Source organism: Leuconostoc citreum (assembly GCF_004354555.1).
Lineage (GTDB): Bacteria > Bacillota > Bacilli > Lactobacillales > Lactobacillaceae > Leuconostoc > Leuconostoc citreum.
Genome location: NZ_PUFH01000005.1, coordinates 1 through 57,382, shown reverse-complemented (window position 1 = coordinate 57,382; position 57,382 = coordinate 1). Strand labels below are relative to the sequence as shown.

67 protein-coding genes and 1 tRNA gene are annotated in these 57,382 nt (G+C 38.5%); 10 read left to right on the top strand and 58 right to left on the bottom strand.

The window, feature by feature from the left end:
• The 20 genes from C5L21_RS04650 to C5L21_RS04550 form a co-directional block, all read right to left on the bottom strand.
• Complete coding sequence (locus C5L21_RS04650) at nt 1-1,140, bottom strand: phage minor capsid protein (RefSeq protein WP_133286119.1); 1,140 nt, start codon at nt 1,138-1,140, stop codon at nt 1-3.
• Nucleotides 1,137-2,648 carry a phage portal protein gene (locus C5L21_RS04645; RefSeq protein WP_133286118.1) on the bottom strand — a complete coding sequence of 504 codons (1,512 nt, stop codon included), beginning with the start codon at nt 2,646-2,648 and terminating at the stop codon, nt 1,137-1,139. The genes C5L21_RS04650 and C5L21_RS04645 overlap by 4 nt, the downstream gene beginning before the upstream one ends.
• Before the next feature lie 59 nt (nt 2,649-2,707).
• On the bottom strand, nt 2,708-4,006 hold the full coding sequence (locus tag C5L21_RS04640; protein ID WP_133286117.1) for a PBSX family phage terminase large subunit: 1,299 nt from the start codon (nt 4,004-4,006) through the stop codon (nt 2,708-2,710).
• Nucleotides 3,981-4,751 carry a terminase small subunit gene (locus C5L21_RS04635; protein WP_133286116.1) on the bottom strand — a complete coding sequence of 257 codons (771 nt, stop codon included), beginning with the start codon at nt 4,749-4,751 and terminating at the stop codon, nt 3,981-3,983. Before C5L21_RS04635 ends, C5L21_RS04640 begins: the two co-directional genes overlap by 26 nt.
• Nucleotides 4,752-4,788: 37 nt before the next feature.
• Nucleotides 4,789-5,061, bottom strand: coding sequence for a hypothetical protein (locus C5L21_RS04630; protein WP_133286115.1), 273 nt, complete (start codon nt 5,059-5,061; stop codon nt 4,789-4,791).
• Between the two features lie 40 nt (nt 5,062-5,101).
• Nucleotides 5,102-5,653: a hypothetical protein gene (locus C5L21_RS04625; protein WP_133286114.1), complete on the bottom strand. Its 552-nt coding sequence runs from the start codon at nt 5,651-5,653 to the stop codon at nt 5,102-5,104.
• 143 nt (nt 5,654-5,796) lie between these two features.
• Nucleotides 5,797-6,327, bottom strand: a complete 531-nt coding sequence (locus C5L21_RS04620; RefSeq protein ID WP_133286113.1) for a hypothetical protein — start codon at nt 6,325-6,327, stop codon at nt 5,797-5,799.
• Entirely contained in the window at nt 6,317-7,513 is a 1,197-nt protein-coding gene (locus tag C5L21_RS04615) for an AAA family ATPase (RefSeq protein WP_241652872.1), read from the bottom strand. The genes C5L21_RS04620 and C5L21_RS04615 overlap by 11 nt, the downstream gene beginning before the upstream one ends.
• A gap of 679 nt (nt 7,514-8,192) precedes the next feature.
• Nucleotides 8,193-8,732: a YagU family protein gene (locus tag C5L21_RS04605; protein WP_133286111.1), complete on the bottom strand. Its 540-nt coding sequence runs from the start codon at nt 8,730-8,732 to the stop codon at nt 8,193-8,195.
• 282 nt (nt 8,733-9,014) lie between these two features.
• Complete coding sequence (locus C5L21_RS04600) at nt 9,015-10,151, bottom strand: pectate lyase family protein (RefSeq protein WP_133286110.1); 1,137 nt, start codon at nt 10,149-10,151, stop codon at nt 9,015-9,017.
• Between the two features lie 75 nt (nt 10,152-10,226).
• Entirely contained in the window at nt 10,227-10,619 is a 393-nt protein-coding gene (locus C5L21_RS04595) for a DUF722 domain-containing protein (protein ID WP_133286109.1), read from the bottom strand.
• A gap of 426 nt (nt 10,620-11,045) precedes the next feature.
• Nucleotides 11,046-11,450, bottom strand: a complete 405-nt coding sequence (locus C5L21_RS04590; RefSeq protein ID WP_133286108.1) for a dTDP-glucose pyrophosphorylase — start codon at nt 11,448-11,450, stop codon at nt 11,046-11,048.
• A gap of 8 nt (nt 11,451-11,458) precedes the next feature.
• Complete coding sequence (locus C5L21_RS04585) at nt 11,459-12,142, bottom strand: putative HNHc nuclease (protein ID WP_133286107.1); 684 nt, start codon at nt 12,140-12,142, stop codon at nt 11,459-11,461.
• An 11-nt stretch (nt 12,143-12,153) separates the two neighbouring features.
• Nucleotides 12,154-12,603 carry a single-stranded DNA-binding protein gene (ssb, locus tag C5L21_RS04580; RefSeq protein ID WP_133286106.1) on the bottom strand — a complete coding sequence of 150 codons (450 nt, stop codon included), beginning with the start codon at nt 12,601-12,603 and terminating at the stop codon, nt 12,154-12,156.
• Nucleotides 12,590-13,213 (bottom strand): ERF family protein, encoded by a 624-nt coding sequence (locus C5L21_RS04575; protein ID WP_133286105.1) that lies wholly within the window; start codon nt 13,211-13,213, stop codon nt 12,590-12,592. The genes ssb and C5L21_RS04575 overlap by 14 nt, the downstream gene beginning before the upstream one ends.
• Complete coding sequence (locus C5L21_RS04570) at nt 13,210-13,497, bottom strand: hypothetical protein (RefSeq protein WP_133286104.1); 288 nt, start codon at nt 13,495-13,497, stop codon at nt 13,210-13,212. The genes C5L21_RS04575 and C5L21_RS04570 overlap by 4 nt, the downstream gene beginning before the upstream one ends.
• A 23-nt stretch (nt 13,498-13,520) precedes the next feature.
• Complete coding sequence (locus C5L21_RS04565; RefSeq protein ID WP_133286103.1) at nt 13,521-14,120, bottom strand: DUF1351 domain-containing protein; 600 nt, start codon at nt 14,118-14,120, stop codon at nt 13,521-13,523.
• Between the two features lie 77 nt (nt 14,121-14,197).
• Nucleotides 14,198-14,464, bottom strand: coding sequence for a hypothetical protein (locus C5L21_RS04560; protein ID WP_133286102.1), 267 nt, complete (start codon nt 14,462-14,464; stop codon nt 14,198-14,200).
• 3 nt (nt 14,465-14,467) lie between these two features.
• On the bottom strand, nt 14,468-15,232 hold the full coding sequence (locus C5L21_RS04555; protein ID WP_241652871.1) for a conserved phage C-terminal domain-containing protein: 765 nt from the start codon (nt 15,230-15,232) through the stop codon (nt 14,468-14,470).
• Entirely contained in the window at nt 15,232-15,444 is a 213-nt protein-coding gene (locus C5L21_RS04550; RefSeq protein WP_133286101.1) for a helix-turn-helix domain-containing protein, read from the bottom strand. The genes C5L21_RS04555 and C5L21_RS04550 overlap by 1 nt, the downstream gene beginning before the upstream one ends.
• A 125-nt stretch (nt 15,445-15,569) precedes the next feature.
• Between C5L21_RS04550 and C5L21_RS04545 the strand changes: the two genes are divergently transcribed.
• Complete coding sequence (locus C5L21_RS04545; protein WP_133286100.1) at nt 15,570-15,800, top strand: hypothetical protein; 231 nt, start codon at nt 15,570-15,572, stop codon at nt 15,798-15,800.
• A 141-nt stretch (nt 15,801-15,941) separates the two neighbouring features.
• On the opposite strand, the gene C5L21_RS09435 is transcribed toward C5L21_RS04545, so the two are convergent.
• From C5L21_RS09435 to C5L21_RS04520, 6 genes are all read right to left on the bottom strand, one after another.
• Nucleotides 15,942-16,118 (bottom strand): hypothetical protein, encoded by a 177-nt coding sequence (locus C5L21_RS09435; protein ID WP_170167810.1) that lies wholly within the window; start codon nt 16,116-16,118, stop codon nt 15,942-15,944.
• On the bottom strand, nt 16,108-16,305 hold the full coding sequence (locus C5L21_RS04540) for a helix-turn-helix domain-containing protein (RefSeq protein ID WP_133286099.1): 198 nt from the start codon (nt 16,303-16,305) through the stop codon (nt 16,108-16,110). Before C5L21_RS04540 ends, C5L21_RS09435 begins: the two co-directional genes overlap by 11 nt.
• Nucleotides 16,298-16,495, bottom strand: coding sequence for a hypothetical protein (locus C5L21_RS04535; protein ID WP_133286098.1), 198 nt, complete (start codon nt 16,493-16,495; stop codon nt 16,298-16,300). The genes C5L21_RS04540 and C5L21_RS04535 overlap by 8 nt, the downstream gene beginning before the upstream one ends.
• A 94-nt stretch (nt 16,496-16,589) precedes the next feature.
• Nucleotides 16,590-16,787 carry a hypothetical protein gene (locus tag C5L21_RS04530; RefSeq protein WP_133286097.1) on the bottom strand — a complete coding sequence of 66 codons (198 nt, stop codon included), beginning with the start codon at nt 16,785-16,787 and terminating at the stop codon, nt 16,590-16,592.
• 10 nt (nt 16,788-16,797) lie between these two features.
• Nucleotides 16,798-17,592: a phage antirepressor KilAC domain-containing protein gene (locus C5L21_RS04525; RefSeq protein WP_133286096.1), complete on the bottom strand. Its 795-nt coding sequence runs from the start codon at nt 17,590-17,592 to the stop codon at nt 16,798-16,800.
• Nucleotides 17,593-17,609: 17 nt separating this feature from the next.
• Nucleotides 17,610-17,852 carry a helix-turn-helix domain-containing protein gene (locus C5L21_RS04520; protein ID WP_133286095.1) on the bottom strand — a complete coding sequence of 81 codons (243 nt, stop codon included), beginning with the start codon at nt 17,850-17,852 and terminating at the stop codon, nt 17,610-17,612.
• A gap of 171 nt (nt 17,853-18,023) precedes the next feature.
• On the opposite strand from C5L21_RS04520, the gene C5L21_RS04515 reads away from it, so the two are divergent.
• From C5L21_RS04515 to C5L21_RS04500, 5 genes are all read left to right on the top strand, one after another.
• Complete coding sequence (locus C5L21_RS04515) at nt 18,024-18,710, top strand: LexA family transcriptional regulator (protein ID WP_133286094.1); 687 nt, start codon at nt 18,024-18,026, stop codon at nt 18,708-18,710.
• Between the two features lie 39 nt (nt 18,711-18,749).
• Complete coding sequence (locus tag C5L21_RS04510) at nt 18,750-19,409, top strand: SHOCT domain-containing protein (protein WP_133286093.1); 660 nt, start codon at nt 18,750-18,752, stop codon at nt 19,407-19,409.
• A 66-nt stretch (nt 19,410-19,475) separates the two neighbouring features.
• Complete coding sequence (locus tag C5L21_RS04505; protein WP_133286092.1) at nt 19,476-19,814, top strand: YjgN family protein; 339 nt, start codon at nt 19,476-19,478, stop codon at nt 19,812-19,814.
• A 67-nt stretch (nt 19,815-19,881) separates the two neighbouring features.
• A complete protein-coding gene (locus C5L21_RS09430) occupies nt 19,882-20,055 on the top strand; it encodes a hypothetical protein (protein ID WP_170167809.1) in 174 nt (57 codons plus the stop codon).
• 462 nt (nt 20,056-20,517) lie between these two features.
• Nucleotides 20,518-21,585, top strand: coding sequence for a site-specific integrase (locus C5L21_RS04500; protein WP_133286091.1), 1,068 nt, complete (start codon nt 20,518-20,520; stop codon nt 21,583-21,585).
• A gap of 141 nt (nt 21,586-21,726) precedes the next feature.
• On the opposite strand, the gene C5L21_RS04495 is transcribed toward C5L21_RS04500, so the two are convergent.
• From C5L21_RS04495 to C5L21_RS04480, 4 genes are all read right to left on the bottom strand, one after another.
• Nucleotides 21,727-21,815 (bottom strand) — tRNA-Ser (locus tag C5L21_RS04495).
• Between the two features lie 40 nt (nt 21,816-21,855).
• A complete protein-coding gene (gene typA / locus C5L21_RS04490) occupies nt 21,856-23,694 on the bottom strand; it encodes a translational GTPase TypA (protein ID WP_004900891.1) in 1,839 nt (612 codons plus the stop codon).
• Between the two features lie 64 nt (nt 23,695-23,758).
• Nucleotides 23,759-24,547, bottom strand: a complete 789-nt coding sequence (locus tag C5L21_RS04485; protein ID WP_133286090.1) for an inositol monophosphatase family protein — start codon at nt 24,545-24,547, stop codon at nt 23,759-23,761.
• The gene (locus C5L21_RS04480; protein ID WP_004900895.1) at nt 24,544-24,816 is read right to left on the bottom strand and encodes a UPF0223 family protein; all 273 of its coding nucleotides are present in this window, start codon (nt 24,814-24,816) and stop codon (nt 24,544-24,546) included. The genes C5L21_RS04485 and C5L21_RS04480 overlap by 4 nt, the downstream gene beginning before the upstream one ends.
• Nucleotides 24,817-24,871: 55 nt before the next feature.
• Between C5L21_RS04480 and def the strand changes: the two genes are divergently transcribed.
• Nucleotides 24,872-25,459, top strand: a complete 588-nt coding sequence (gene def / locus C5L21_RS04475) for a peptide deformylase (protein ID WP_004900898.1) — start codon at nt 24,872-24,874, stop codon at nt 25,457-25,459.
• 49 nt (nt 25,460-25,508) lie between these two features.
• On the opposite strand, the gene C5L21_RS04470 is transcribed toward def, so the two are convergent.
• From C5L21_RS04470 to parE, 19 genes are all read right to left on the bottom strand, one after another.
• Nucleotides 25,509-26,396, bottom strand: a complete 888-nt coding sequence (locus C5L21_RS04470) for a DnaJ C-terminal domain-containing protein (protein WP_004900900.1) — start codon at nt 26,394-26,396, stop codon at nt 25,509-25,511.
• A 92-nt stretch (nt 26,397-26,488) separates the two neighbouring features.
• Nucleotides 26,489-28,333, bottom strand: coding sequence for a molecular chaperone DnaK (gene dnaK / locus C5L21_RS04465; RefSeq protein ID WP_085699762.1), 1,845 nt, complete (start codon nt 28,331-28,333; stop codon nt 26,489-26,491).
• Nucleotides 28,334-28,418: 85 nt separating this feature from the next.
• Nucleotides 28,419-28,988 (bottom strand): nucleotide exchange factor GrpE, encoded by a 570-nt coding sequence (gene grpE, locus C5L21_RS04460; RefSeq protein ID WP_004900903.1) that lies wholly within the window; start codon nt 28,986-28,988, stop codon nt 28,419-28,421.
• A gap of 17 nt (nt 28,989-29,005) precedes the next feature.
• Complete coding sequence (gene hrcA, locus C5L21_RS04455; RefSeq protein ID WP_004900905.1) at nt 29,006-30,034, bottom strand: heat-inducible transcriptional repressor HrcA; 1,029 nt, start codon at nt 30,032-30,034, stop codon at nt 29,006-29,008.
• Between the two features lie 123 nt (nt 30,035-30,157).
• Nucleotides 30,158-31,108 (bottom strand): riboflavin biosynthesis protein RibF, encoded by a 951-nt coding sequence (gene ribF, locus C5L21_RS04450; protein ID WP_085699764.1) that lies wholly within the window; start codon nt 31,106-31,108, stop codon nt 30,158-30,160.
• Complete coding sequence (gene truB, locus C5L21_RS04445; RefSeq protein ID WP_004900909.1) at nt 31,105-32,013, bottom strand: tRNA pseudouridine(55) synthase TruB; 909 nt, start codon at nt 32,011-32,013, stop codon at nt 31,105-31,107. Before truB ends, ribF begins: the two co-directional genes overlap by 4 nt.
• On the bottom strand, nt 32,000-32,515 hold the full coding sequence (locus C5L21_RS04440) for a PTS sugar transporter subunit IIA (RefSeq protein WP_004900910.1): 516 nt from the start codon (nt 32,513-32,515) through the stop codon (nt 32,000-32,002). The genes truB and C5L21_RS04440 overlap by 14 nt, the downstream gene beginning before the upstream one ends.
• A gap of 15 nt (nt 32,516-32,530) precedes the next feature.
• Entirely contained in the window at nt 32,531-33,709 is a 1,179-nt protein-coding gene (locus tag C5L21_RS04435) for an aminotransferase class I/II-fold pyridoxal phosphate-dependent enzyme (protein WP_004900912.1), read from the bottom strand.
• Nucleotides 33,710-33,803: 94 nt separating this feature from the next.
• Entirely contained in the window at nt 33,804-34,157 is a 354-nt protein-coding gene (gene rbfA / locus C5L21_RS04430) for a 30S ribosome-binding factor RbfA (protein ID WP_004900914.1), read from the bottom strand.
• A gap of 45 nt (nt 34,158-34,202) precedes the next feature.
• Nucleotides 34,203-36,725, bottom strand: coding sequence for a translation initiation factor IF-2 (gene infB, locus C5L21_RS04425; protein WP_004900915.1), 2,523 nt, complete (start codon nt 36,723-36,725; stop codon nt 34,203-34,205).
• Nucleotides 36,726-37,046, bottom strand: coding sequence for a L7Ae/L30e/S12e/Gadd45 family ribosomal protein (locus C5L21_RS04420; protein WP_004900916.1), 321 nt, complete (start codon nt 37,044-37,046; stop codon nt 36,726-36,728).
• A complete protein-coding gene (gene rnpM / locus C5L21_RS04415; protein ID WP_012305300.1) occupies nt 37,036-37,332 on the bottom strand; it encodes an RNase P modulator RnpM in 297 nt (98 codons plus the stop codon). The genes C5L21_RS04420 and rnpM overlap by 11 nt, the downstream gene beginning before the upstream one ends.
• A 55-nt stretch (nt 37,333-37,387) precedes the next feature.
• Complete coding sequence (gene nusA, locus C5L21_RS04410) at nt 37,388-38,479, bottom strand: transcription termination factor NusA (RefSeq protein ID WP_085699766.1); 1,092 nt, start codon at nt 38,477-38,479, stop codon at nt 37,388-37,390.
• Between the two features lie 71 nt (nt 38,480-38,550).
• On the bottom strand, nt 38,551-39,027 hold the full coding sequence (locus C5L21_RS04405) for a ribosome maturation factor RimP (RefSeq protein WP_004900921.1): 477 nt from the start codon (nt 39,025-39,027) through the stop codon (nt 38,551-38,553).
• A 336-nt stretch (nt 39,028-39,363) separates the two neighbouring features.
• Nucleotides 39,364-39,633, bottom strand: coding sequence for a 30S ribosomal protein S14 (rpsN, locus tag C5L21_RS04400; protein ID WP_004904725.1), 270 nt, complete (start codon nt 39,631-39,633; stop codon nt 39,364-39,366).
• A gap of 1 nt (nt 39,634) precedes the next feature.
• Nucleotides 39,635-39,784, bottom strand: coding sequence for a 50S ribosomal protein L33 (gene rpmG / locus C5L21_RS04395; RefSeq protein ID WP_002815032.1), 150 nt, complete (start codon nt 39,782-39,784; stop codon nt 39,635-39,637).
• Nucleotides 39,785-39,921: 137 nt separating this feature from the next.
• Complete coding sequence (locus C5L21_RS04390; protein WP_004900944.1) at nt 39,922-40,827, bottom strand: manganese-dependent inorganic pyrophosphatase; 906 nt, start codon at nt 40,825-40,827, stop codon at nt 39,922-39,924.
• A 48-nt stretch (nt 40,828-40,875) separates the two neighbouring features.
• Nucleotides 40,876-43,314: a DNA topoisomerase IV subunit A gene (gene parC, locus C5L21_RS04385; protein ID WP_004900947.1), complete on the bottom strand. Its 2,439-nt coding sequence runs from the start codon at nt 43,312-43,314 to the stop codon at nt 40,876-40,878.
• Nucleotides 43,315-43,437: 123 nt separating this feature from the next.
• Nucleotides 43,438-45,501, bottom strand: a complete 2,064-nt coding sequence (gene parE / locus C5L21_RS04380) for a DNA topoisomerase IV subunit B (RefSeq protein WP_004900949.1) — start codon at nt 45,499-45,501, stop codon at nt 43,438-43,440.
• Between the two features lie 203 nt (nt 45,502-45,704).
• On the opposite strand from parE, the gene plsY reads away from it, so the two are divergent.
• The gene (gene plsY / locus C5L21_RS04375; RefSeq protein ID WP_048801603.1) at nt 45,705-46,316 is read left to right on the top strand and encodes a glycerol-3-phosphate 1-O-acyltransferase PlsY; all 612 of its coding nucleotides are present in this window, start codon (nt 45,705-45,707) and stop codon (nt 46,314-46,316) included.
• A 29-nt stretch (nt 46,317-46,345) separates the two neighbouring features.
• On the opposite strand, the gene dtd is transcribed toward plsY, so the two are convergent.
• A complete protein-coding gene (gene dtd, locus C5L21_RS04370; RefSeq protein ID WP_004900958.1) occupies nt 46,346-46,795 on the bottom strand; it encodes a D-aminoacyl-tRNA deacylase in 450 nt (149 codons plus the stop codon).
• Between the two features lie 16 nt (nt 46,796-46,811).
• Entirely contained in the window at nt 46,812-49,049 is a 2,238-nt protein-coding gene (locus tag C5L21_RS04365) for a RelA/SpoT family protein (protein ID WP_004900959.1), read from the bottom strand.
• A 210-nt stretch (nt 49,050-49,259) separates the two neighbouring features.
• On the opposite strand from C5L21_RS04365, the gene C5L21_RS04360 reads away from it, so the two are divergent.
• Nucleotides 49,260-50,501, top strand: coding sequence for a multidrug efflux MFS transporter (locus C5L21_RS04360; protein ID WP_004900961.1), 1,242 nt, complete (start codon nt 49,260-49,262; stop codon nt 50,499-50,501).
• Between the two features lie 38 nt (nt 50,502-50,539).
• On the opposite strand, the gene C5L21_RS04355 is transcribed toward C5L21_RS04360, so the two are convergent.
• The 6 genes from C5L21_RS04355 to C5L21_RS04330 all read right to left on the bottom strand — a co-directional run bounded on the left by C5L21_RS04355 (nt 50,540) and on the right by C5L21_RS04330 (nt 56,356).
• Nucleotides 50,540-50,836, bottom strand: coding sequence for a DUF7671 family protein (locus C5L21_RS04355; RefSeq protein ID WP_004900963.1), 297 nt, complete (start codon nt 50,834-50,836; stop codon nt 50,540-50,542).
• Entirely contained in the window at nt 50,823-53,345 is a 2,523-nt protein-coding gene (locus C5L21_RS04350; RefSeq protein WP_133286089.1) for a carbamoyl phosphate synthase preATP-grasp domain-containing protein, read from the bottom strand. Before C5L21_RS04350 ends, C5L21_RS04355 begins: the two co-directional genes overlap by 14 nt.
• Nucleotides 53,320-54,405, bottom strand: a complete 1,086-nt coding sequence (locus C5L21_RS04345; protein WP_186727990.1) for a carbamoyl phosphate synthase small subunit — start codon at nt 54,403-54,405, stop codon at nt 53,320-53,322. The genes C5L21_RS04350 and C5L21_RS04345 overlap by 26 nt, the downstream gene beginning before the upstream one ends.
• Nucleotides 54,406-54,463: 58 nt before the next feature.
• The gene (gene pyrR, locus C5L21_RS04340; protein ID WP_004900970.1) at nt 54,464-54,991 is read right to left on the bottom strand and encodes a bifunctional pyr operon transcriptional regulator/uracil phosphoribosyltransferase PyrR; all 528 of its coding nucleotides are present in this window, start codon (nt 54,989-54,991) and stop codon (nt 54,464-54,466) included.
• A gap of 62 nt (nt 54,992-55,053) precedes the next feature.
• Nucleotides 55,054-55,977: an RluA family pseudouridine synthase gene (locus tag C5L21_RS04335; RefSeq protein WP_004900976.1), complete on the bottom strand. Its 924-nt coding sequence runs from the start codon at nt 55,975-55,977 to the stop codon at nt 55,054-55,056.
• Nucleotides 55,955-56,356, bottom strand: coding sequence for an EbsA family protein (locus C5L21_RS04330; protein ID WP_004900977.1), 402 nt, complete (start codon nt 56,354-56,356; stop codon nt 55,955-55,957). Before C5L21_RS04330 ends, C5L21_RS04335 begins: the two co-directional genes overlap by 23 nt.
• Nucleotides 56,357-56,502: 146 nt before the next feature.
• Here C5L21_RS04330 and C5L21_RS04325 point away from each other — a divergent pair, with 146 nt between their 5' ends.
• Nucleotides 56,503-56,901 carry a ribonuclease HI family protein gene (locus C5L21_RS04325; protein ID WP_004900978.1) on the top strand — a complete coding sequence of 133 codons (399 nt, stop codon included), beginning with the start codon at nt 56,503-56,505 and terminating at the stop codon, nt 56,899-56,901.
• A gap of 22 nt (nt 56,902-56,923) precedes the next feature.
• Here the strand turns inward: C5L21_RS04325 and C5L21_RS04320 are convergent.
• Nucleotides 56,924-57,382: ROK family protein (locus tag C5L21_RS04320; RefSeq protein ID WP_133286088.1), on the bottom strand; the 459-nt coding region annotated here is incomplete at its 5' end.

The window sequence follows — 57,382 nt, the reverse complement described above, 5'->3', positions numbered from 1 at the left end:
CTATTTGCTATAAACTTGCTCTCGCGAATAATCACGACCTAAGTAGTCTTTATCACTAATAAAATCACGTAAATTACTTTGCTGATTAGATATTTGTGACTTCATTTTTGAAATCATTTCTGTATCATTCAGTTGTTCAGCAGCTGCTAATTTCTTCTTGCTATTACGAATAGCACGTTCCATGTTACGTTGCTTTTGTTGTTCATCGCCACGCTTCATAGCGTCGTCTGGATCATACTGTTTTTCAGTAACATCAGTGTTCACATCTGGATCAAACGGTGTCAAGGTGTGACTACAATTAATACCTTGTGTGCCCTGTGGCTTGCCATAGCCATGATTATATATGCTGTCATATTTTTGATTGTAGGCCTCATTGTCGCTTGTCACGACATTGACAACTTTACCCTGTATAAAAGCACAGGCACGTCTTGCTGCAATGTGAGAACTCATAATCGCTTGTCCCATGCCATAATCACGCATACGTTTTAATCGCAAGTCATTAAATGTCCTGTGTGCTGTGGCATTAACTACTAACCTTGAGTAACTTTCTAATGACCAACCATGATTACCTTTGTCAACCAGTGTAGTCTGAATACCCTTTTCAACCCACTTATAGATGTTATCTTTGACAGCTTTTTCAGGCGTTTTAAGACCACTTGTGACTTCTAGTGTTGATTGCTTAACTATGCTTTGAAATGTCTTCATAGCTGAGTTATTGTCGTAATTGGTAGTCAATAATGTTTGATTAACGTTGTTGTTAATATCAAGAAACGTTTGGCGCATAATTGAGTCCAACATATCAGCTGTATCAGCACCAACTGCAACATTCTTATTCATCGTCTTTTGTAACTGACTATCAATTTCATTGACAATTTGTAAACCATTACGCTGAATCAAGAGAGTTAATTCTGGTTCTGAAACCTTATTAGCTTTGGCCACAATTTTAATGACGTCTTTGGTCAGCGAATTCATCTTACTGAGCTGTTCAACCTGCCACATCAGCGCATTATCAGCGTTTATTTTGTCCCAATCACTACCTTTTACTGCACTTATAAGCAATTTAAAAATGTCTTGTTCCAATTTGGCGTAAATATCACTGATTTTATCGGCTTGCTGTTGCATTGAGTTTGGCGTAATCATTCATCATCGCTCCCATCATTGCCACCTAACATACTAGCTTGTTCATTAGGAATATTGTCAGTTTCAGGTGCCTCACTTTGTAGTTCAGTAAGCCACTTATCAGCATCATCTTCACTCAAGCCGTAATTACGCATCAAAAAGCGTTTCTTTGGCATGATTTGAGCCATTGCAACCTTTAAATCTTCTTCAAGTTGCTTATCTTTATCAACAAACACACCGTCATCGAAATGTAGGTTAATTTCTAATGGATTATTGACTAAATCTACTGATAACGGTGCTTCACCGTTATCAAATAGCTCTGATTTGGTAGCTAATTGCACAATAGATATGATCAGTTCTTTAATCTGCTTCTCAACCTGAGTAATGTAACTTGAACGCGTGCGATAAGTGTCGCTATTATCTGAAACAACTTCCGTTGCAGTTTTAGTGCTCTTCGTGGCGTCCGTTGACAGCGTTCCTTGCGATAACCCTATATTGTTTTCAAACTCACGTATGAATAACTGTATGGCATCACTGTATTGGTTAACACGAATATCGTTTGTCAGGTCTTCAATAATAGGCTTACCGTCTTTTGTTTTACCAACTTGCATGAACACATCGTCATCAGTATCAAATACTGGGTAACCTTGATTCGTGTCATCATTCGAGTGTGCTGCACTAGGCTTCATCAAAGAACCATCAATCGCAATCCGCCTTTTGCCTAACTTAACTTCACGATAAAATTGGTCTTGAGCTATGTTTATTGCATTGATAACATTCTTGTTATTCTCAACAATACCGATACCTAATGGACTTTCAATTGACTTATTATTCTTACCAGGTGTTTTAAAGTAGGCGAATGTCGGTCTCACAATATCACTAATAACAACTTGTTCTGGCAAATTAGCAAAGGCATCAATAGCGCTTAAATTAACCTGTTGACCTATTTCATGACTATCACTAGAACGATACAATTCATTGGTAATTGTCTCATTACTGACACCGTCAAATTCATGGAATTCTAATAGCGAATACCAAATCATCATGTTATTTTCTGACCGTGTTGTACGATTAACAATGACTGCTGACTGAATATCATTGGTATTAGACTGGAGCGGTACAAATTGATCTGCTCGTACCCAAGCTAACTTAATTTTACTATTGTCAACATATGGTCTAATTGCAAATCCACCAGTAGCAATGGCAGTTTCTAAATACTCTTCATACTTCAAGTTGAACAAATTATCCGTAAATACTTGATTAACAAAGTCATCAATCTTTTCATCTGCCACAGACACAGTAACTTGCTCATTAAATATCACTGAGGCTAACTTACGTGCTGCTTGATGAGTGATAGATAATGTTGACGGCTTACGTGATTGCTGTTGATTTAGTGTGTTAAAGAACTTGATGTTATCAAATACATCAGCATAGTAATCTAAGTCTTCTCGAATGCGTAAAATTTCGCTAGCAGGCAAATTGACACGTGGGTCATCAGTAATGTTTGCAAGTGATTTTCCAAAACCCATGCTTATTTTTCCTTTCGTAAAAAAGTTGTGTAGTTTATCTCTGATTGTCATAGTTACTCCTACCATGCAAGGTCTAGAACGTCTTCGTTATCTAAAACAAAATACTGAAAGCTGTCACATGTGTGGTCTGCTATCTTGATTACTTCTGGTTTTTCAGCATGTAATGTCTTTTCGTCCCACTGGTAGCGCTTGTGCTCTTCAATAAAGTAGTTAAGGTTGTTTTCAGTTGGCAGATAATAAAAACGATCCTGTGCAAGTAAATTTTGCACACGATCAATCATGTCTGGTTTCTTTAGTTTTGCTATCGGGTGCCAATCAATACCAAAGTCTTTGTGATATTGGTTTCTTAAGGCTGCTTCAGCACTATCCATTGTCATGTTGCTGATAGGCTTGCCGTACTTAGCATACATACGCTCTATAAACTCATGAACGTTCTTAGATAAGTCATCGGTAGCCATTTTATCAACTTTACCTTCTGGACTGTAATACCAAGTGTCTAATAAAACAACCTTACGATGATACGTCACACCATAACAACCAACAGCAGTAGCAGACACAGAATGCCCAACATCGGCAGAGAAGTATAAGTCAACAACAGCATCATCTAGCTCTTCTAAATGTTCTAGTTGTTGAAACAAGTCTATCTTATAAACGTTTGTACCAAGACCAACAGGCTCACCTAAGAATTGCCATCTGTAATAATCATAATCATTGACCTTGTACTTCTCAATATCATGCAAGTATTGGTCAGATAAAAAGTGCAATACGTCATCTAGATAAGTTGTATGAACGATTAAGAAGTCAACGTCATCTTTAACACTCTCGACCCACTCATTAATCCAGTCGTAAGGATTGCGTGGCGGGTTATACGAGAATATCGTGACAACTTGCATGCCTTTAGGCAACTTTTGACGTGTATATGATAACTGCACTGTATGTATCTCAGTGAAGTTGCTGAACTCTGTTGCTTCTTCAAACCACAACCAACGAACGTAACCTTTAGCAATCTTAAATGACTTTTGCTTACTAGGATCATCAACACCAGAAAAATAAAACCCACTGCCATTACGCCTGTCTATAATCTCCATAGGAGACGTTTTAAAGCGGAAAAACCATGACACATGTAATTCATCTAAAGCCCATTTAATTTGCTCATAGACACTACGTTTTAAGTTTCCTGCTACCTTACGATAACAAACCACATTGGCGTTTTCATCAGCCATCATACCCATCGCTAGATACATACTAATCGCACTTGATTTTGTACTTGCACGTCCACCAGATTCAATGATATTAGTTGCATTGGTTTCCCATAAGTGGTCGAAAGCTGGATTAACTAGTTTCGCTACGTTCAGCATTTGCTTTTCTCCTGTCAAAACCTATGATTTGCACATCGTCACCATCACCTATATTTTTATTCAGATACTCAAGTAGTGCTTGACGCGCTTTATTGCGATCATGCAATTCAACAACGGGTCCATCTTTGCCAATTCGCATAGCCTTAATAGGTTTGGTATCGAGTTTGTCTTTATCTTTAAACTGCAACCATGACTTATGAAACACTTCTGGGTTGTCTTCTGTGTCTAGTTTTATATCGCCATCAAAATCAACGTTCAGCATATCGTACTTACCAAAGTCTATGTAATCACCAATATCTGCTCGTGCCTCGATAACCATATCTTCCATCAAATCAAAAGCGTCCACGCCTAGTTCTTGTAGTTTAGCTTTGCGAAGACGCTTTATTTCATTTTGAATGTTATCATTTGTCAACATACGAGAACCACTTACACGTGCAGTGCTATATGGTACATCATAAACATTTATGTAGGATTGTGTGGCATTAGAAATACGAAGATACTCCAGTACAAAGGCTTTCTGCTTGTCTGTCAATTCACTGTCGCTTAGTTCATCAATGGCTTTTTCAGTTGGTTTTGTCACTGCAACGTTTTTTGCAACGCGTTGCGTTTTTGTTGCAACATTGGTAGTCCAATGTCGAGATTTCCACGAGCGAACTGTACCAACAGAAACATCATATTTTTGTGCAATATCAGCCAAACTAAATCCATCTTTATAATCTTGCTCGGCTTCTTCATACTTTTTCATGTCATCTCGGCACCTCCTTTCAATGTTGTTTACTAAATTACTGACTAAAATTAGGTGTAGCTACCTGTATTAATCCTTTAGGGTTATGCATTTCAATATAACTATCCTTAATTTTGGTTTTGTCCTTGAGTGGTTTCATGTCCGATGTGTTGAGCAAATTGCGTATCGCGCGACCATATGCTTCTCCAACCGCTACAATACCCTTGACCATACCATCTAATATTTTTTTGACAAACATATAACCATTATGCTTTATCATCTCGTGATTAGCCTTGCTCAGCTGTTTATGTCTTGGGTGTCCTTGTTGCATAGTATCTCCTTTCACTGCAAAATAAAAAGCGCCTATGCGCTTAATCTTCATTTTTATTGTCAATTGTTTTTCTTTTAACATCAACATATTGCGTTTTTCTATTGCTATCTTTTAAGTAAAGTCTAAATTTACCGTTATCATCAATATTTTCTTCAATTTGGCTTAATACATAATTTCCATTATCATCAGGTCCAAACTCCACTGAATTGATTACAGATTCAACGCTAAATCCCCTTACTACAATCGGTTCATTGGAAAGCTCAACTTTTCCCCCAGATGGTGAACAGATACCCCAGTCGGTAATTAACGCACTTGATTGTCGAGTATTTGAAAAATAAACTCTCAATTCACGCTTAGCAAATTGCAAATCGCCGTTGGTTTTTTCAGAGTACTCATATTCTTCATTTCCATATGTTCCCTGGATCGACCCAACAATATCGTGTCCCCATTGATACACATCTAAATAATACGCCGAAAACACTATCTTTGGTTTGTCTGTCCTATTATTGACTGCAAAAATTACAGCCCCACATGTACCAATAGCACCAAGCAATTCCGCCCAATTGCCAACATCTAACCCTAAAAAATGCATATCTCCAACCTCCAATAGCGTAATTATACTACTAGAAGAAAGGGATTTGGATTAAAAAATAACGTTACCTTGTGTTTTCAATACTATTCTCCTTAATTTAATGCAAAATAAAAAGCGCTTATAGCGCTTAGGTTTGAGATGTATTAGCTTTTTAGTAATGCTATAAGGGTATTTTCAATATCTATACTAGACAAACTTGCATATGTGCGAATGGTTGTAACTAAAGCCTCTGGTTTAGATAACCAAAAATCATACACAGTTTGATAGCTTTTCACATTAGATAAATCAAGTTCAGTCTTAACAAATTCGCTTGGTTTTTCTTTTGATTTATGTTTATTTGAATATTCATCATACTTACCATAGTAAACAATATATAACATTTCAATCTCAGGACGTGTGTATATATTACGGACAGCCGAAATACGTGTTTTATTTGCCTTCGATAATTTGAACGATTCATTCTTAGAATCAAGCACTCTATAAATTACTACTTTTTGATCAAATGACATACCCATATACTGTTTTTCAAAAGCAGCAGCCTTTCTGGTCCGTAAGACTTTCTCTTGTAACAACTCTTCTCTTGCAAAAATTAATAAGTTATTATCCAGTAAAACATCCAATATTGCTTGTTCTGCAGATCCTTCCGCTATTAATGCAACTAAATCATTCGCCATTTATCACCTCTTTAGTTGCCTTAATAAGAGCCATAAATGCTTTGTAATCAGGAGATGTGCCTTTTAATATATCGGCATCAAAGACTTCTGATTTTTGTATATCTTGTCTCACATCAAAATCAGAATATCTTGTCAAATCAATATTGCCATTTCTTCTTGCAACATAAATCTGATCTCCTCTATTTAAGTCATCTAAAAGCATTGAATAGTGTGTGCTAAAAATTAGAATGGCGCGTTTTTTATTGATTGTTGGGTCTGTGAAATATTGGATAAAGCTTCTGACAATCGCTTGATTAAAATGATTTTCTAGCTCATCAATAAATACAATTCCACCAGTTTGCAGAGCTCTCAAAACTTGTTGATACATAGTTATTGCTTTGGCAGTACCTGAAGATAAGTAGTATTCTATAGTGGCAAAATTGGAATCGGTAATTTCTTTTGAATTGTTTTTGAACTTTAGTCTATAAAACGATTGACCAGAATCTGATTGACCAATTTCCAAATACTCTACAGATGGGTCTAGAAATGCAAGTATTTCTTGAGGAACATGCGCCCCATTATAAATTAGGGCGTTTACGTTTGTAAATAATAATGTGTCAAAAATACCTTGGGCTTGATATTTCTCTCTAGCAAGCAACATACGAAAGATTGAATCATCAGGTGCTAATACAGACTTCAATTTATCATCTAATTGTTCTCTATCTTCCCAAACATGTGCACCATCGAAATTAAATATTTCTTTTTTTGCAGTGCTTGTAAGAGCCTTTTTGGTATAAATGGTTTCTTGACCAATTAACCAATTATCTTCTCTTTTTTCAAATATAACTTCATCCAAGAAAAGAGCGTTATTAGATCCGTAAAAATACGTATCTACTGTAATTGGTTCATCACCATATAAAACCCGACCTAGTCTGGTTTGATTAATAGATTTGTTTTGTAACAAAAGTTCTAATATTCCTAGCAGCAATTGCATGGTTGTTGTTTTACCAGTTGCGTTTCTGCCTACAATTGTCGTTATATTGTTAATCCATACACGTCCATATAGGTTTGTTAAATCATCTGCATCCTCTGTCATGACTCTTTGATCAGCAACTAAAGAAAATTCTAAATTTTCTTTTAGTAACGGATGGTTTTTAACAACCATTTTTAAAAATACTATTTTTTTATTATTCATATTTTTTTCCATGATTTTATTATAACACAAAATTCAATTTCAAACGCCTAATCTGTTTCAAACGCTATTTAACAAGATGTTATTATTCAAAAATCCACCTCATACACCCGCGATAGTTAATATTCCTATTCTCCATCACTTCGCTTTTAATCTGCACACGCGCTCGCTCATGACGAGATTCGCTTTGTGTTCTCAACATATCTGCATGTCTTTTATTCACTTCTGTAGCGTCTCTGATATATCTCAGTCGCTGTTTTGTTTGTTCGTCCATAATTTACTCCATCAAAAAAGCCCAACCTACAATGTAAGTCGGACTACTATTTATTATGTACGGTAACCCGATATGCAAAAAATTACTTGAAAGCAGCAAAATTATAACAGTCTAGGGTTGGGTTACCATTCAGCAATTATACCCAGAATTCATATTTAATTCAAACGATAATAAAAACCACTCTAGGAATTAACCTATAGTGGTTTTGTAGTGATAATTCTGTTTCAAAGAATATGGTTTAAAAATGAGAGAGTTTATTTTTAAAAATATCACGCTTTCCATCATAACAAATATTATATAACAATGCACATATTTATTATTATGTACGAGCAACAGTCAAATGTCACTCATTAAGTTGTGTTTGCGTTTCCGCAATGCTCGTATGCCAATAAAAAAAAACCAATTAAGGTGTTTTTGAAGTTAAATATTTACTAAATGACCCTTTTTATCTTTCGCAATCAAGTAATATACTGTCGCTGCGATTGCCCAAGCCCAAACAATGTGTCCCCAAAACTCTGAGAAGTGTTCTGCAAACGGCTGATTCCATGGTGCTGGCACTGTGCCAAAAGCTGGCATTAGAATAACATGCCAAACAATCCACAACACGATACCATAAGCAGCGCCTTGCCACAAACCAATATTAGACCAGTATTGTGATACAAACACATATAAAATTGAAAATGCGATAGCGAATGAAAAATGCAAAATCAACGTGAACCAAAATACCTTCTGATCTTGTGAATAGTAAACATATGATTCAACAAGCTTTTTTGGTATTCCCAGTTGCATTGCCATATGTTGTGGTGGATTGATCAAATTACGAGCAATAGTACGTGGTGGAAAAATACCCTCCCAACCAATTTTAACCATACCAGAAATCATTCCTGCAATAAAGCCATACCAAATACTTTTGACGACAATTTCTTTTACACCTGCTTGCGGCTTAGTTAAAGAAAACATAGCAATCTCCCTAATGTGAATTTTTCTACAAAGGAAAGTATAGACGTTTATCTCTAATTTGTCAATGTGACTAAATGAACTAGATGTTAAATTTTTTTACTTACAGTAATAATAAATAAAAAATCACAAACAAAATATATGCCGTAACATGTTTGAATGGTTATCCCTAATCATTTGATACTACAATATTAGCACTGCTTTTATACATAAAAAGGTATTAAAAAGCCGACTATCTCTTTTCAAACAAAATAAAAAGCACCTAGTAAAGATGCTTGATTTGCATTACTTAAATGGACCAGAATGGATAGTTACTTGTTGCTGTATATTTCCACCCGTTAAAGTATTGTAATGATAAGGGAAACTAAATTCAGAGGAATTCGCATTACTTTTGGCATTAGTTCCTGTTACTTGGTTATACACATTATTACGTTCTAAGAATTTGTATGCGTCACCACTTTTATCTAAACCTATTAAATGACTATTATTTGTTCTATAGAAAGAATTATTTTCTGACAAAACATAACTTCCTGATCCTATTTGTAAAGCATTGTACTGTTGCTGCGAAAATCCAGCACTGTTATTACCGTTGGGCTGAGTATTGTTATCAAAATAGTTGTTATACACATGTACATATCCTCTTAGCAAAGGTCGACCTTTTAAATTGGGGCCAAAATAATTATCATGCATTGTAACATGCATCTTATGGCCTCCCTGCATATATGAGTCACCCCCATTAGCACCAACAACCATTGTTAACCGCTCTGTCGCTAAATCATGCCAATCTCCAATCCAATTCCAGTTAGGATTTGGATTCATATTTAACCATTGGTTCGAAAACCAAAAACGATTATTGGATACGGTAACGTTATCAGATTGCAAACTAATAGAAAATAGATCATCACTCATATCATGAAAATCATTGTGGTCAATCCAAGCGTTGTTAATTCTTCTTAAGGATATTCCTTCATAATTAACTCCTGAACCACCTGGCTTTATGTCATTTCCTGTAAGTTTCTGCAAGTCTGATATTATGCCATTAAACGTTATATTTTTTACGACAATATTATTTATCGATTGATTTGAGGGTAACATTTCACCGTCAAATTTTAACTGAATATTAACTAGAGAAGGATTAGTACCTTTTTGTCCTTCGATGGTCGTATTATCCCATCTTTTATCTGCGAATGTAAATGTAATTGGCTTGTTACCACCATATATACTGCCAGATACAATAATATGATGTTGATTGCTGCTAAAAGCACTTTGTAGCTGAGCTAAGTTCCTAACAACAACAGCCTGTTGGCTTGAACCAATTGCGTTTGAGAATCCGCCAGTTTGAGTATCAGCAGAGACTGTTACATTGCTAAAAAAAAGGAATCCGATTCCCAAAAATAACATTTTCAGAATATTTCGTATCATAACCTATTCTCCCTATTATTCATTTTGTACTTTTAATTATACTCATTAAAAAAAAGATAGTTAAATTTTTTTAAATTATAATACTGTTGCCAAAATGTGTTTTATCTCTACTCGCCAAGATTTGGCTGTACTCTCGGAAATATGAAACTGCTGCGCTACCTTAGTCCATGTTACCGCCTTGCTTGCATAATAATACCTAACCACTTTCTGCTTTTCAGGCTCAAATGTCGCTATCCAACGTTCGATGTCTTCCTTTTGCTTCATCAGCTTTTTATAATATCCATCTTCATCAATGCGTATTCTCATGTCTTCTACAGGTCTATTGTGCTTGTTAAGCGCCTTGCCGCCACCAATATTTTCGTCAGTTGGCCCGCGATCATTTCTTATCTCATACTCGCGTTGCTTAATTTTTAATTCAAGACGACCAGAGAAGTAGTCCCGCAATATACTATCTATTCTGTCTGCCATTTTTCTCCTAATAGGTAATTTTGTGTCACGCTTTTAATTTGATACAATAGTTTTATCGAATTTTTTTTAAAAAGGACTTTTTAATGATTCCCCTACAAATAATCGACACTTTTAATTTGTTTACAACTATAGTTATCGTGACTGTGCTCGTCCTTATTTACTTTCTATATATAGGTATAAGAATAAGAAGCAGGGGCACAGTCATCACTACTTCTTTTTGCATAACTTTACAATTGTTTGTGCTAATTATTTTTAAACTATTTATATTTGGTGATTCTGCTTTCTTTTAGTCACTCACCAACCTTTCCATAATCCTTAACTACAGTTACCGTTTTGTCTGGATTCATACTCTGATACCCATCTCTCCACACATTGGCAGCGTCTAAATTGCTAAACGATTTAATCGTCTTCCCAGACACTCTGATGTCAAATTTCATGTACTACCTCCATTTCATATATTTCTAACCTAGGGTTCACCTTGTCTACATAGAAGTCATGGTCGAACCCTTTTATATTTTTCACGTTGTCATTGTCCAAGAACACGCACTTGCCAATCTGTGCTTTCTGCATACCATCAAAGATGAACTTCTGTGTAAACGTCCAGTTATCTGGGTCTATCCGTCTGTCTGGTAAATACCAATCAAACTTTAACTTCGTTGGCCACGAGAATGATACGTCATCAGTAATCGCTTGTAAGAAAACGTTTCTGGCATAGGCAGTAGCCGTCTTTTTTAGTTTCGCAGCGATAAAACGATTTTTGCGTTCAGCTTCAATGTATTTATTGAGCGTAAACTGCCTTAGTATATTTGGATCTAATATCACCTTATTCATCTATGCCATCACACCTCCCTGTCCTTTATATTTAATCTATGAACCTTAGCAATGCGCTCATCTATCTTTATGCCCTTGATATGGTACTTACTTAAAAACGTTTCAATGCCCAATGAATGCGCTTCATTATGGTGTATTCTGCATAACTGCACTGCTCTATGTTTCAAGTGATTCGTCTTGCGTCTATCTACACCTTGACCAATCGTGTCTAAATGATGCAGGTCACTTGGCTTTTTACCGCATATCACACAACACTTGTTCATCAGACAAGCATATTCGAAATGTGCAACATCTTCTGGTTCTAATGCATCTAGTGGCTTAAAGCTCAATGGCACATTATGTTCTGCTACGAAGTCCAACATAAATGTAATTAAGCCGGCTGCAACTGATTTTTCAACATCTCGTAAGGAGAACTCGTCCAAATCTTTCCACTGTTCAAACCACATTTTAAAAAGTTGCTTCACATATTCTGGCAAGTCACCAGACCAGCTAGAAATATCTCTAAATAATGCATATATGAATTTCCTTTGTTGCGCACTTATCTCACGATCATCTCTTACTTGGATTTCAACCAGCGTCTGTTTAAATAATTGAAACGTGGATAAAAACTGATTTGCTGATTCTTCGTCTCTGAATCTAAATATGATTTCATTACCAGCTTTTTGTGTTGGATATGCCTGAAACTCTTTCATGACATCACCAATCAGAATGGCAAGTCATCATCTGAAATGTCAATTTCTGTTTTTCCCGATGCTGCAAAAGGATTAGGTGACTGCTTTGTGTTCTGTCCGGCGAATGGATCCACGTTGTCTAAATTTCTTTGTGTCTGTGTCGCAGCTTTTGGCTCTAATAAATCAAAGTTACTAACTACCAACTCATTCACATAGACTTTTTGGCCACTGTTGTTTTCATAGTTGCGCGTTTGCCATTCGCCACCTAGACCAACCTGTGAGCCTTTGTGTGTGAAGTTAGCTAGATTTTCAGCCGCCTTGTCCCAGATAACAAAGTTGATAAAGTCAGCTTGGCGCTCACCATTAGCGCTTTTAAAACGGCGATTAACTGCGATTGAACCACTTCCAACTGCTTTTCCTGATTGTGTATATCTAACTTCAATGTCCTTTGATAAACGACCGATTAAATTAACTTGGTTCATTTGCTTTCTCCTCTGCTTTCTGATGCCATTCCGTCACTTTTGCAAGTAATGGTTTGTAATTCTCTTCTGTAACGAAATCCAAAGCTGTGACGTTTGCCGCTTTCAATGTAAATGCCATCATTTCTTGGCCACTCAATTCAGATGTTTCTTCAATCAATTTTTCTAGCAGTAAAATTTTTTCTTTCGATATCAGTTTTGGTTGAGATGGTTTGCGATTTGATACGCCTGCACTATTTCCGTCATCATCAACATCACTTGCAATACCAAATGCCATAGATAAGCTATACCGTCTGGCATACGTCAATGCTGAGCCCTCTGCTTGAGCCGAGTTCGTCCCCCTATTTCCGAGGTCGTCTGCTACTTTTGACCCAGACAAATCTAATGTGTCCCCGTATCCGATAATACGAGTAATCATAATGCCGTCTTGCACAATATTAGTAAAAAAGAATTTTGCCCCCGATGACTTTCGCGCATTAACTATTGCATTAATAACTGCATCTAATGTCACATAACTCGACTTAAACATTGGGTTGCTAGCGTCTTTTTTCGGCTGTTCAATATGATTTTGAGTTTCAGCCAACGCTTCATAAAGATTTTTGAATTCAGTCATTTTTCACCCCTGAAAGCAATATTATTTGATTTCATATAATCTGCTAATTGGTTCAGTTGCGCACTCGTTGCTTCGATGATGTATAGTGTCCTGTTATATGTTTTTTCAGGAACAGGCTGCGTATTTTGAATAATCTCACCTGTTTCTTCGTCAACTTTTTTATTACCTGTAGATTTTGCGTTCTCAATTTTTTCTTGCTCTTTTCGAGCTTCCATCTCAGCAATCGCTTTTTCAGCTTCTTCCCGTTTTCTTTTGCGCTCCACATCGCCGTCAATGTCACCCATAATCTGTGCAAGAGTCTTAAAATCTAGTGAATGAATGTAGCCTCTGGATCAAATCCTTTACTCTCTGCATAATTTTTTACAGCTGCAGCGTTTGCAATTTTTAACTCTTTTTCAGAAACTAACCGTGATAATTCTGGTTCGATAAATTCATCGATAAATTTTTGCTTCGGCTTAGTACCGTTAAAATTACCCTTGATTAAATGCTTGTCATTAAATTCTGTAATCGTTTCAATGCCCAGTTCTTTTGCTCTAGCATCAACATAAGTTTTTAAGCCGTCTAATCGTTTCTGCTTTTCAGCTTCATCAAACACTTTGACATCCGAATCGATTGCATCAGCTGCTGATTTAGCTTTCTTTTCAAAGCTGATCGCTATTTCAGCCACATCTTCAAACGGTTTCAATAGTTCTGCCTTGATTTTGCTACGCCATGCTGCTGACTCTTTTGCCGCATTACGTAATTCTGCTCTGGCTTTTTTTGATCCAGTTAATGTTTCATCAGTAACGATAAAGTTGTTATTTCTTTGAATAATTTGTTCAAAGTCACTTTTGAACTGGTCTACATTTTTGAAATTAATTTGGCCATCTTTTACGTCTACTTTTGGTTGTGCTAGTTCATTTATCATTTGCCTTATTCCTCATTTCTTGATATTCTTGAAGTGTTATCAGTCCAGATACACCTACGCTTTAACAGTTCCAGCTGTTAGGCGTTTTTTTCTGCTCTCATTTCTTGCAAGGTTTTAATAGCTGTCGGAGATGATTCCCATGTTGACCTTATAGAAAAGTTATCAGCCTGTGCTACATAACTGATCATCTCTTTTAGCCCGCCATTTGCTTTTAGACGAGTGCCAAGCTCTTCAGTGTCTATTTGTACAAACAAATTGTTATCGTTGCTTGTACGCAATCCTGATGCTTTTAAAGCTATGGCTGTCCTAACGAAGTCGCTGACCCATTTCTCAATCTTTGCCATTGACTAAACCTTACCTTGCAAAAACTTAGGGACTATACCTTGATGTTTCTGTTTGCCATAACCAATCTGCTTTTGATTGGCTGACTGTTTCTCGTTCAGATAACCTTCAAATTTAGTTCCAAACAAAGTTTCAGGTCTTAAATACTTTTCCATAGTTGTGCCTGACCACTCTTTTGCTTTCTTTTCAATGACTGTCTTAAAATCATCAAGACTAAATCCTTCGTTAGTTCTTGCTTTAATCAATGATTTTGTTTTTGAACCGCTACTGCGATACTTGCTACCTGTCTTTTCATTCAAGTAATCAACAATTTCTTTGTAAGGTACGTGGTCGGGTTCGTCAGAACCAGACAATATATCTTTACTAACCTTACCTAACCTATCCTTACCTAACCTTACCTGCGTATCCATGTTGGACACTTCTTGTACACGTTTTGTATACATATTGTTTTCTTCAACAACAAGCTGACTCTTTTCGTTGATATACTGGGTTTTGTGGTACCTATCTCCTTGTATATAGTTATGAACTCGCCAATCTTTTATGACTACTAAACCGTTTTCAAAAGGTATTATAAATTGCTTAGCAACTAACAACTTTCTATCATCATCACTTGAGCCGATCATTCGTTGAATCGTCTTAGTATTGTCAATAAATCCATCATCATCAGCGTGCATATTCAAGTGAAAATACAATGCTTGTGTAGACAATGGCATGTCTAGAAATGTATCGGTATCAGTTACTTTTTTGCTGAACATTCTTCTCTGTGCCACTAATCAACCTCCTTACTTCTAAATTCATCTAAACTGACATTTAATGCATCAGCTATTTTGTCCATTGTGCTAAACGTAGGATTTAATCTTTTGTTAGTTAATATGGGGTACAATGCCCCAAATGAAATACCTGATTTTTTCGCCAACCAGTAGCCTGTTTTACCAGTTTCATCAAGTTTTAAAATTATTTTTTCACCTATTGTCAATGCCATCTTTAGTCCTCCTTTTATTGTTTGTTTGAGATATAATTAAGTTACAAACGTTCGGTCGTTACGAACTGGCGTTTGCAAATTTGATAGCATACGATTTTCATAATCTATGCAGAAGGAGAAATATTTTGAAAGTATTAATTAGAACTACATCTGGACAGTTAATCAGTGCAAGTGACGTTACCGAAGTTAATGTTTTACGTTCTGCTACTTCTAAGCATCAAACCGTTAGTATCGAAGAATTCAAAAACTCATTTTTGCTAAATAAAACAAGTTTAAGAGCACTAACGTTCAAAGGTCATCAAACGCTATTCTTGGATAGTAAAGACATTGATTACATTAGTCTTTCAAATTCTTAATAGTTTTAGAAATACACTTCATCACTTCGGCTATGGTGTGTATTTTTTCTTTATCGACATATCCACTTTCGCATTCGTCACTAATTAATTCACTCAATTCGTCTAAGTTTTTATATAGATTTGCGACTGTTTTGTTATTCATTATTTATCCACCTTTTCTTTGCTAATCCGTGACAAGATGTTAGTCATAAACGACATAACATCGCCTGCATATTCTCCAGCTATTTCATCACGACTTCTGATGTTGTCTCGCAGAACACCGAGACGCATACGCATACGCATGTTCTGCAACTCTGTAATTAGTTCTTTATCCTTCATCTGACCTCCCAACTAGATAATCAATGCTGACGTTGTAATAATCAGCGAATATGATTAACCTTTTTAGACTTGGGACTGTCACACCACGCTCGTATCTTGATATATCCTGTGTATCAATTCCCACACCAACAGACAGATCAATTTGACGTTCTTTGTGTTCCAGTCTCAACTCTCGTAACCTATTCATCACCAAACTCCAGTTGACGTATCTCGTCGTCCAATTCATGAATGTAATCATTCACTTTGTCAATCTTATCTAATGACTTGCTGCGCTCATTTCTAAGGTACTCTAGGCGTGTTTCATAACGTGTTGGCAATTCACCTACATGTTGCCAGTCTGCTACCGTCATACCACTGGGGTAGTTGTTATTTGCCATGTCACTTACCTAAACTGTCGCCTACGACTACACCACCGATGAATGCTGCAACGACAACAAACACGATGCCGATAATTGATGCGTATTCCATGTGTTAACTCCCTGACTTTTTATCCAACCAATATTGAATTCGCGTTCCCCAATACATCACTGTATTTCCTGTACTAATATATGGTTTAGGAAATGTCTTATCCCTTCGAATGTGTTTATTAAACGTATTCCTTGAGATGTTTAAATGCTCCTTATCAACGATTTCGCCGATGTTATATCCGCGACCATCAAATGTTGCCATGACTTCCTCCTTATGCTGGTTGGTCTTGTTCAATTACTGGTAAGTATCCATTTGCTTTAAGCAATTCATACAAACCTAACCGACCTTTTTGTGTCCACTTTGTGTTCATTACGAGCTTCTTCGTGCCATCTTTGCGAGCAACTTCTTGAGTTTCTGATTGTGTCCAGCCTTTTTTCTGGTGTTTTGCATATAGTAGCCATACACCTGATTGATTGTATTGAACGCCAAGTTGATGCAATAGTTTGTTCATTGCAAGTCCACTCAGTCCATAATCTTTGGCAATGAACGTGATGTTGACTAATGCTTTATTTGATAGGACTAAATCTGTATAATCCGCCTTTGGTTTCATCTCGTTATTCTGTTGGAGCAAGACAGAGTTTTCTTGTTCCAACTCTAATTTTGCTTGACGTTCATTTTTCAAATCAGTTGCCAATCGAATAATTGTGTCTGGATTAGTTAGGACATCTTCGATTGTCTTGTCTGTCATGTATGCGCCATGTTTACGAATTGCTGGCAGGACTTCTGACGTGACCCAGTCTTGGAACTTTTCGGCTGTTTCATTATTAGCTTTGATTGCCAACTTGTAGAATTGCGGTTCAGTGATGAAATCACCGCGCTTTATTTCATGCCCACTTGTGGGTATGAACAAATATTTATTTACTCGTTCCCAACGAACCGAAATGTTACCGCTTGATGCGATACGTGAAATCCCTAGCCCTATCGCTGACGTTTCTGCATCGAACAGCACTTGACCGTTTTCTTCTTTGACTTTTAGGTTGTCAAACACCTTAATTTGATTTTGCATGTTGTACCTTTTCCTTTCTATACTGGCTGCTTTCGTTCTTTATTGGGAACGTTTAGAGTAAAAAAAATACCCACTGAGTTTGTATCATATCCTAATATCTCAGCTGCCTTCGCTAACTCATCAGCTCCAATAGGAACTAATCCCAACTCGCGTTTTGCATAAGGCGTTCTTGATTTCCAGCCCATTCGCAATGACATTTCATCCTGCGTTAGACCGTTAGCTATTCTTTCAGCTTTCAGACGTTTTAAATTCACATTCATAATTCATCCTCCTTTCGTTCTCTTTCGGGTACGATATAAATATACAACTCTCGTTCTCATTTGTCAACGTTTTATTTCAAATAAAATTCTTTTTGTTCTTTATCGAGTTTTATTTGTATACTTTTGGGAACGATGATATAATAAAGAAAATACTTTTTACGGAGAAAATTAATGCGTACCAACGATGAAATAATTTACTTAATAAAGGAGCTCACTGATAAACGAGGATATTCTATTAGTGAATTGGCACGTAGAGTTGATATGGCAAAGTCTGCTGTGTCAAGATATTTCAACGGTACTCGAGAATTTCCATTAAACCGAGTTAATGAGTTCGCTAAGGTTTTAGGAGTAACACCTGAATATATTTTAGGTATTTCTCAAGATAACGATATTAGTTCTATATACAATAAGCTTGATACTCTTAGAAAGAAAAAAGTATTTGAGTTTGCCCATCAACAATTAGACGAACAAAATAACATACTTGTGTTCCCTTCTAAAACTAAAAATCAAGTCAGTGTTTATGGTGCTGTCTCTGCTGGAAACGGAGAATATTTATCTGACAATAAGCCTGAGTTAGTAGATTATGATGGTGAAATACCTATTCATGATTTTGCCGTTGTCGTTAATGGCGACTCTATGGAACCAACATTCGCTGACAAACAAATTATATTTGTTAAGAAAACAAAAGAAGTTCGCAATGGTCAATTCGTTATTGCTGATTATGACCATCAAGCTTACGTTAAAAAGTTTATGCGTGATGAAAATGGTTGCCGTTTAGTATCGCTAAATAAAAAATACAACGACATGCCTATAAATGATGAGCATGAACTATCAATATTCGGTGTCGTTGTATTATAAACCGCTTATGCGGGTACATATATTAAAGGAGAATTTATTATGGGATTGTTTGATGGAATCAAGAAGGAAATGCAACTATCACAGGAAAAAGCTTCTAAAGAAAAGGAAAATAAAAAGAAGTACGATAACTATCAAATAGAGTTGAAATCAAAATTTGTAGCCAGCGGACGAATTGGTATAAATAAGTTTAATGATGAATTAAAAATCATAAAGGTTTCTACTGAAAGCTACTTCAAAGATGTATATGTCGAGTACAAAAACATTACAGAAGTTAAAATTGATGAAAAAATAAACGAAAAAACACAAACAAAAAACGTAGGAAAAAGAAAAGGCGTCATAACCAGATCAGTTGTTGGGACAATTTTGATGCCTGGTGTAGGAACAGTTGTAGGCGGTTTAACAGCAAAAAAAGAGAATAAAATACAGTCAATCACAACTCAAGATATCAAAAGAAAAATTGTTTTAATCCAAAATACACCTTATCAATCACTGCTTAAAATCACGTACAGTGAAGAGTTGTTTTCTAAGTTAAAAAGTATTATAAATAACAATACTGAAACTGTAGAAGAAACTATATATAAAGAGGAAAGAACCGACAATGGTTTAAGTGATTTAATAGCTTTAAAAGAATTATTAGACCAAGGTATAATCACACAAGAAGATTTTGATGCTAAAAAGAGACAAATCTTAGGTTTATAATTAATGCCCCTTTGGGCGTACATATATGTGCCAAGCAACCACAATAAAAGGTTTAAGGAGACAAATATGCCTGTAGAGTTTGGACCTTTAACGAAGTATGGTAGAAGTTCATTTTTTGATGGTGGATTATTTGAATGGATTGGCTGGTCTATTCTAGGTTTCATATTAACAGCGTTTTCTTTAGGCATTCTATACCCTTGGGCTCTTGTCATGGTCTATGGTTGGAAAGTTAACCACACTGTTGTTGATGGTCACAGAATGTATTTTAGTGGCAGCGCAATCGGACTTTTTGGAAATTGGATTAAATGGCTAGCCTTAACACTAGTGACACTAGGCATTTACGGATTTTGGGTTTTTATCAAACTTGAAGATTGGAAAGCAAAAAACACTTCATTCGTTAATTAATTTATGCCCTTTCGGGCGTACATATAATACGTGCACTAATCACGTTAAAAGAGTTTGGGGATTAAAGATGAAAAAGATTACTGTTTACATTTTAATGCTGTCATTAATTTTGATGTTTGTGTCACTTGGTTCTTGGATATTGAACTATCCTACTTTCGCCATTATGGCTTCTAACTTAGGTTTGCTTATTTTGGTTATTTCATACATTTGGGAAAATAGAAAGAATTTAATTCAGGAGTAAACAATGCCTATAGAATATTTTGCTTTAATTCTAATTTTGGTTATCCCAGCGTTGTATAAATTAAAACAGAATAAAAAAGATAACGATAATGAAGATTAATAACATTCATCATGCCCTTTCGGGCGTACATAATATTTTGTATTGGAAAGGTGTCAAATATGAATTATTTATATAAATATATGTTTTATCAACTAAAATGGTTTTTCATATTTATATACTTTTCTTTTGCAGCTATAGTTTTAATTGCCGTTTTATATTTCATATGGACTAAAATACATCAAAAATAAGATTAAAGACTCAGCAGTAATAAATAATAGACAATGAAGTCTTGAAAATAAGCAAATAAAAAAAGCACACCTAGCCGGGGGTGGCAGTCGGTGTGCTAATGATTATACATAAACGCACTGGGCGTTCTGTTATATTGTAACAGATGTAAGCCCCTTTTTAAAGGAGGCTTTTTTTATGGCATCAATTTATAAACGTGGTAAAACTTGGACTGCTAATGTTCTCATTACCGCAAACGGAGGCAAAAAAAGAAAGACTAAATCAGGATTTACAACAAAGTCAGAAGCCAACAAGTGGGCCGTTGAAATTGAACATCAAAAAAATAATGATATTTTGGTTAAAAAAGACGGTTTAATTACTGAGATGTTCTATGATTGGTATATCGTTTTTAAAGAACCCCATTTAGAAACAAGAAGCAAGACATGGTACATTACAACGCTGACAGTTATGAAAAAGTATTGGGAAAGCAAAAGACTATCCGACCTCAATTCTGCTGACTTTCAGAGGTTGATTAATGACTATGGTAAAGATCATGTTCAATCCTCAGTATCACATGTCAAAAATATGATTGGTGCTTTTGTTAAATATGCAGTAGATGAGGACTTTATTTTTAAAGATTTTACACGAAATGTCAAAACATTTTCCGCAAAAGACAGTAAAGATAAAAATTTAAAATTTTTGGAAGCTCACGAAATCGAATATTTAATTCACGCTCTTGAAAACAATACAGCCACAACCAGCAAAATGATATTAACAGCCGCCTATTCCGGTGCTAGATATTCCGAGGTTGCCGGACTTACAAAAGATGACTTTGATTTTGAAAATAATACGATATCCATTAATAAGGCCTGGCAAGCAGATGATCGTGCCTTTAAAGTTACAAAAACAAAATCATCAAATCGCACAATTGAAATGCCAAGCGAATTCATGGCTATTGCAAAAACATGGGTATTTGGCGACACATACGCTTTTGAAGGATTAAATGGCTATCCTCCTACCAATGCAGCCGCTAATAATCAAATTGCCAGATATCTTAAATACAAGGGCTATAAGGTGATTACATTCCACGGATTGCGTCATACACACGCTAGTCTATTACTAGCAAACGATGTTTCGATACAATACGTGAGTGAACGCCTAGGGCATTCAGACGTCAACATCACATTAAGTGTGTATGCCCATTTACTCGATAAGAAGCGCCATATTGAAACACAAAAGGCGTTGAAAATTCTAAATAATTTGTAGCACTTTTGTAGCACCAAACTGTAAAAACATTGATAATAGACGAAATCTAAAAACAACTGTGAATACCTAACAAACCCAGTGATACCAACGTTTTAATACATAAAAGCCGTCCTACCAATTATTCTGGTAAAACGGCAGATAAGGAGATAGCGGGATTTGAACCCGCACACCGCCAAAAGCGGCTCGACGGATTTCGAGTCCGTTGCAGTACCAGATTGTGCCATATCTCCATGAGTGAGAACAATTAATATCGTTCTCATGTTATATAAATTACTTTGATGCCTTACGACGCTTTGCTGCCTTTTCACGTTCAGCAGTATTCAAAATTGCCTTTCGAATACGAACGTTTTCAGGTGTTACTTCAACGTACTCGTCATCGTTCAAGAATTCCAAACTTGCTTCCAAGTTCATCACACGAGGTGTCTTGATTGATGCAGTTTGATCCTTGTTTGATGAACGGACGTTTGATTGTGGCTTCAACTTTGTCACGTTAACAGAAATATCGTTGTCACGTGCATTCATACCAACAATCATACCTTCATAGACTTCAACACCAGCGCCAATGAACATTTGACCACGGTCTTCAACACCCATGATAGCATAGTTTGAAGTTGTTCCTTGAGTAATTGAAACCAGCGCACCATTACGACGACCTGGCTCCCAGTTGCGAACAACAGGACGGTATTCAGCATAGGTATGGTTGAAAATACCATATCCGCGTGTTGCTGACATGAATTCTGTTGAGTAACCAATCAAACCACGTGAAGGTGCCATATAAGTCAAACGCGTTTGACCATTACCAACAGATTCCATGTTTTCCATTTCACCCTTACGTTGGTTCAATGAATCAATAACTGTTGAGGCGTATTCATCTGGTGTATCAATTTGAACAGATTCATATGGTTCTGATTGCACGCCGTCAATATCACGATAAATAACTTGTGGACGTGAAGCTTGTAATTCAAAGCCTTCACGACGCATAGTTTCAATCAAAATTGACAAATGTAATTCACCACGTCCTGATACTAACCATGCACCTGCTTGGTCAGTATCTTCAACACGCAATGACACATCTGTGTGCAATTCACGACGCAAACGGTCTTCGATTTGACGTGCTGTGACGAACTTACCTTCTTTACCTGCAAATGGGCTATCGTTTTGACGGAAAGTCATCTGCAATGTTGGTTCGTCAATACGCAAAATAGGTAATGCTTCAGGGTGTGCAGTATCTGCTACTGTTTCACCAACAGAAATGTCTTCCATCCCTGAAACGGCAATCAAATCACCGGCCTTAGCTTCTGTAATATCAACTTGATCCAAACCAATAAATCCAGCTAGCTTTGTGACACGGAATGATTGTGTTGTGCCATCTAACTTCATCACTTCAACGTTGTCACCAATTTTAATTGTGCCACGCTTAACACGGCCAATACCAATACGACCAACGAAGTCGTTATAATCTAACATAGCCACTTGGAATTGCAATGGTTCATCTGAGTTGTCAATTGGGGCAGGAATTGTTTCAAATACCTTGTCAAAAATTGGCTTCATTGTGTGTTCTTGGTCAGCAACGTCAGGAGACAATGATGATGTACCATTCATAGCTGAGGCAAAAATAACTGGGAAGTCCAAATCTTCTTCATCAGCACCTAATTCGATGAACAAGTCCAACACTTCGTCAACAACTTCTTCAGGACGAGCACCTGGACGGTCTACTTTGTTAACAACCACAATAGGTGTCAAGTTTTGTTCAAAGGCTTTCTTCAAAACGAAACGTGTTTGAGGCATTGTACCTTCAAAGGCATCAACAACCAACAAAACACCATCAACCATACCCATGATACGTTCAACTTCACCACCGAAATCCGCGTGCCCGGGTGTATCCAAAATGTTAATTTGCTTGTCCCCAACCTTAACGGCTGTGTTCTTTGACAAGATAGTGATACCACGTTCTTTTTCGATGTCGTTTGTATCCATTGCACGATCACCCAATTCCTTGCGTGAGTCCAATGTGTCTGATTGCTTCAAAAGTTCGTTAACCAACGTCGTCTTTCCATGATCGACGTGGGCGATGATAGCGATGTTACGAATATCTTCGCGATTTGCCAATTTTCTAGTGCTCCTTTAATTTCATACTACTCATCTCATAGTAAAAGCTAGGGTCTGTTGTGCCCTAGCTTTGATGCAACGTTAAAATATCACGATGCGCGCGATTTGTAGCCACTAATACTATGTTAGATGATAACATATCTAGGGCTTTGCCGTCAATATCTGAAACGGATAATCCTAATGTTTTTGCTAAAACCTGTCCTGCCGCAAAATCCCAAGGCATCATTTTAGATGAATAACCTATTGCTTGCCCCATGATAACACGAATAAATGATGGCCCCGCCGCACCAATGACACGGTAGCCCAAAGCCGCTTTAGCTATCTTATCATAACCAAACATACCATATAACAGTCTAGCACCACTTAATAACACGATACCCTCTGATAAATTATCATCAATCGGTGGTTTAAGGCGCAATTGGTTAGCAAATACGCCGATTTGAGGGCCGCCATGATAAACCACATTATTGATCACGTCAAGAATCCACCCTAAAACGGGTTGATTATCTTCATAAAGGGCAATCATCACTGCAAAATCTGTTTTTTGTTTGACAAAATTCATCGTACCATCAATCGGATCAACGAACCAAACACGTCCGTTCATATCTTGATTGTGGTCACCAAAACCTTCCTCACTGACAATATGCGCCTCGGCATCAAAGTGTCTAATTTTGTCATTAATGAACTTTTCATTATCTTGGTCCACATTGGTTACTAAATCACGGTTATCACGTTTTTCATGGACATCTAAGCGCTGTTGCATTGCCACAATTGTCTTTTGTCGGATGTCATTGAGCCATAACAATACTGTCTGATCGATTTCTTGAATTTCAAATTGACTTAATAAGGTCATACCTTTATCCTGTCTTTTGTCGTGGCTTGTGCCAACTTAATTGTGCGATAAATACTAAAACCAGTCTGCTGCTCAAAATTGCGATCAAACTGCTTTTGCTCACTTTTAGATGGGATTACTTGTCGAAACTTGTCATATTGTCCCAGTAACGTCACTTTTAAAACACCATTTTCATAGACTTGTAGCACTTTGTCAACGAAAGCGCTGACCGTCACGATATCATCGATTGTCCAATTGCTGTCAATTGGTAATGTATAATTTTCACTCATAGTTCTATTTTAACATGTTGCACACTTTGATATACTAGTAAAGAGGTGAATTTATATGACAATACGTTTTACAATGGACAAAATCACACGTGATGGTGATCCAGTTTTGCGCCAAGTGTCGACAGCCGTGCCCTTCCCTCTCAGCGAAGAACATGCACAGTTAGCTCAAGATATGATGACCTATCTCGTTGTTTCGCAAGATGAAGAAGAAAACGAAAAATACGGTTTACGACCCGGCGTTGGGTTAGCAGCACCACAAGTTGGCTACTCGCTCCAAATGACATCAATTCTTATTCCTGCACTTGAGACACATGAACAGGATGAGCAAGATGACAAACCATACTTCAAAGGGACAATTTTCAACCCAGTTATTATTTCTGAATCTGTTAAGCGTAGTGCTTTGAATGTGGGTGAAGGTTGCCTATCCGTTGATGAAGATGTACCAGGTTTTGTGCCACGTGCTAATCGTATCACTGTGCGCTATCAAGATGAAACTGGCGCCACAAAGACTTTAAAATTACGCGATTATCCAGCAATTGTCTTTCAACATGAAATTGATCATTTACATGGTCACCTCTACTATGACCATATCAATCTAGATGCGCCATGGCAAGTTGATGACGATGTCAAATATATCGATTAATAAAAAACACATCCTTTTAAAAGGATGTGTTTTTTATCATGCAAACAACTTATAACTTGTCGAAAAAACTTTTTCTTTTTGTGCCATCAGTTGCTTCTTGAAAAGATTCCAAAGCTTTCTTTTGGTCACGGTTTAGCTTTGTTGGTACATCAATTTTCACAATGACATATTGATCACCATTTCCTGTACCGCGTAAACGTGGCGCTCCTTTACCACGCAAACGGAAACGTGTGCCCGTTTGTGTGCCTGCAGGAATTTTTAAATTCACATCCCCATGTACTGACTTAACTTGTATTTCATCACCAAGAGCAGCGCTGACAAAGCTAATTTTGTGTTCAAGATAGATATCAGCACCGTCACGTTCAAAGCCGTCTTTAGAAGCCGACACTTGGAAGACAACGAACAAGTCACCACGTGGGCCGCCATTCATCCCCTCTTCACCCTGGCCTGCTAACCGCATCTGTTGCCCAGTTTCAACACCTGCTGGCACCGTCACTTTGATTTCATGCGGCCCATCACCACGATTAAATTTAATAACTTCTTCTTTACCAAATACCGCTTCTTCAAAGCTTAAGTGCATACGGTATTGTAAATCTTGTCCTTTGCGAGGTCTGTTAGGGTCAAAACCACCGCCAAACATTTGGCTGAAGATATCCCCCAAGTCGGAAAAGTCGCCAAAGCCACCTTGCTGTTGGTAACCACCAAAACCACCCTGTCCTGCACCAGCTGGACCGAATTGATCATATTGCGCACGCTTTTGCTCATCCCCTAAGGTTTCAAAAGCTTCTTGAATTTCTTTATATTTTTCTTCAGCCCCTGGTTCATGGTTAATATCAGGATGATATTTTTTAGATAATTTACGATAGGCTTTTTTAATATCATCTTGACTGGCATTTTTATCAACACCAAGACGATCATAGTATTCTGTGTTATTCAATGATCTGCTCCTTTTCCACATTATGTACACAAACCGCATCCATCAGAATGCGGTTTGTTTTGTGCTAACTATATATTAAACAACGCGATTAATTAATCTTTCTTTTTTGAAGGATCAACTTCTTCAAAATCGCCATCGACTGTCTTGTCATCCTTTGGCTTAGCTTCACCTTCTGCGCCTTCTTTTGGTGCAGCTTGTTGATAAAGCTTCATGGCCAATTCTTGAGCAGCCTTAGCCAATGCTTCTGTCTTAGCCTTTAAGTCTGTCAAATCAGCGTCTTCAGCTGCTGCATCTTCCTTAGCCTGCTTCAAAGCTTCCAAAGCCTCTTGTGTCGCCTTCTTATCATCATCACTCAACTTGTCGCCAGCTTCTTCAAGCGTTGCTTCAGTTGAGAAAATCAATTGGTCAGCTTCGTTACGTGTATCAACAGCTTCTTTCTTCTTTGCATCGGCTTCTTCATTAGCCTTAGCATCATTCATCATCTGCTCGATTTCTTCTTCAGAGAGACCACCAGCAGCTTGGATTGTAATCTTTTGTTCCTTTTGTGTACCCAAGTCTTTAGCTGATACTGACACAATACCGTTACGGTCAATGTCAAATGTGACTTCAATTTGTGGTACACCACGCTTAGCAGCAGGAATATCTGACAATTGGAAACGGCCCAAAGTCTTGTTATCAGCGGCCATTGAACGTTCACCTTGTAGGACATGGATATCTACAGCGGGTTGATTATCAGCAGCTGTTGAAAAGACTTGTGACTTTGATGTAGGGATTGTTGTGTTACGATCAATCAATTTCGTGAAGACACCACCCATTGTTTCAATACCCAATGATAGTGGTGTGACATCTAGCAATACAACATCCTTAACATCACCAGTAATAACACCACCTTGAACGGCTGCACCAAGAGCAACAGCTTCATCAGGGTTAATTGAATGGTTTGGTTCCTTACCTGTTAACTTCTTAACTGATTCTTGCACAGCAGGGATACGCGTTGAACCACCGTTCAAAATCACTTCATCAATGTCTGAGAATGACAGACCAGCATCCTTCAAAGCGTTCAGAACTGGTTGTTCTGCCTTTTTAATCAAATCAGCAGTCAACTCATTAAACTTTGCACGTGACAAAGATGTTTGCAAATGCAATGGTCCTTGATCACCAGAAGCAATAAATGGCAAATCGATTTGTGCTTCGTTAGCTGAAGACAATGTCTTCTTTGCTGATTCAGCGGCATCCTTCAAACGTTGTAATGCAAGCTTATCATCCTTCAAGTCAATGCCATTGTCTGCCTTAAATTGAGCAGCTAAGTAATCAATGATCTTGTTATCAAAGTCATCACCACCAAGGTGAGTGTCACCATTTGTTGACAAAACTTCGAAGACACCATCCCCCAATTCTAGGATAGACACATCAAATGTACCACCACCCAAATCATAAACAAGAATCTTTTCATCCTTGTCTAGCTTGTCCAAACCATAGGCCAAAGCTGCCGCTGTTGGTTCGTTAATAATACGTTCAACTTCCAAGCCAGCAATCTTACCGGCATCCTTGGTTGCTTGACGCTGTGCATCATTAAAGTAAGCAGGTACTGTGATAACAGCCTTTTCAACCTTTTCACCTAAGTAATCTTCAGCATATCCCTTGATATATTGCAAAATCATTGCTGAAATTTCTTGTGGCGTATAATCCTTACCATCAGCGGTAACTTTGTAACCAGCCTCACCCATATGTGACTTAATTGAAATAATTGTGTCTGGGTTTGTAATAGCTTGACGCTTAGCCACATCACCAACTTGGCTTTCACCGTTTTTAAATGATACAACAGATGGTGTTGTGCGACCACCGTCTGGATTTGTAATAATTTTTGGTTCGCCACCTTCTAATACAGCGACGGCTGAGTTCGTAGTTCCTAAATCAATACCGATAATTTTTGACATGAATTTTTCTTCCTTTACTATTAAAATGCATTTGCTTTTTAAGGTGTAGTGCGTCAAGCTGAATCACCATATAAATATATTTACGTTACTTTGCAACAGCTACCATAGCTGGACGAAGGACACGATCCTGAATCATATACCCTTTTTGAAGTACCGTAGCGATTTGATCTGAGGCAACATCGTCTGATGCCACACTTTGAATTGCCTGATGCTTTGTTGGATCAAAAGTTTCACCTACTTCACCTGTAGCAGATATACCATTGTCCCGTAATGCTTGCACTAATGTTCCTAATGTCATTTCGACACCAGTTTTAATTTGTTGGGTCACTGCATCTTCAGATTCAACCTGAAGCGCACGTTCCAAGTTATCAACAGCTGGTAATACGGCACCTGCCAATTTTTGACCATCATATTTACGAACAGTTTGAAGTTCACGTGCATGACGTTGCTGAATATTTTGAATCTCTGCCTGTGCACGTAACAATTTGTCTTCAAGTTCTTTAACGTCACTTTGAAGTTGCTCAATCTCAACTTGTTGTGGGTCAACCTCTGCTTCTTTTTCCAAAGTATCTACATCTGCCTCAATTTGTTCAGTAACAGTTTCGTCATTGATTTCTTCAATATTTTGCTCTGTTTCCTTTTGTTGCTCTTTCACGTAAGTGCCCTCCTAAATTATGTATATTCAATCATTTTTTGCGTTAACGCTTCGCCATAAGCATCAATTAGTAAGATATTTCTCGCATATGGCATACGGATTGGTCCGAGTAATGCAATCACACCATCTCCTTGATTAGGTATTGTAAAGCCACGTGTAATTAAACTAAATGACTTTAACAGTGGTTCATGAATTTCTTGTGATATTTTAACAACCGTGTGTGAGCCCAGCGTCTGAGCAACGTTTCTGATATCTTTGGCTGATTCAAGGAATTCTAATAATCGCTTTAAATCAGCTTTATTATTGAGAGATTCATCAAAATTCAGTACATTCAAGCGACCACCAATATGAACTTGATCACCAACTGAACGTGAGAGAACATCCCCAAATAATTGTAAGAATGCGCCTGGCGTCTTAATGACACGACTCATTTGCGTTGGCAATTCATCAGATTGCATCATTTGCAACACTTCTAAGACTGGCCGACCAGTCATCTGATCATTAATATACTTGACCATGCTATCTAGAGATGATATTGCTAGTTCGCGAGGTAATTTAAAGGTTTGACTTGTCACTTTACCATCGCTTGTAACTAGTACAGCAATCAATTGTTGGTTCTCGAGGGGCACTAAGCGGAACCCTGATACTTTAATGTCGTGACGCTGTGGCTTCAATATAATGGCAGTTGCACCTGTAAACTCTGATAACGTGCGTGCTGACTCATCTAATAAATCATCTATTTCATGAAAATTACCACGAAACGACTGTATTACCATATTAACGTCATGTTCAGTCACGCTATGATTAGCCATTAAATGATCTAAATAGTAACGATAACCTGCGCGCGACGGTACACGACCAGCCGAAGTATGTAATTTCTTAATTAATGATGCAGATTCTAATGCGGCCATTTCATTACGAATGGTTGCCGAACTTACTTTAATATTGAGCTGTTCTTGCAAACTTTTAGAGCCAACAGCTCGTGCTGTTTGTGTATATTCATAAATGATGGCACTTAGGATTAATTTTTGCCTATCTGTTAGCATACCATCACCTCCACTTTAGCACTCAACACTTCTTACTGCTAACATCTATAATAATACACCTTTCTCAAAAAAAAGCAACCTTTTTAGCACTCTTTTTATCAGAGTGCTAAAAAACACTTGATATCAATCAAGTGTTTCAAAATAGGTGCGCGTTGCCACTTTATCTTTTTCAAGTTGTGTAATTAAATCATCAACCTGATTAAATTTAACTTCGCCTCGTAAATGATGATGCCATGCCACAATGACATCTTCACCATAAATTGCTTGGTTAAAATCTAAAATATTTATTTCGACTGTTATCGGACGATTGTCGCCGAAAGTAACATTTCGACCAATGCTTGCCATACCAATATGCCATTGACCAGCAATGCTAATCTTGACAGCGTAGATACCAATTCCAGGTAACCACTCTAGCTCAGGCGTTAAAACATTTGCCGTAGGAAAGCCTAGTTCTCGGCCTCGGGCTTCACCATGAACAACAATGCCCGTTGTATGATAAATGCGCCCCAATTGGCGATTAACTGTTTGCATGTCACCAACACATAGCGCAGAACGAATCTTGGAAGAACCTATTTTTAAGCCTAAATCATCAAACTCCGGCACAATAATGACGTCAAAACGCGCTTTGGCATAAATTGCTAAGTTAGCCATATTAGCCTGATTTTTATCACTACCATATAAATGGTCAAAACCAGCCACAACTGCTACTGGATTTAACTGCATCAACACCTCATCAACAAATACCTGTGGTGATAAACCCGCTAGTTGAGAAGTAAACTGCATCTTGTACATTTCCGAAACACCTAATGTTTCAAGTAATTGCGCTTTCTGCTTTACCACTGTTAAGTATTTTAATGGTTCGGTTAATGCTTTGAATGCGACACTTGGATGTGGATCATAAGTCAATACTGCTAGCGGTACACCTAAAGCATCTGCTTCAGCCTTAGCTCGCTTAATGACAGCTTGATGGCCTAGGTGTACGCCATCAAAAAAACCCATAGCGACAACTTGGCGTACCGGCTGTTTGAAATTTTGAATTGGATAATGTAATGTTGTTGTTTTAATCATTGTCATTTATTATTGAAAACATAACGTGAACGCCATTCACCAGTATTTTGATTATAAGCGTAAACTGCTTTCACTTCATCCTGATATGTTAATTGCAAATAATTATCATCGGCAGGCCACTGTGTGATAACCTGCCCATTTTTAACGGCAAACCATTCATCATCCGTCAAAGGCTTTATTGGCCAATTCAATAACTTAGAAATAGGAATTACTTTTTCTAAAATTGCTGTACGTGGCCAAGTCATCACATCGTTTAACTCAATGGCTTGCGACAACGTCATCCCGCTACCCATCACGCGTTCTAAACGTGTCATGGTTGCTGGCATGCCTAATTGACGACCAGTATCAACTGCTAGTGTTCTAATATAAGTTCCCTTTGAAACTGTCGCCTCAAAGTCAAATTTTTGTTGCTGATGAACATAGTTCACTAATGATGTACGGTGAAAATCATAAATATGAGCTTCTCGAATTGGACGAGTTACAGTTTCCCCGGCTCTAGCATATTCGTAAAGCCTTTTTCCGGCCACCTTAACAGCCGAATACATTGGTGGAACTTGTTGAATCGACCCGTTCAGTGACTGAATAGCTTCATCAATCTGTTGATCACTATACGGCACAGTAATTGCCTTTTCAGAAATGATTTCACCACTTAAATCCTCAGTCTCTGTTGCAAAGCCCAAGGTAATATCACCAACATAACGCTTAGGACGTGACTGTAACTCATCAATAAGTTTAGTCGCTTTACCTAAGGCAACAACTAAAACGCCTGACACATCTGGATCAAGCGTGCCAGCATGACCAACTTTTTTTTGACCAATAGCACGTCTAACTTTTGCCACAACATCAAATGAGGTCACACCTCTTGGCTTATTGATGACAATAACACCATCTACTTGGTCATTGGCTAACATCGGTGCTCTCCTGATTTTGCCAAACATTTTGTCCAGCATAAACAGCCCCATAGTTGACGTGTGGGACAATTGTTTCTTCGAACAACACATAGATATGCACTTCTGGATTTGTCGCGTGTGTTGTACCAATCAAATCACCGGCATGTAGTTGTTGTCCTGTGCCATAAGTTGCCAAATGGGAGATTGTGGTATCATTTGTTTGCAATTTTACTGTTACTTGTTCATGATGAACGCTTTGTATCGTAACAGTTTGTGCATCTGAAGAAACCACAATACCAGAAACTGGTGACATGATACTGTTGCCATTTGGCACCATCATAAAACCATTATGGCTATTGATTTGGTCCTTATCACTGGCGATTTGTTGCAATTGACCTGTTACCGGTGCAACAACAACCGGCAATTCTGACTTACGTGCAATATGTGTTGCATTCATTTGCCCAGTGGTTCTAACTCTCTGATGTCTGTTGTTTTGATTAAATAAATTTTGCCACCAACTCATAAACTACCCCTCACTTTATTTTTCACGTAAACGCTTCACATACGCTGTGATTCTTTTCATGCCTTCATCTAAATCTTCATCCGAAGCAGCGTAAGATATACGGATAAATGCTTTTGCTGACTCGCTAAAGCCAGAACCAGGGATTACTGCCACCTTTCCCTCGCGGGCAAGGTTTAAGGCAAATGCATCACCATCATCTCCCAAATCTACTGGCAACTTGGCAAAAATATAAAAAGCCCCTTCTGGTGTCACCACATCAAAACCAAGTGCCTTTAACTGTGGTAAAATGCGATCTCGTCTGGCCTTATAAGCTGCTCTCATCAACAAAGGTGTATCCTTGACATCGCGCAAGGCCACCACAGCTGCATCTTGAATAAAAGTTGGGATAGCAAAAGTCAAGGCCCCGTGAACTTTTTGCATCTCTAAAATCATCTGCTTTGAAGCCAAAATGAAACCGACACGATACCCTGTCATAGCATGTGACTTAGATAGGCCGTTAATATAAATCGTCTGCTCAGGTATGATTTCTGCAAATGAAACATGCGCTTGGTCATAAGTCAATACAGCATAAATTTCATCAGAAATCACCCAAATATGATGCTTTTTAAAGGTAGCTGCCAATGCCATAACCTCTTCACGAGAGTAAGTTACTCCTGTTGGATTCGTCGGATAATTCATCAATATGGCGCGTACTGGAACCGTAGCCTTTTCTACGGCTTCATCAACCATTTCTGGTGTCAGCTTAAAACGATGTGCTGTCGTGTCAATTGCAATTTTTTGGCCATAAGCCAATGCGAGCGACGTGAAGTATGGCCCATAAGCAGGTTCAGGCACCAACAGACCATCACCAGGTGCCAGCAAAGTATGCAAAACAACATTGATGCCCTCGCTAACGCCTAACGTCACAATCACATTATCTTCATCCTGATAATTCAAATGATAAGTTTCATTGAAATATCTAACAGCCTCGGCGCGCAGGGACTGTTCGCCTTGACTTTCAGCATAATGAGATCGATTATTATTAATGGCTTCAGTAGCAGCAGCTTTGATTCGCTCATCAACATCAAATCCTGGTTCGCCAAATGTCAATTTTAAAACACCTGGAATATCTCGCACTGTTTTTTGAAAATTCAATAATTTATCGGGCGCCATTGCCGTAATCGTTGGATTGAGTGATTGCTCTAAATTAGTCATGTTAGCGTTCCTTATTTATAGTCAAATTAACGTAATTCTATTTTAACACAAAAACGCTACCTCTAAATGGGTAGCGTTTTTTCATTATAATTTATTAATTATCAGCGTGTAGTTTGCGAATTAAATCTTCAATGTGATTACCATATTGAACGGACTGATCACGGACAAATTTTAATTCTGGCGTCTTATAGACAGTTAAACGTGCACCTAATTCTTTTCTGATTAAACCACTAGCTGCTTCAAGACCAGCTTGCGCTTTTTGACCATCACTAGCCAAGTCAGAAAGAATTGAATAATAAATCGTTGCAATTTGCAAATCACCTGACAGTTCAACACTTGTTACCGTGACATCTTGTACCCTTGGGTCATTAATGCGTTTAAGCAATAAGTCAGTTACATCACGTTGAACTTCTTGTGCGAGGCGACCTGCACGTTGTGGATTAGCCATAACTTGTGCCCCTTTTCTATTATGTCAACTAACAGTCGTTAACTATTATTTTACTTTTACTTCTTCCATGATATAAGCTTCAACAGTATCGCCAACTCTAATATCATTATACTTTGCAACCGTGAAGCCAAACTCATAACCCATCTTCACTTCGTTGACAGAATCCTTACCACGCTGCAATGATGCAACTTCACCATCATAAACAACAACATTATCACGCATGATACGAACCTTAGAATCCTTCGTAATCTTACCTTCTTCAACCATTGCACCGGCAATGATACCAACCTTAGAGAACTTAAACAATTCCTTAACAGTAACATTACCAATAACCTTCTCTTCAAAGACAGGTTCAAGTTGTCCCTTCATGGCTGCTTCAACATCGTCAATAGCATTATAAATCACGTTATAGAAGCGAATATCAACCTTATCAGAATCAGCTTGAGACTTTGCTAGAGGCGTTGAACGAACATTAAAGCCAATAATAATTGCACCGGAAGCAGAGGCAAGCGTTACATCAGACTCGTTAATTGCACCAACAGCTGTGTGAATAATATCCACACGAACACCATCAACTTCAATCTTCTTAAGCGAGCCTGACAAAGCTTCGACAGAACCTTGTACATCAGCTTTCACAATAACAGGAACTGTTTTCATGGCCTTTTCAGACATTGTACTAAATAATGTGTCCAGTGTGACAACAGAACCTGAGTTACGAATTGCTTCTTGCGCACGCTTAGCACGTTCTTCACCAGCTGCACGTGCAGTTTTTTCGTCTGCCATAACGATGAATCGATCACCAGCCTGTGGTACTTCGTTAATACCTGTAATTTGCACTGGTGTTGCAGGCAATGCCTCGGCTAATTCAATACCACGTTCATTTGTCATTGTTCGCACACGACCATAGGTATTACCAACAACAATTGGATCACCAACACGCATCGTACCTTGTTGAACAAGCACAGTTGCAACCGGGCCACGTCCCTTGTCCAAACGTGCTTCAATCACTGAACCACGCGCAGGTACATCCGGATTAGCTTTAAGTTCAAGCACTTCAGCTTGTAGCAAAATCATTTCTAACAATTCATCAACGTTTTGACCAAACTTAGCAGAAATCTTAACGAAAATCGTGTCGCCACCATATTCTTCAGGTACTAAGTCATAGGCCATTAATTGATTCATAACCTCATCAGGATTAGCTCCTGGCTTATCAATCTTGTTGACTGCCACAATAATTGGTGTTTCAGCGGCTTTGGCATGATTAATAGCTTCAATTGTTTGTGGCATGACACCATCATCAGCTGCAACAACTAAAATAGTTAAGTCCGTTACATTGGCACCACGCGCACGCATTTCTGTAAAGGCAGCGTGTCCTGGTGTATCCAAGAATGTAATGGTTTTGCCGTTTAACTGCGTTTGGTACGCACCGATATGTTGTGTAATACCACCGGCTTCGCCTTCAGTCACATTAGAGTTACGCAAGTAATCAAGCAAGGTTGTCTTACCATGATCAACGTGTCCCATAATTGTTACAACTGGTGGACGAGCGACTAACTTGCTTTCGTCAATCGTATCATCTTCGAAGAACTTATCAATATCGGCAACATCTTCTTCTTCTTTAAGTTGTGATTCAATACCATAATCAGCAGCCAAAATTTCAATTGTATCAGCGTCTAATGATTGGTTTTGGTTCGTCACGATGCCTAGTAAGAATAGCTTTTTAATAATTTCAGCTGTGTCACGATGAAGTAACTTTGATAAATCTTGTACGTTCATACCGATACGATATTCAAGTACTGCTGGTAGTGGCTGTTCCTTACGCTCAGTTGCTGGTACAGCTGGTCCCTTTTTAGCAGCGATACGGCGTGACTTTTTCGACCCACGAGGCTTATCATTACGACGTGGTGTTTGTTGTCCCGTACCGTTTGTGTTGCGTTTGCGTGAATTGTTACGTGCAGAGTTATTGCCCGAAGCTAATGCACCACCAAACTTACCTGTGCCGCTCTGCGTTGTTGTTGCAGTGGCCTTTGTTTCTGCTGTTTTAGGCTTAGTTTGTGCTGGCTTTTCTGCTACTTTTTTACTCTGTTCAGCAGGCTTCTTAGTTGTTTTTGCTGCAGCAGCCTGCTTACGCTTCTCGTTTTCACTCACATACTGCTTTAAGCTATTATCTGTCTTCTTAGAATAATCAATCTGTCCTTCACGAGGCTTAGTTGACCAATTCTTCTTTTCTCGAATCATTGGGCGACCCTCAGAAGCTTGTGTTCGTGATCCAGGACGTTGATTATTGCGTCCGCCTTGACCTTGTGACTTTGACTGATTTGGACGTGAAGCATTACCACCTTGAGTATTAGAACGCGAGGAATTTGTATGACGGTTTTGTCCTTGTCCCTGTGATTGTCCTTGACGAGCTGGTTTGTTTGAACGCGGTGTTGTTCCTGCACTTGAATTAGTACCATCTGTTAATTTTGCAGCGTGTCGACGTTGTGATGCTGGTAACTCCTTACGCTCTGGTACGGCCTGTTTTCGTGCAGGACGGTTTGAACTTGAGAATTTCTTTTCTTCTGTCATTTAGTTCCGCTCCTTTTCTGAAATTAATTGTTTGATTTTACGACTAAAGCCACGATCGGCAATCGCAAATATACTACGATTAACACCAATGGCGTTGATTAATTGTTGTTTTGTATAGTCCTGTATTAAAGTTATATGGTAAAAGTTTGACTTATCCATAAATTTTTTTGCTTGACTCGGACCACCATCACTTGGGAAAAAAGCTAACTGAACTTTATTCCCACGAATTGCAGTGAGTGTTGGCTCGGAACCCAAAACGATTTTGCCTGCGCGCATAGCCAAGCCAAGTAAATTAAGAATTTGTTGATCTTCACTTATCACCGAATAACTCCTTACGTGCCTGCTGATGATCAACATAAGCAATAAGTTCATCGTAAAAGGCATCAGGGACTTTAACTTCGAACGCTTTGTCAAAAATACGCTGTTTCTTAGCAGTATTAGCAACATCACGATTCAAACTGATGTACGCGCCACGACCGTTTGCTTTAGATGTTGTATCTAGGCTTACATGTCCTTCTTTATCACGCACAACACGAACGAGTTCTTTTTTAGGAAACATGTCACCAGTCACAATGTCTTTTCGCATAGGTATTTTTCTAGGTTTCATTGTTCTGTAGCGTATTTTAGTTTTTCAAACCGAAATACTGTTCCTTTCTAAAAATTTAATCGTTTTCTTCAACTGACGATACGGTTTGGTTCCCTAAATCTTTTGCAGCTTCAGTTTCAGACTTAATATCAATCTTAAAGCCAGTCAAACGTGCTGCTAAACGTGCATTCTGTCCTTTTTTACCAATTGCCAAAGACAACTGATTATCTGGTACAATCACTGTTACTGCGCGCTCGTTTTCAGAGTCAAAAATAACATCTGTTACTTCTGATGGATTCAAAGCATTGGCAATATATTGCGCTTCATCTTCAACCCATTCAACAATATCCATATTTTCGCCACCAAGTTCATTAACAACGGATTGCACACGGCCACCACGCTGACCAACCATTGCCCCAACAGGGTCTAAATCTGGATCATGCGTATAAACAGCAATCTTTGAACGATCTCCAGCTTCACGAGAAATGCTCATAATTTCAACAGTACCATCATATACTTCCGGTACTTCTTGTTCAAATAATCGCTTAACTAGATCTGGCGCTGTACGTGACACAAAAATTTGTGGTCCCTTAGCGTTATTTTCAACCTTATTAACAAGCACTTTAATACGGTCACCCATACGATAATGTTCATTGGGCATTTGATCATTAGGTGCCATTGCAGCTTCTTGATTTCCTGGTAATGTCATATACAAGAAACGTGAATCTTGCCGATCAACTTCACCAGTAATGATTTCATCTTGATAATCAGCAAACTTATTATAAATCGCTTCCCGTCCTGCTTCACGGATTTTTTGCATAATAACTTGCTTAGCAGCTTGTGCTGCCATACGACCAAAATCCTCTGGCGTAACATCAAAACGAATTTCATCGCCGGGTTCGTAAGCGCGATTGATTGCTAGCGCATCTTCTAGAGAAATCTCTGTATCTTCATTTTCAAAATCTTCATCTAAGACAACATGTTTGACTTGCTTAATGGCAACATTTCCCTTTTTCGTGTCAAACACAGCCTCGACATTTTGTTCCGCATTATATTGCTTCTTGTAAGCTGCTTTCAAAGCGTCTTCTAACGCTTCAATTACAATCGCACGTTCAATGCCGCGCTCCGCTTCAAGGGCATCGAGTGCATCAACTAATTCTTTGCTCATTCGCCTATCCTCATTCAATTAGTAACTTATTAATCAAAATTATAATAAGTCATTGCAGTTCAATATTTTCGTTAAAAATGGGTATCTAACACTGCTTTAGCAATTTCATCAAAAGTGCATACTATGGTTTCTGACGACGTAGTCAGTGTAATACCCTTATCATCAATAGTTTCAATTTTACCTTGCCACTTTTTTTGGCCATTTTTTGCAACAAAGAATGCTACTAAAATATTTTCTCCACTCGCTTTAGCCCATTCATAATGCCAAGGCCTTATCAAAGGACGATCAGCACCTGGAGACGAAATATCTAGCATATAGGCTTCAGGTATTGGGTCTGGTTCAATAGTATCTAGTAATTCATTAACAGCCTGTGTAAATGTTGTAATGTCATCCATCGTGATAAATTCATGGTTACGTTTGTCAATCAAAATACGTAATACTTTTTGACCACCTTCTTTAGTGTAGGACACATCCCATAACAATAACTGCTGAGCATTTATCAGTGGTTCAATGAGGGTGCTAATTTCTTGTGCCACTTTATTCGCCATACGCGCTACCTCCTTTGATGAATATGTTACGATATTGCAAGCAAGTGCCAATCCCATAAAAAATGAGCCGGCCTCGTACTAAATGGCCCGCTCATTTACAAAACTATGTAAATTAACAATCTTTAGTATAACGCAAATATACACCAATTGCAAATTAGATAAAACAAAAAGACCACAATGCGTGGCCTTTACTAGAATGTGAACCTTTATGACCTCATTCGCCTAAGCTCATTGAGGCAGTCACTGTATTTAGCTAATGCTATAATAATTGACTTTTAACGCGCCCACGTAACGCTACTGGTTAGTATAAATCGTTCTTTTCAGAAACGCTATAACTTACCAAGAAGCCTTGCGAACACCAGGGATTTGACCCTTATGTGCCAATTGACGGAAGTTCAAACGTGACATACCAAATTCACGCATGTAAGCATGAGGACGTCCATCAATCAAGTCACGATTGTGCATACGTACGGGAGATGAATCCTTTGGCAAAGCAGCCAAACCGATGAAATCTCCAGCAGCCTTCAATGCCGCACGCTTATCAGCGTACTTTGCAACTAAAGCTTCACGCTTTTGTGCCTTAGCAATTTTTGACTTTTTTGCCATGTTACTTAATCTCCTTAAATGTTACAACTTTACGAAGTTTTGGTGAGTACTTCTTCAACTCAAGACGATCTGGTGTATTACGACGATTCTTAGACGTCAAGTAAATACGTTCACCAGTTTCATCATTTCCTAGAACAACGTGAATACGCATATTCATACTCCTTAGTGTGGTTTGTTAAAATTATTTGCTTGTCAATACAAATAGTTATTATACATGAACATCTTATCACTGTAAAGTAGTTTGATTAATTCTATCAAAACATTTTAAGTAATGAGCTGACCGTGTTTTTAAAATTGGTTTTCCAATGGTGGCACAACTTGTTTCTTACGCGATACAACACCTGGCAAGTCAATCACATGATTAGTTAATGTGGCATTAAAGGCACTTTCAATTGCTTGATTAGCATCTCCTAAATAAATGGCTTTTGAATTTGAGTTCAAGATATCAGTAATGACAAACAAAAAGTCTTCATAACCTTCAGCAACCATTGCTGCCTCGATACCCGATTGACGTGCCAACACATCATCAATATCAACCGTATTCACTTGACCTATACGGAATTGGTGACCACCCATTTCAAATGACTTTGCATCGCCATCAATCAGTTCTTTATCACTACGTGATGATAAGTCCGTACCGGCTTTTAATAAGTCCAAGCCATAAGCTTCATAATTCGTCAAACCAGCAATCTTAGCCAAGGCCTCTAAAGCTGGTTGGTCATATGTCGTTGTAGTTGGACTCTTGAGTAGTAAGGTATCTGAAATAATAGCAGATGCCATTAGTCCTGCAATATCAGACGGAATTTCAATGTTAGCTTGCTTAAATTCATAATAAAGAATTGTCGCAACTGATCCCCAAGGCTTGGCTGTGATGTAAAGCGGTGTTGCATTTGTGAAGGCAAACTTATGGTGATCGTAGATACCTTCAACAGTCACATCAGCAAGATTATCAACTGATTGCGCCGCTTCATTATGGTCGACCAAAACGACTGTTTCTGTATCTGCAGATGAAATCACACGTGGCGCTGCTACTTTAAAGTAATCCAACGCAAATTGCGTTTCTGCATTGGGTTCACCCTGTGCCACTGCCTCAGTATCATTACCAATTTGATTCAAAAAATAACTTGCTGCAATTGCTGAAGCAATTGTATCTGTATCAGGGTTTTTGTGCCCAAAAACTAAAGTGTTAGCCATTAGTTCATATCTCCTAGATGTTTATACGTTTATTTTATCAAAAAAAAGTTACTTTGTCTTAGCAATTGTTAGTGGTTGAACACGCCATGGTTCGCCATACTTTTTAACATCAACAACATATTGACCATTGCCTACACGTTGTGACGGCTTGTAATCGCTCAGCTGTAGCTCCTGTTTTTGCCAACGTGTTGTGAGTATTTCTAATGCTGTGTCTTCAATGTTAAGAATAGTTGCCGTTGCAACATGATAAGCCACTGTTTTCTTTTGCGTAAAAATTAGTAAGCCTTTATTGGCGCGCTTTGAACGTGTTATTTCAGAAACCGGCATGTATTTAAAGGCGCCATTATCAGCCATAATAGCTACGCGCTGTGCCTCATTTGTAACAAAAACGGCAGCCTTAATTGTATCTTCATTGCGCAAGTCCATCGCTTTGACGCCAGCAGTACGTGCCCCAATTTCTGGGATAGATTTAATAGCAAAGCGCAGCCCAACACCATGTTGCGATAGCAATAGTACGTCTTGCTGGCCAACTGTTTCAAAGTAATCAGCGTTGACCACATAACTATCATTTGTTTTGAGCTTGATGGCCATTGAGGTTTTCTTTTTGTATGCTTTTGGTAACATGTCACTCAAAGTCGTTTGCTTAATAAAGCCATCGTTGGTCACAATGGTAAAGGCACCACCTTGCTCTAGGGTGTTGATTGGTACAACTTTAATAACATATTCTTCCGTACGCCAATTCGATAGTTCTTGAGAAAAATGTTCCCCAGTATCTTTCCATCTTGAATCTGGCAGTTCGTGAACTGGTCGATAGATGACACTCCCTTTATTGGTAAACATAAATAAGTGCTGTGTCGTATTGAGTTGCCCTTCAAACACCGGCAAATCATCATCGGCTAAGCCGTTATCTTTATCAGAAGCCTTATAAGAGCGAATAGATGCGCGCTTATAATAACCATTACGCGATACTAATACTTGTACATCTTCTTCGGCAATTGTTACGGCTTTATCAATGACAAGATCTTCAACTTCAGCTTCGATTTGTGAGCGACGAGCGGATTGATATTTCTGTGTAATGGCCGTAATTTCGTCACGAATAACAGCTTTCAAAGCCATTTCTTCATTCATAACTTCTGTTAAATGGTTGATTTTCTCAGTCAACGCCGCAAACTCTTCTTCCAATTGCGTCACATCAGTATTGGTTAAACGATACAGTTGCAATGTCACAATGGCTTCCGCCTGAGGTTGCGTAAAGTCGAAACGTGCTATTAAATTTTGTGTCGCATCTTTACGGTTTTTAGATGCTCGAATCGTTGCAACAACCTCGTCCAAAATTGACAACATACGAATTAAGCCTTCAACAATATGCTGTCTCGCTTGTGCTTTGGCTAATTCATACGCTGACCGCTTTAATACAACTTCCTTACGAAATGCTATAAATGCTTCCAGCGCCTGTTTAAGACTCACGTGAACTGGCCGTTGGTCATGAATAGCAACCATGTTAAAGTTATATGCGATTTGCAAATCAGTTTTTTTGAAGAGATAGGTTAAAATGCCATTGGCATTAGTGTCTTTATTGAGCTCAATAACAATTGACATGCCTTCACGATCTGATTCGTCACGCACTTCAGAAATGCCGGCAACTTCTTTATTAAGACGAATAGCATCAATTTTAGATACTAAGTTTGATTTCACTACTTCATAAGGTAGTTCCGTGATTTCAATTTTTTTCTTGCCACCCTTGAGCTCAGAAATAGCTGTTTTGGCGCGGACAACAATTTTACCACGGCCTGTTTTATAAGCCTTTTTAATCCCCTCTAGCCCTTGAATGATACCACCGGTAGGAAAATCTGGCCCTTTAATGTACCGCATCAAAGCTGACTGTGGCGCCTCTGGGTGATCAAGCAAGTAGATTAACGCGGCATTAATTTCTTTCAAATTATGCGGTGGTATTTCAGTCGCATAACCAGCAGAAATACCCGTCGCACCATTAATTAATAAGCTTGGAATACGTGATGGTAAGACTGTTGGTTCATAGGTCGTATCATCAAAGTTCAAAACCATATCAACAGTGTCTTGACCTAAGTCAGCCATCATTTCACCGGCAATTTTAGATAAACGCGCCTCAGTGTAACGCATTGCTGCGGCGGGATCATTATCGATTGAACCGTTGTTACCGTTCATATCAATTAATGGTTCACGTACTTTCCAATTTTGAGATAATCTCACCATGGCTTCATAGATAGAGGAGTCACCGTGTGGATGGAAATTACCCATGACATTACCAACTGATTTAGCCGACTTACGATACGGATGATCATAAGTATTGCCATCCTGATTCATCGCAAATAAAATACGACGCTGGACTGGCTTTAAGCCATCGCGAATGTCTGGCAACGCACGTTCTTGAATAATATATTTTGAATAACGCCCGAAGCGTTCGCCCATCACTGCTTCCAGTGAGAGCTCTGTTATACGATCTGCCATATATCAAGTTGCCCACCGGTCATTGACAGTGGACAATATTCCTCTCAAATAGTTTAAATAAATATGTAAATACCGCGCACAATTGTACACGGTAATGGTTGTTTGGTCAACCGCGTGAGCAAACTAATTATTTTTATCACGCCAAGTCGTAATAATTGGTTCAGCTGTTTCAGAGGTAGTAGTATGCCCCTTCTCATTCTGTCGTATTTTTTCAAATACAGCTGTCGAACTTTCCTTATCACCATCAACGTTGTCTAGGATAGAACCTGCTTCGTCCATTGTAAAATGAACGTTGGCTTCAATCCAATCACGTCGTGGTTCAACTTTATCACCCATCAACGTTGTCACACGTTTCTCAGCCAACACAGCATCATCAATTTTAACCCTAATCAATGTTCTTGTCTCTGGATTCATGGTTGTTTCCCATAGTAATGGGGCGTTCATTTCACCTAGTCCTTTAAACCGTGTTAATTCATAACGGGCATCATTTTGACTCGTAATGCTCTCAAGTTCATCATTTGTCCAAGCAAATTGATCTTCGAATTTTTTTGATGCATATTTAACACGGTAAAGCGGTGGTAATGCAATATAAACACGCCCAGCTTCAATCAGTGGTCGCATATATTTGTAGAAAAAGGTTAATAGCAGTGTTTGAATATGCGCACCATCATCATCCGCATCAGTCATAATAATAATTTTATTAAAAGCCGTATCTTCAACTTTAAAATCAGGTCCAACACCACCACCAATTGCGTAAATCAGAGTCGATATTTCTTCGTTTTTTAAGATATCGGCTAACTTAGCCTTCTCTGTGTTTAATACTTTCCCCCGTAAAGGTAAGATAGCTTGAAACTTACGATCTCGTCCCTGTTTTGCCGAGCCGCCGGCTGAATCACCCTCTACAAGAAATAACTCATTGCGAGCGGCATTTTTCGATTGTGCAGGGGCTAATTTACCAGATAATAGACGATCTTTTTGGCCCTTTGTTTTACCCGTTCGGCTCTCATCACGAGCTTTACGCGCTGCTTCGCGTGCCTCACGCGCACGAATAGCTTTACGAATGATATTTTGACCAAAATCGCCATTTTCCATTAAGAAACGACCTAAAGTTTCGTTAACAACAGCATCAACAATGCCACGGGCCTCTGGCGTACCTAGCTTATCCTTTGTTTGACCTTCAAATTGTAAGAATTGTTCTGGCACACGCAAAGAAATAACGGCAGACAAGCCTTCACGTACATCGCTACCTTCTAAATTTTTATCTTTTTCTTTTAAGAGGTTAACCTTACGCGCATATTCATTGAAAGCTTTGGTCCAGGCAGTTCTAAAACCAACTTCGTGTGTGCCACCATCTTGTGTCCGCACATTATTAACAAAAGATAGCAATGTTTCAGAGTAACCATCATTATATTGCGCTGCAACATCAACAACTAAACCTTCTTGTTGCCCTTCAAAGGTCATAACCGGTCCAATTGTTTCTTTATCTTCATTTAGAAAATTAACAAAGGACTCAAGTCCCTTCTCATAATGATAAGTTTCTACACGAGCAGGTGACACGCGTTCGTCAGTTAAAATAAACTTAACCCCTGACATGAGGAAAGCGGATTCTCTTAAACGTTCAGATAATGTGTCATACTTATATACTGTGGCACTAAATATTGATGGATCAGGCTTAAATGTCACGGTGGTGCCTGATTTAGCTTTCGTTGCACCTAAATCACGCAGTGTCCCTACAGGCTGCCCACCATCAATAAAGTCTTCTTGCCATTGATGCCCATCACGAATAATTGTTACTTGCAAACTTTCAGACAAGGCGTTTACTACTGAAGAACCGACACCATGCAAACCGCCAGATGTCGCGTAACCACCCTGACCAAACTTACCACCAGCATGTAACACCGTCAAAATAACTTCTGGTGTTGGCTTACCAGATTCATGCATGCCAACCGGCATACCGCGACCAAAATCCTGCACAGTAATTGCATTATTGTCGTGAATCGTCACTCGAATTTCGTTACCGTAACCGCCTAAGGCCTCATCTACTGCGTTATCAACAATTTCATAAACCAAATGGTGCAAACCACGACCATCAGTTGACCCAATATACATACCAGGTCGTTTACGAACAGCTTCTAATCCTTCTAATATTTTTATCGAATCTGAATCATAGTGATTTTTTTCTGCCATGAATACTCTTTAACTTTCTTAATTTAAAACATAACACAATTGAACAATTGTTCGATTTCATGCGTCAATCTATATTATCATAGATTAAAAAAAGGATTCTGACAAGTAGAAATATTTTATTTTAATTAAGTTACCCCCTTTACTATTATGATTTATGTTAGAATTAACTTTGTGTTTAGGCACAATTATGAGGAGTTCTAATTATGATTTCAATCGTATTAATGTTCGTTTTGTCATACTTCCTAGGCGCCATGGTACCAGGATTTTGGATTGGCAAACTATTTTATCACAAGGACATCCGTGATGAAGGTTCCGGCAACATCGGCACCACTAACTCATTTCGCGTTTTGGGTCCTGTTGCAGGTATAATGACCTTGATTTTGGATTTACTAAAGGGTACGGCTGCAGGTTTATTACCGTTAGCGTTTAACAGCACAATTAATCCAATGTTAGTTGGTTTAGTAGCCGTCATCGGTCATACATTTTCTATATGGATTAAATTTAAAGGTGGGAAAGCCGTAGCCACCTCTGCTGGTGTTTTGTTAGCATATAATCCGCAATTTTTTTGTTTAATTGCCACTGTTTTCATCGTTATGTTATTACTCACTTCAATGGTTTCCGTCAGTTCAATGGTGGGCTTCAGTATAGCTGTTATCGTATCCTTTTATTATCATGATATGGTACTCACTGTTGTGGCAGTTGCTTTAACAATTTTTGTCTTTTATCGCCACCGCGCTAATATTTCTCGCATTATTCATGGAACAGAAAGCACTGTGCCTTTTGGCCTTTACCATTATCTGCACAAAAAAAAATAAAAAACCGATAGCTATTGTCTATCGGTTTTTTATTTTTGATGCGTATCAAACAAAATTGTAACAGGACCATCATTTACCAAAGACACTGCCATGTCTGCACCAAATTGTCCTGTCTCAACATCTAATCCAGAATACAATTTTAGTTGGTCATTAAAATTAGCGTATAATTTTTCTGCAAAGACAGGATCGCCAGCACCTGTGAAGCTTGGTCTATTACCTTTTTTAGTATTAGCAAGTAAAGTGAATTGCGAAATCGATAAAAATGTGCCCTCAATATCTTGAATACTTAAGTTCATACGGCCCGATTCATCTTCAAAGACACGTAACTGACTAATTTTACGGACAAGATACATTATATCTTCTGCTGTATCTGTATTCACAATACCTACCAATAAAACGTATCCTTGCTTAATCGCACCAACAATCTGGTTATCAATCGTTACTTGTGCAGACTTCACACGTTGCAACACTACTTTCATTCAAATAACTCCTTTATCAATGAAACGTCCGCTCAACATCATAAACAGCGGGTAGGTTATTTAACGCATCCATAATCGCTGTTAACTGCTCTGTATTTTTAACACCGATGGATAGTGACACTTGCGCCATACCATTCTTAGTCGCATGACCATTAACTGAATTAACATAACGTGTCCGGCTATTAATGGATCGTAAGACATCGTTCAACAAACCATTTCGGTTTTCACCATGAACCGTCAAATCAGCGTCATAATTAGGCTTAAGGCCTGATTCATCTTCCCATTGCACATCAACTAAGCGTTGGCCTTGTATTTCTGCTGCACGAATATTAGGACACCCCAGACGATGCACTGAAATACCGCGTCCTTTAGTGATATAGCCTTTGACAGGGTCACCTGGGACTGGTGTACAGCAGCGACCTAAACGAACCAATAAATTATCAACGCCAGCAATCACAATATCATCAGCTGAAGCTTTTTGTCGCTGTGTTAATGCTGTCTCAACACGCTTAATCTCGTGCCCTTCTTCAAGTAATTCACGCTGTAATTCTGCCGTTTGGGCTGCTTGCTGTGCCTCACGAATCTCTTCAGTCAACTTATTAGCTACACCTGGTGCCGCTACATCTCCGTAGCCAATCGCTGCTAACATATCGTCATACGCATGGTAATGTAATGTTTCTGCTGTCTGCGTGAGTTTATCAGTGGTCATGACCTGATTAGGGTCGAAACCGGTTTCTCTTAAGTTCCGCAAAAGCAGCTCTCGCCCAGCCTCGATATTGTCGTTACGGTTTAGTTGCTTGAAATATTGCTTAATTTTATTACGAGCGCGCCGAGTTGAAACTAAATCTAACCAATCACGGCTTGGTTTGGCTGTTGCACTGGTAATAATTTCAATAATATCACCAGTTTTAATTTTATAATCTAGTGGCACAATCCGACCATTAACTTTCGCACCAGTGGTTTTAATCCCAACATTCGTGTGAATGGAAAAAGCCATATCAAGCGGTCCTGCACCTTTAGCTAATTCAAAGACATCCCCTTTGGGGGTAAAAGCATAAACGCGGTCACTGAACAAGTCCCCTTGTACACCGTCCATGAAATCTTCCGCATTTTTAGCGTCCTCTTGTAATTCCAAAATACCTTGAATGACATTAAGCGTTTGTTCATTTTTATCAACGACTTTAACTTCTTTATTTGAACCCTTATTTTTCTTGTAGGCCCAATGCGCAGCCACACCATATTCAGCGACTTCATGCATATGATGCGTTCTAATCTGAACTTCCAAAGGTCGACCACCAGGGCCAATAACTGTCGTGTGCAAACTTTGATAACCATTGGCTTTTGGCAAAGCAATATAATCTTTGAATCGGCCAGGCAAAGGCATCCATTGGGAATGGATAGCCCCTAACACCGCATAAGTATCTGGAATAGTATCAGTCAATACGCGCACAGCCGATAAGTCATAAATTTCTTCAAAGGCTTTATGTTTATCGGTCATTTTTCGATAAATTGAATAAATATGCTTTGGTCGACCATAAACACTGACATTATCTAATTCTAAATCTTTAATCGCATCATTAATTTCACGCACGGCTTCTTCAACATAGCGAATACGCTCATCACGCTTCATGTTCATTTGTGAAGCAATACTATGATATTTATCGGGATCAAGGTAACTCAATGACAAATCTTCAAGTTCCCACTTAATCGTGCTAATACCTAATCGATCAGCTAATGGTGCGTAAATGTCTAAGGTTTCACTTGCAATTCTGCGACGCTTTTCTTCACGTAAGGCTCCTAAAGTTCTCATGTTATGCAGTCGATCAGCAAGCTTAACAATAATTACACGAATGTCCTTGGACATGGCTAACAACAATTTACGATGATTTTCTGCTAATTGCTCTTGTGAATTTTGATATTGAATTTTACTGATTTTAGTTACGCCATCAATAATTTGTGCAATTGTCGTCCCAAACTTATCTTCAACATCGGCCAACGTCGCAGTTGTATCTTCCACAACATCATGTAAATATCCTGATATAACTGTTGCTGTGTCCATACGTAACTCAGCCAAAATGCCAGCAACTTGTATCGGATGAATAATATAAGGTTCGCCTGATTTACGTAATTGTGCCTTGTGTAAATCAGCAGCCCATTCATAAGCCGCCTTGACCTTAAGGGCATCTGATTCAGTCATGTAATGCGACACCATGTCTAACACTTCTTGTCCTGAATATTTTTTTGTTTTTGCCATATATATACTTGTGCTTAACGCACTTTTCCCTTCACAACTTCCGGAAGACACACCACTGTTTCACGAACCGCAGCATGCCTTATGACGTTTTTATACGTAGTATAATTATAATAAATTTTTAATATTTTCACAACCTATGTCTTATAACGTGCATATTTTTACAAATAAGCATACACTAGTAATATCAATTTTTCATAAAGGAGGTTGCTGATGTCTGAAAATGATCAAGAACCAGCGGAATCCGAGAACACACTTTGGCAACGTAATGTCTTTGTATTATGGTTTGGCGTTTTTATGACAGGTGTTGCACTGAGTGAAGTCATGCCTTTCTTGTCCTTATATATCGACACTTTAGGCCATTTCAATAAAGATGCCTTAAGTCTTTATTCAGGCGCTGTTTTTGCTATTTCTTTTCTGGTCACAGCCGTTGTCTCGCCCTTTTGGGGTAAATTAGCTGACCGCAAAGGTCGAAAACTCATGTTACTGCGTGCCGCATTTGGTATGTCAATTGTATTGTTTCTGATGGGGAATGTGACCAATGTTTGGGAGCTGTTATTGTTGCGTGCACTGCAAGGTGCAATGGGTGGTTTCATTTCCAATGCTAACGCATTAGTTGCAACACAAACACCTAAACAACACGCTGGTAAGGCCCTTGGCATTTTAGTAACTGGGATGACTGCTGGTAATTTAATTGGCCCATTTTTTGGCGGTGTACTGGCCACATTTTTTAGTTATCGCACATCATTTCATATTACTGGCATTATTCTATTCCTAGTATTTATCCTTACTTTGTGCTTAGTCAAAGAAGAAGAACGCCCCGTCTCGCTAACAGTAGCAAAGTCTTCAACTAAGGTGTTATGGGCCGGTTTACCAAATAAACAATTCATTGTTGGCTTATTTGTGACAACAATGTTAGTGCAAACCGTTAACACATCTATTAATCCAATTATTAGTTTATTTGTTCGAGAGCTGATGCATAATGCAACGAATACGACATTCATGGCCGGTATTGTGGCCGCTATGCCTGGTATTGCAACAGTGATTGCAGCACCGCCATTTGGTCGCTTGGGCGATCGTGTAGGCACTGAACGTATGATAAAAATTGGCTTTATGATTGCTGTAATCGCTTTTATTCCGACAGCATTTGTCACCAGTATTAGTATGCTAATGTTACTCAGATTCATTGTTGGTATTAGCGATGCCACAATGTTACCAGCCATACAGACATTATTATCGAAAAACTCGCCAACAGAAATGACAAGCCGTATTTTTAGTTATAATCAAAGTTTCCAATCTTTAGGATCGGTTATGGGTCCCATGATTGGTGCAATTATTGCAAGTTTGTTTGATTATCGCGGTATTTTTATTGTCAGTGCCCTAATTATCATACTTAATGCAGTTTTGTTCAATATCACAACACGACGCAAGACAGAAACAGCAGCCATCAAATAAAAAAAAGCGTTTCCTTTTGAAAGGAAACGCTTTTTTATTTAAGTTAGCCAATGATTGAGATACTGCATATCAACTGAAGCCGATGTCCAACGTTGCAGTGGCGTATAATTATGACGTTGATTAAAAGCCAACTGCTGCATCGACAAAACTGCCACAGCTTGGCCATTTTCAGTTAAAAAAACTTGACCTATTGTTGTGAAATGACCTTTCGTATGCTTCCCAGTTCGCCAAAAATTAGGTTTTGCATCCTGCTTTGGTAAGTACTGCCCAGACAAGTTTTGTGTTACAACAACGCCTGAAAATAAGTGCGTCTCATATTTACTATTCTTTCCCATAATCGTAAACTCCCACACCTACTTCAAATTTAGTACCGTCAATCACGTCAGTTGGTTGCAAATGTAACTGGTAATTGACATCAGCACTAATCATACTCAATCGCTCACTGGCACGCATGCTATCAACATTTTCAAGTAATTCATAATCTTGTGTCGTGAGTTCATTTAATCCCGCACGAATTGTCAATCTTATCCAAGGCACCTGCATAATTTTTGTCAAGTAAGCAATCTGGCCATACGGCATCGGCCTTAGCCAGGAGCCACCATTTCCTATTGTCGACAAATGTATTTGTTTTTGCCAACGAACCGTATCTTGGTACCAAATCACCTGATAAACACCAGGATTATCAAGCGGCATAGCCAATATTTCATCAGAGAGCGTTGTTGGGTGTGCAATGATACGCATCTCACCCGCCAAATGTTGTGTCACATTAATCAGGTATCGATTTTGCCCATCAAAGAAAAAGTTGAGCGCAAATTCTGATTGTCGGTCATTTGGTCCATCAGGCATATGTTTTTCTTTTGGTAATACAATCACTCGCTGATTCAAATCACGTAACGCGTTAATGAGTTTACGTCGGTTACCTGGAATCACAATTGCTTGTGGCGACTCTAGTTCAACAACTTTCATGACATCTGATATTTCCAATGGCTCTAAATATTGTTTATCAGCCAAGTGTGGTAGTAATGTCGCATCGCTTGGATTATTATTCATAATAATTGTCGGATACTGCAGCCGTCTTAATTCAGACATTGTGATGGCAGTCGCATAACCCGCTGAAGCAGCATCACCCATACGAAAAGCACCAGAACCGATCACTAAAACGGCGCGTTGATCAATTTGAATTGATTCGTTTTCTGATTCATATGTCGCATAGTACTGACGTGCATTTTCAGGAAATTCACCCGCAGATGGCTCAACTGCTTTATAAGTGACACGAATATCGTTTTCTTTTGCTAGTGTTCTAATAATATTGAAGTCGGTATGCCAAAAACGTGCAATCAAACCGTCTGACAAACCGTATTTTTTTCCACGGCGCAACGAAGTAATGCTATCAATATCTGATTCAATTTCAGATTCCAACTTATGCAGATGCTGTAACTGATGAAAATAGAATTCATCAATTGCTGTCAATTCTGCTAGTTCGTCGATTTCATAGCCTCTTTTAATTGCTTCAATTAACAATAGTACCCGATTATCTTGTGGATGAATGAGCTGTTGTATCAACTCATCATCATTAATGTGAGCCATATTAGTTGGCGAAAAACTGGCATTATTAAAATGTGCTGACCGAATCGCTTTTTCAAGTGCTTCAATAAATGTACGTCCAAATCCCAGCGTTGAACCAACTGATTTCTGCACACTATTTAATTGCCGATTAACATCGATGCCTGCTTCTGCTAATTCACCAAAAGGAAATACTGGTAATTTGACAACAACATGATCCATCATTGGTTCCATCATAGCAGTATTTGTGCCAAAGTTATGTGGTAGTTTAATGTCTTCTAGAGGTATACCCATAGCTAAGTTTATCGCCACTAGCATCGTTGGGTACCCAGTCGCTAACGCCATGCGCGTCGCCATTTGATCAATATAGGGTGACACCTTAATGATGTATATTTCGCGGTCATCATCATCTATGGCAAACTGTACATGCATAACACCTTGAAGTTGCAGTATATCCGCAATTCTAAAAGCATAATCTCTCATTTGGCTAATGAGTTGATCTTGAACGGTTAGTATTGGTGACACACTTAATGAATCAGCAGTATGAATACCAATTGGATCCATATCCTCACTTGCCCCAATTTGCATCTTATTGCCGCGCACGTCTCTGAGAATTTCTAGACTAATCTCTTTGAGACCGTTAATCGCTCTAGAAATAATTACCTCTTGCGTAACGGATTGTGATTTGGCTAAATTAATGGTGTCTTCAAATTCATCCAAACGCTCCACAATATGACGCGTATTATTTTGATTGGGGTGTAATGCCCTGACCATCAAAGGCAAATGTAACGTCCTTAATAATTCATTAGCTTCATCTTGCGCTTTTAAAACATAATTATTAATCACTGGTAAGCCGTTTTTTGCCATAAAATCGGTTAAGGCTGGCAAATTATTAACTTTTAATAACATGTCAATGTTCAAGCCAAGTGTATTCGGTACATTGCCATCTCCGTGAGACCAACTTTGGACGACATCAGCCCATAATCGCAATGAGACATCACCACCAAATAAAGGAACAACCGTATCAATTGCTTCATCACGAATGATTTTCTTAATATTATGTACTGTTAAGGGCTGCCAAAATGTTTTTGCCGCAAGACTTTCTAGTGACAGTGCGTAAGGATTTTCATCAATTACAAAAACATCAATACCGTGTCCTCTAAGCTCTGGCATAACCTGATAAATCGCAGCGTCATGCTCAGCTTCTTGACCAAAATTATTAGCACCGGAACCAATGAATAACAGCTTTTTAATTTTATTGTTGGTTATAGTGTTCGACATAATCTTCTACCGTTTCAAAAAAGTCCGCAAAGACAGCAGTTGCTTCAAGCGGTCCAGGAGCAGCGTCTGGGAAAAACTGCACACTAAATGCTGGAAATTCACGATGCCTTAATCCTTGAACCGCACCATCTACTAAGTCACGATAGGTGACAAATAGTTTTTTGCGATCAATTGTTTGATCATCTACTGCGTAACCCTGCCCCTGCATTGCATAAAATATTTGTCGTGAAATAATTTCTTGAATTGGATGATTCATACCATGATGTTCGGAAGGTAATGGTTTAAGTTCAGCACCATTAGCCAGAGCAAATAACTCATGTCCTAGGCCTATACCCAGAAGTGGCGCTTTCGTTTGTAAGACACGAATTAGAGTCAACACACTTTCAGGTAAGGTTCGCGGATCTCCAGGGCCAGTAGATAAAATAATACCATCTGGATCTAATGTTAACACTTCTTCAACACTAGTCGTGTATGGCAACACAGAAACATTAGCATCGTAATCACCTAACATACGCAAAATACCATGCTTCAAACCAAAATCAATGACAACAATATGACGACCACGTCCGGGGTTAGCATATGGTTTTGGCGTTGCCGTATTTTGCACTTGCTTGTTTGTTAACACCGTTGCGACGAGCTGATCGACTGCATGTTCATCAGCAAAATCGACAATGGTGGCTTTTTGTGGCCCAGTTTCACGTAAGTGACGAATAAGCTGACGTGTATCTACTTGATAAAGCCCTGGAATGTTATGTTGCTTCAAAAAGCGATCTAAGTTCATACGACGCTGGCGATTAACGGATACCTCAGCTAAATCATGAACGACCATGCCGCGAATTGTCGGCTTAACGGATTCATATGCCTCAGCATGTATCCCAGAAGCACCAACAACAGGCATAGCAAAAACAATCATTTGCCCATCATAAATTGGGTCAGTGATGATTTCTTGGTAGCCTGTCATGGCCGTATGAAAAATAATTTCGCCAAAGGTGGTAGCTGGTGCACCAAACCCTAGGCCTTGAAATACCCTACCATCTTCAAGAATTAAGTGACGTTGCATCATGTTTTATACTTTGCTGGTCCCTTCATTATAAAATGATTAGTCCAACTTTCTCCTGTTAATGTACGATTTCAACAGCATCTCTGCCATCGATTTCTTGCACCAAGACTTTAATTTTTTCGTTCTGTGCAGTTGGGATGTTTTTCCCTACAAAGTCAGCACGAATAGGTAATTCTCGGTGGCCACGGTCAACAAGAACAGCTAAAGCTATTGTATTGGGACGCCCAATATGAATTAAAGCATCCAAAGCTGCCCGAATTGTACGACCAGTAAACAACACATCATCAATCAAAACAATATTTTTATCGGCAATGTTAGTTTTTTCTTCATCGTTCAAACCCAAACTGTCATCGTGGTTTAATACATCGTCACGAAAATTAGTAATATCAATTGCCATGACAGGGATTTTAACCCCTTCGAGCTGTTCAAGACGGTTAGCAATACGATGCGCTAGGAACTCACCGCGTGTTTTAATACCGACCAGTACTAAGTCCTGCCCACCCTTATTGCGTTCAATAATTTCATAAGTAATACGTGTTAACGCACGTTGTAAAGATGCATTATCTAAAACTTCTTTGTTTGTCATAATGATTATTGTACATATACAGTGAAAACATATTCACCATATATTTATCCTCCTAGTAAAAATTAGTCGTGCTGAATTATCGGAATTAAAGTTGCTAAAGATTTTGTAAAATAACTCGGCAACTCACTATCAAATGTTAACAATTCACCTGTGGTCGGTTGTGTTAAAGATAGTGTTTTTGCATGCAACATTTGTCCATTTAAAGTCACGTGTGGTAGTTTTTGCGCTGAACCATACACAGGATCGCCAATAATTGGATGGCCAATATAAGTCATATGGACACGTATTTGATGCGTACGACCAGTCTCTAACCGTATTTTCAAAAGTGTATAGCCAACATACCTTGTGACAACCTCAAAATGCGTTATTGCCTCTCGCCCACCAGCTTGAACAGCTTGCTTTTTGCGATCAACCTTATGCCGCGCTAATGGCGCATTAATTGTGCCTGAATCTTCAGAGAATTCACCCCGGACCAATGCATAATAGATACGTTCGTTTTTATGGGCCTTGAGTTGTTCAGACAACGCTTGATGTGCTTTGTCATTTTTAGCTACCATCAATAAACCACTTGTGTCACGGTCAATCCGATGCACAATACCAGGTCTAAAGCTACCATTAATTGTTGATAAAGGCGCATGGTATAGTAAGGCGTTGACTAGCGTGCCACTCGTATGCCCGGCTGCTGGATGGACAACCATTCCTTGTGGTTTGTTAACAACTAATAAATCATTGTCTTCATAGATAATATCTAATGGCATATTTTCAGCTATAATTTCAGTATTTTGAACGGCTGGTGGTAATATGGTTATCAGATCGCCACTATTGACCTTATACGAACGTTTCACCTGCGTTTGATTAACCACTATGTGCCCATCTTGAAGCCATTCAGCGAGTACTGTACGCGAATAAGGTAATGATTTTTTAGCTAGAACTGCATCAATTCGACCAGTTTCATTTGTAATTTCAAGAGTGATCTTTTCCGTCATGAGTATTCATGTATTCCTTAATTTGATCTGCTATATTTTGGCTTAACCAATATTTACGTGCACGGCCCGCTCTTGTAAAAGACAGTATATGCCCGTTGAGCTGCCAATTATGCACTGTCGCAAGTGAAATTTTTTCATATTCAGAGACAAACATGCGACCTAAAAATAATTGCGGCCCCGCAATGTAGATACGACGACGCACAATCATCACTACGCTTAAAAGTAAGATAATGACAATATAGCCGATTGGGATTATATCTAATTTAAATGACATTTCGCTCCAAACAATCAAGCCAATCATTAATAAGATAAACCACCATAGCCAGCCAATCTGGCCTGTTGTATTTAAAGGTTGAAAAAAGCCTCTTTTTGGTATCATAATTTCACCCCTCACACGATTTGATTAATACCGCGTTGTATCATATATTGTTACTATATTATTTTACCATGAAATGCGCTATCCTATAAATCTCATTTCTATGAAAACAGCGCACAATAAATCTTAGTTTTGGAGAAATCAACAATATGTTAACCCTTTACGTCGACGCTGCACGAGAGCCTCAAAGTGGTATCAGTGCCGGTGGCGCAGTCTTGATACACCATAAACAACAGCAGCAAATAAAATCAAACTTATTTTATACGACAGATAATCATGAAGCTGAATTTCTTGCTTTAATTTGGGCTTTAAAACAAGTTAAGGTGGCTGAAACATCGGAAACCATCAGAATATTTAGTGACTCAAAAATATTAATTGACAGTCTTGATAAAAAGTACGCTAAGCACTATCAGCCCTTATTAGAAGAAATTATTCAGTTATTGACACCCTATTCTTTGGTTATTAGTCAGTGGTTACCAGAAAAAGAAAATCATGGCGCCCATTATATGGCACTACAGGCATTAAAAAAAAATAAACGTCCCTCATAAATGATGAAGGACGTTTATTTTTTTACAACAATGTTTTAGCCAAATAGAAGCAACCAAGAATACCAGCGTTATCGCCGTTAGCTACTGGCACAATGTAATCTTCTAAATCAGGTACATCTAAATAATCACTCATTTGTTCAGCAAAACTCGCACGAATCAATGGGAATAAGGTTTCGCGATGTGGCACACCACCACCAAAAACAATCTTTTCTGGTCGCAAAATCATGGTATAGTCTAGCGCTGCTTGTGCTAGATAAAAGGCTTCAATTTCCCATGCCTTATCTCCGTCAGGAATTTCTTTAGCACTCTTATGCCAACGCGCTTCAATGGCTGGACCAGCTGCCAAGCCTTCCAAACAATTATCCCCGTGGAATGGACAATGACCTTCATAGTGATCTTCAGGATGCTTTTGCAAGAAAATATGTCCAGCTTCTGGGTGCCCATAACCACTCACCAATTTGCCACCTGACACAATACCAGC

Bases quoted from the DNA above. Each gene is read 5' to 3' on its own strand.
- C5L21_RS04345 (WP_186727990.1), bottom strand. From the start codon at position 54,405: ATGCAACGTCACTTAATTCTTGAAGATGGTAGGGTATTTCAAGGCCTA.
- C5L21_RS04625 (WP_133286114.1), bottom strand. From the start codon at position 5,653: ATGCATTTTTTAGGGTTAGATGTTGGCAATTGGGCGGAATTGCTTGGT.
- rbfA (WP_004900914.1), bottom strand. From the start codon at position 34,157: ATGGCTAATCCACAACGTGCAGGTCGCCTCGCACAAGAAGTTCAACGT.
- ribF (WP_085699764.1), bottom strand. From the start codon at position 31,108: ATGACAATGATTAAAACAACAACATTACATTATCCAATTCAAAATTTC.
- C5L21_RS04525 (WP_133286096.1), bottom strand. From the start codon at position 17,592: ATGCAAAATCAAATTAAGGTGTTTGACAACCTAAAAGTCAAAGAAGAA.
- C5L21_RS04600 (WP_133286110.1), bottom strand. From the start codon at position 10,151: ATGATACGAAATATTCTGAAAATGTTATTTTTGGGAATCGGATTCCTT.
- C5L21_RS04640 (WP_133286117.1), bottom strand. From the start codon at position 4,006: ATGCTGAACGTAGCGAAACTAGTTAATCCAGCTTTCGACCACTTATGG.
- pyrR (WP_004900970.1), bottom strand. From the start codon at position 54,991: ATGACAAACAAAGAAGTTTTAGATAATGCATCTTTACAACGTGCGTTA.
- C5L21_RS04515 (WP_133286094.1), top strand. From the start codon at position 18,024: ATGCGTACCAACGATGAAATAATTTACTTAATAAAGGAGCTCACTGAT.
- plsY (WP_048801603.1), top strand. From the start codon at position 45,705: ATGATTTCAATCGTATTAATGTTCGTTTTGTCATACTTCCTAGGCGCC.
- C5L21_RS04615 (WP_241652872.1), bottom strand. From the start codon at position 7,513: ATGGAAAAAAATATGAATAATAAAAAAATAGTATTTTTAAAAATGGTT.
- C5L21_RS04620 (WP_133286113.1), bottom strand. From the start codon at position 6,327: ATGGCGAATGATTTAGTTGCATTAATAGCGGAAGGATCTGCAGAACAA.
- nusA (WP_085699766.1), bottom strand. From the start codon at position 38,479: ATGAGCAAAGAATTAGTTGATGCACTCGATGCCCTTGAAGCGGAGCGC.
- C5L21_RS09430 (WP_170167809.1), top strand. From the start codon at position 19,882: ATGAAAAAGATTACTGTTTACATTTTAATGCTGTCATTAATTTTGATG.
- C5L21_RS04365 (WP_004900959.1), bottom strand. From the start codon at position 49,049: ATGGCAAAAACAAAAAAATATTCAGGACAAGAAGTGTTAGACATGGTG.
- C5L21_RS04435 (WP_004900912.1), bottom strand. From the start codon at position 33,709: ATGACTAATTTAGAGCAATCACTCAATCCAACGATTACGGCAATGGCG.
- C5L21_RS04480 (WP_004900895.1), bottom strand. From the start codon at position 24,816: ATGAGTGAAAATTATACATTACCAATTGACAGCAATTGGACAATCGAT.
- C5L21_RS04645 (WP_133286118.1), bottom strand. From the start codon at position 2,648: ATGGGTTTTGGAAAATCACTTGCAAACATTACTGATGACCCACGTGTC.
- C5L21_RS04540 (WP_133286099.1), bottom strand. From the start codon at position 16,305: ATGAATAGGTTACGAGAGTTGAGACTGGAACACAAAGAACGTCAAATT.
- ssb (WP_133286106.1), bottom strand. From the start codon at position 12,603: ATGAACCAAGTTAATTTAATCGGTCGTTTATCAAAGGACATTGAAGTT.
- C5L21_RS04605 (WP_133286111.1), bottom strand. From the start codon at position 8,732: ATGTTTTCTTTAACTAAGCCGCAAGCAGGTGTAAAAGAAATTGTCGTC.
- truB (WP_004900909.1), bottom strand. From the start codon at position 32,013: ATGTTAGCCAATGACCAAGTAGATGGTGTTATTGTCATCAATAAGCCA.
- C5L21_RS04350 (WP_133286089.1), bottom strand. From the start codon at position 53,345: ATGTCGAACACTATAACCAACAATAAAATTAAAAAGCTGTTATTCATT.
- hrcA (WP_004900905.1), bottom strand. From the start codon at position 30,034: ATGCTAACAGATAGGCAAAAATTAATCCTAAGTGCCATCATTTATGAA.
- C5L21_RS04440 (WP_004900910.1), bottom strand. From the start codon at position 32,515: ATGAGTTGGTGGCAAAATTTATTTAATCAAAACAACAGACATCAGAGA.
- C5L21_RS04570 (WP_133286104.1), bottom strand. From the start codon at position 13,497: ATGGGTGACATTGACGGCGATGTGGAGCGCAAAAGAAAACGGGAAGAA.
- C5L21_RS04510 (WP_133286093.1), top strand. From the start codon at position 18,750: ATGGGATTGTTTGATGGAATCAAGAAGGAAATGCAACTATCACAGGAA.
- C5L21_RS04360 (WP_004900961.1), top strand. From the start codon at position 49,260: ATGTCTGAAAATGATCAAGAACCAGCGGAATCCGAGAACACACTTTGG.
- parE (WP_004900949.1), bottom strand. From the start codon at position 45,501: ATGGCAGAAAAAAATCACTATGATTCAGATTCGATAAAAATATTAGAA.
- C5L21_RS04650 (WP_133286119.1), bottom strand. From the start codon at position 1,140: ATGATTACGCCAAACTCAATGCAACAGCAAGCCGATAAAATCAGTGAT.
- infB (WP_004900915.1), bottom strand. From the start codon at position 36,725: ATGACAGAAGAAAAGAAATTCTCAAGTTCAAACCGTCCTGCACGAAAA.
- rpsN (WP_004904725.1), bottom strand. From the start codon at position 39,633: ATGGCAAAAAAGTCAAAAATTGCTAAGGCACAAAAGCGTGAAGCTTTA.
- C5L21_RS04335 (WP_004900976.1), bottom strand. From the start codon at position 55,977: ATGACGGAAAAGATCACTCTTGAAATTACAAATGAAACTGGTCGAATT.
- C5L21_RS04560 (WP_133286102.1), bottom strand. From the start codon at position 14,464: ATGGCAAAGATTGAGAAATGGGTCAGCGACTTCGTTAGGACAGCCATA.
- dnaK (WP_085699762.1), bottom strand. From the start codon at position 28,333: ATGTCAAAAATTATCGGTATTGATTTAGGAACTACGAACTCAGCCGTC.
- C5L21_RS04505 (WP_133286092.1), top strand. From the start codon at position 19,476: ATGCCTGTAGAGTTTGGACCTTTAACGAAGTATGGTAGAAGTTCATTT.
- C5L21_RS04635 (WP_133286116.1), bottom strand. From the start codon at position 4,751: ATGAAAAAGTATGAAGAAGCCGAGCAAGATTATAAAGATGGATTTAGT.
- C5L21_RS04355 (WP_004900963.1), bottom strand. From the start codon at position 50,836: ATGGGAAAGAATAGTAAATATGAGACGCACTTATTTTCAGGCGTTGTT.
- C5L21_RS09435 (WP_170167810.1), bottom strand. From the start codon at position 16,118: ATGAAGGATAAAGAACTAATTACAGAGTTGCAGAACATGCGTATGCGT.
- C5L21_RS04530 (WP_133286097.1), bottom strand. From the start codon at position 16,787: ATGGCAACATTTGATGGTCGCGGATATAACATCGGCGAAATCGTTGAT.
- C5L21_RS04575 (WP_133286105.1), bottom strand. From the start codon at position 13,213: ATGACTGAATTCAAAAATCTTTATGAAGCGTTGGCTGAAACTCAAAAT.
- C5L21_RS04590 (WP_133286108.1), bottom strand. From the start codon at position 11,450: ATGAATAAGGTGATATTAGATCCAAATATACTAAGGCAGTTTACGCTC.
- C5L21_RS04630 (WP_133286115.1), bottom strand. From the start codon at position 5,061: ATGCAACAAGGACACCCAAGACATAAACAGCTGAGCAAGGCTAATCAC.
- C5L21_RS04330 (WP_004900977.1), bottom strand. From the start codon at position 56,356: ATGATACCAAAAAGAGGCTTTTTTCAACCTTTAAATACAACAGGCCAG.
- C5L21_RS04325 (WP_004900978.1), top strand. From the start codon at position 56,503: ATGTTAACCCTTTACGTCGACGCTGCACGAGAGCCTCAAAGTGGTATC.
- C5L21_RS04565 (WP_133286103.1), bottom strand. From the start codon at position 14,120: ATGATAAATGAACTAGCACAACCAAAAGTAGACGTAAAAGATGGCCAA.
- C5L21_RS04595 (WP_133286109.1), bottom strand. From the start codon at position 10,619: ATGGCAGACAGAATAGATAGTATATTGCGGGACTACTTCTCTGGTCGT.
- C5L21_RS04535 (WP_133286098.1), bottom strand. From the start codon at position 16,495: ATGGCAAATAACAACTACCCCAGTGGTATGACGGTAGCAGACTGGCAA.
- C5L21_RS04390 (WP_004900944.1), bottom strand. From the start codon at position 40,827: ATGGCTAACACTTTAGTTTTTGGGCACAAAAACCCTGATACAGATACA.
- dtd (WP_004900958.1), bottom strand. From the start codon at position 46,795: ATGAAAGTAGTGTTGCAACGTGTGAAGTCTGCACAAGTAACGATTGAT.
- C5L21_RS04500 (WP_133286091.1), top strand. From the start codon at position 20,518: ATGGCATCAATTTATAAACGTGGTAAAACTTGGACTGCTAATGTTCTC.
- rnpM (WP_012305300.1), bottom strand. From the start codon at position 37,332: ATGAAACCTAGAAAAATACCTATGCGAAAAGACATTGTGACTGGTGAC.
- C5L21_RS04485 (WP_133286090.1), bottom strand. From the start codon at position 24,547: ATGACCTTATTAAGTCAATTTGAAATTCAAGAAATCGATCAGACAGTA.
- C5L21_RS04520 (WP_133286095.1), bottom strand. From the start codon at position 17,852: ATGAATGTGAATTTAAAACGTCTGAAAGCTGAAAGAATAGCTAACGGT.
- C5L21_RS04585 (WP_133286107.1), bottom strand. From the start codon at position 12,142: ATGAAAGAGTTTCAGGCATATCCAACACAAAAAGCTGGTAATGAAATC.
- C5L21_RS04405 (WP_004900921.1), bottom strand. From the start codon at position 39,027: ATGGCGAATAAAGTGGCACAAGAAATTAGCACCCTCATTGAACCACTG.
- parC (WP_004900947.1), bottom strand. From the start codon at position 43,314: ATGGCAGATCGTATAACAGAGCTCTCACTGGAAGCAGTGATGGGCGAA.
- C5L21_RS04550 (WP_133286101.1), bottom strand. From the start codon at position 15,444: ATGGCATTGACAATAGGTGAAAAAATAATTTTAAAACTTGATGAAACT.
- def (WP_004900898.1), top strand. From the start codon at position 24,872: ATGACAATACGTTTTACAATGGACAAAATCACACGTGATGGTGATCCA.
- rpmG (WP_002815032.1), bottom strand. From the start codon at position 39,784: ATGCGTATTCACGTTGTTCTAGGAAATGATGAAACTGGTGAACGTATT.